This is a genomic window from Gelidibacter sp., assembly GCF_053579655.1.
This window is the reverse complement of sequence record NZ_JBMDWE010000020.1, coordinates 1-57,671: the sequence shown is the minus strand read 5'-3', so window position 1 is coordinate 57,671 and position 57,671 is coordinate 1. Positions and strand designations below refer to the sequence as shown.

Here is a 57,671-nt window from a genome sequence, read left to right as displayed (position 1 = left end):
ACCAATGCTATTTATCAAATTATAAAACAACGACAGATATCACAGATCAAAACGGATTTCATCAATAATATGACGCATGAGTTCAAAACACCAATTGCCACCATCAGTTTGGCTTTGGATGCGATGAAAAATCCAAAGATGATCAATGACAAAGAAAAAATAGATCGTTATTTGAAGATGATCAAAGATGAAAATAAGCGCATGCATGCCCAGGTTGAAAATGTCTTGCGAATATCTAAACTAGAAAGAAATGAACTTAATATTAGCAAGGATCGATTAAAATTGCACGATTTAATTGAAGATGCCGTATCGCATGTTGAATTGATTGTTGAAGACCGAAAAGGTTACGTCAAATGTCATTTAAATGCTGAAAAATCTTCGGTATTAGCAAATGAGACTCACTTTACCAATGTATTAGTAAACATTCTTGACAATGCCATAAAGTATTCAGATGATGCGCCAAGAATTGATGTCACTACAGAAAATGTAGGAAATAATATTATTTTAAAAATTGCCGATCATGGCAACGGGATGACAAAACAGGTTCAAAAGAAGGTTTTTGAAAAGTTTTATAGAGAGCATACCGGGAATGTACACAACGTGAAAGGTCATGGCTTAGGTTTAGCCTATGTAAAACAAATGGTTGAAGACCACCAAGGCCACGTATCCGTTGAAAGTGAAAAAGGAAAAGGTAGCACTTTTATTATTAAACTACCATTAATATCATAGATTATGGAAGAACAGAACAAAAAGATTTTATTAGTAGAAGATGATCCAAATTTCGGGACCGTCCTAAAGGATTACCTGAGCATGAACGATTATGACGTGGTTCATGCTAAAAATGGAATGGAAGGTTTTGAGAAATTTAAAAAGGATGATTACGACCTCTGTATTCTGGATGTCATGATGCCTTATAAAGATGGCTTTACCTTAGCTAAAGAAATTAGAGAAAAAAATAGTGATGTGCCTATCATCTTCTTGACGGCAAAAGCAATGAAGGAAGATGTCCTTAAAGGCTATAAGGTTGGTGCAGATGACTATTTGAATAAACCGTTTGACAGTGAAGTGCTCTTAATGAAAATTAAGGCCATTATTCAGCGTAAAGCTACTGATACCGTTGCGGATAGTAAACAATTTGAATTTAAGATAGGTAATTTTGACTTGAACTCTAAATTGCGATTCTTAAAGTTTAAGGATGAAGAAACGGTTAAGCTTTCTCCTAAAGAGAATGAACTGTTGCGTTTATTGGCCTTGCACGAAAATGATTTGATGCCACGTGAGTTGGCATTGACAAAAATATGGAGAGATGATAATTATTTCACATCCCGAAGTATGGACGTGTATATTGCCAAATTGAGAAAATACTTAAAACCAGATCCAGAAGTTGAGATTTTGAACATCCACGGCGAAGGATTTAGATTGGTTGTCAATCAGAAAGATTAATTAAAATACAAGCAAATAAAAAAGCCTATCGCAATGATAGGCTTTTTCTTTTTTAAAAATTGAAGCGATTATATAACTTTAACGTTTACAGCGTTCAAACCTTTTTTTCCTTCTTTAAGCTCAAATTCTACTTCATCACCTTCACGAACTTCGTCGATTAATCCAGAGATGTGTACAAAATGTTCTTTGTTGTTTCCTTCTTCAGTAATGAAACCAAAACCTTTTGCGTCATTGAAGAATTTTACGATACCTTTATTCATAATAAATATTGTTAATTAAGCGACAAAGGTAGAATTATTTAATTGGAAATAAGGTTTTTTTTATTTTATTTTAAAAATTCGATAAATGTTCAAAATTGACTATGAGTTGGTTAAACTAATTTCTGATTAATACTGTTAATTATTTCGGCGATAGAAGTTTCATTATCAAACCAAAGAATACCTTCTTTTTTTCTGAACCAAGTTAACTGTCGTTTAGCATATCGTCTTGAGTTTTTCTTGATTTCTGAGACCGCAAAATCCAAAGTCCATTCCCCATTTAAAAATTTGAACAATTCACTGTAACCAACAGTATTCAGTGCATTTAAGTGCTGTAAGTGTTGAAGATTTTTGGCCTCATCCAATAAACCTTCGGCCATCATATGGTCAACTCTTTTGTTGATTCGTTCATAAATAGTGGCTCTTTCGGCAGTCAAACCTATGGTAATGGTCTTGAATGGTCGTTTGGGTTTCTCTTTATTTAAGAAAGTGGAATAGGGTTTTCCACTACCAATACAAATTTCTAAAGCTCTTGTGACCCGATGCGGATTATCGATGGCGATGGTGTCAAAGGCGATGGGATCAAGAATTTTGAGTTGGTTTTGTAAATGCTCCAAACCTTTATTAGCAAGTTCATTGTTGAGTGTTTCTCTGATAGATGGATCTATTTCAGGAAATTCGTCTAATCCTTTAATGACAGCATCCACATATAATCCAGAACCACCAACCATAACAATCACATCGTGGTTAATGAAAAGTTTATCTAATATACTGATGGCATTTTTTTCAAAATCACCCACATTATAGTCCTCCAAAACCGATTTGTGATGGATAAAATGATGTGGTGCTGCGCTGAGTTCTGCAGGAGTTGGGGCGGCAGTACCAATGCTCATTTCTTTATAAAATTGTCGAGAATCTGCCGAAATGATTTCAGTTTGATAATGTTTGGCCATGGCAATGCTCAAGGCAGTTTTGCCGATGGCGGTAGGTCCCACAATGCTGATAAGATATTTTTGACTCAAAGCAAACGTTTTTAACGAAGGAAATTATTAAGTGTTTTCATGTAATGGATGGCCGCAGTTGTAACAATATTTGGCATTATCTTTTTGTTTTTCTGCCGAGCAATACGGACAGGCCTCGGTGTTTAAATCTACTTCCGGAATTCTTGCCGGAGAACCATGATTACCTCGGTTTTGAGAAACAAATTCTGCGGAAACAATTCCTGTTGGAACGGCAATGATGCCGTATCCTAAAATCATGATGATTGAAGCGATAAATTGCCCTAAGGCCGTTACAGGTGCAATGTCTCCAAAACCAACAGTCGTTAAGGTTACAATACACCAATACACACTAACCGGGATGCTTGTAAAGCCGCTGGCTTCACCTTCAACTAGATACATTAATGTTCCGAAAATGATGCTAACGATTAGGACTGCGAATAAAAACACTAAGATTTTGGTTTTACTCGCTTTTAAGGAAGAGGCCAACATATTGGAAGCGCCCAAATATCGTGCTAATTTTAATATCCTGAAAACCCTTAAAAGTCGCAAGGCGCGAAGCGCAATTAACACTTGTGTGCCGAAAAAAATCAAGGAGATGTACTTTGGAATAGTCGATAAAAAGTCGATAACGCCATAAAAACTGAAAATATATCTGAAAGGTTTCTTAACTGAAATTATTCTGGCAATGTATTCCAATGTAAACACAATGGTAATGACCCATTCGGCAATATTTAAAAAGTTATGGTAACGTGCATTAAATTCGCTGATGCTCTCTAACATTACAAAAACAATACTTGCAACGATGGCAATGAGCAGGATTATATCAAATAACTTGCCTGCCGGAGTATCTGCTTCATAAATGATTTCATGAAGTCGCGCTTTCCAATTTATGTATGGTTTCTTTGGTTTTTTATTCAGCATAACCTCAAAAATAGTGAAAGATTGGTTGTTTTTAATCCAATATCCCTAAGGACTTTAATTTGTGTCATCCCACATCTTATCAATGTTTGTTTTTATTATTCTGGAATTCTCAAGAGAAAACATATAACTCCAGGTAAAATTTAACTTTCGCTCCTAATAATTGAATTAAGAATAGAGCGAAGAGTTTTTTAAAAGACTTCAGTATAGATTAATGCTCGCAGTAATAGGCCTATTACTCAGTAAGCTTAACGATTTTAACCTGTTTGTTTTTTCGGAGATAGCTATGAATGATATGCTGTGATTCTCTATTGTTATCCATAGGCGTAATAATGGATTCCAGAATTTTTTTATTGGTAATTTGAAAGTTGAGATCATAGTATCCAAAACCTTTAAAAACTCCGTTTTCTATAAGGGTCACACTGTGTTCATTAAGTGCTCTTCCTTTATCGATAATAATCAAGTTTTGATTTTCATAATTACTATTAGCAATCAACTCTTGAATTTTGAGATTGTAACTTTCAGGACTTTCTTCTTGTATACAAGCGCCTTCACATTCATTGATTGAATATTTAAAACAACTTGTTTTTGCCGTATCCAAACCAACTAATTTTGGACAAAGCTTGAAATCTTCAACAGCCTTGTACAGAAACTGTTTGCCACTTTGCTTATTTGAAAACGTTGTGATAGCTTTTTTCCGACCGTCGGCAGCATCAAGCTTTAAGTTGATATAGCCATTTTCATCTTTAAAACTATAAAGAGCGTAAGTAAACAGGTTTCTTCGTGAAGTTCTGTTTAAAGCCGGTTTATTTTGTTTTATTTCAGCATTCTCCTTCAGCAAAGCAACCAATTCATTACCTGTCGCTTCATAGGTTACGGCAGCCACCTGATTCTGGAGTTTTTTTGATTTCGGATTTGTAAAATGCTGATTGACTCGGTTTCGGATATTCCTACTTTTGCCTATATAAATTATTTTGCCATAGGTGTCATGTAGATAATATACGCCTGTAATGGCAGGTAAATCGTCAATAATAGATTTGAGGTTGGTCGCCATTTGATATTTTGGCTCTGCTTTGACCGCATCTTGAATGATTTGCTTTTTGAGGTCTTTTGCTAATAACAATTTGAAAAGCTTAACTGTGGCAATCGCATCTCCAGAAGCCCTGTGTCTGTCCGTTACGGGAATACCAAGAGCTCTCGTAAGTTTTCCTAAACTATAAGATTCCTGTTCAGGCATTATTTCTTTGGCCAACTCCACGGTACAAAGTGTTTTACGCTTGAACTCAAAACCCAATCGGCTAAACTCTGTGCGCAAAATTCGGTAATCAAATTCAGAGTTATGTGCCACAATAATGCAATTTTCAGTCATTTCAACAATGCGTTTGGCAACCTCATAAAATTTTGGAGCCGTACGCAGCATATTACTGTTTATGCCAGTTAAATTGACCACAAAAGGTTGAATTTCTCGCTCTGGATTAACGAGGCTAATAAATTGGTCAACAACTTCATGTCCATCAAATTTATAAATGGCTATTTCGGTAATGCCTTCCTCATTGAATTTGCCACCTGTTGTTTCTATGTCTAATATTGCGTAAATACTCCTTGAATTAAAAGTTGAAAATCACTATTAAAAGCAAATTTAGTTTAATAGAAATTATTCTCCTTATTTATTGTTCATTAATAATTGCGTTCGCCAAAAATTTTGCTTCCAACGCGAATAAGTGTGCTACCACATGCAATTGCAATTTGATAATCGCCACTCATGCCCATGCTGATGGTTTTTAATTGGTCATTCTCAAGTTTAAGTCCTTTGAGTTCATCAAAAGTAGATTTTAATTTTTTGAATTCTTTTTCGATTTGTTGTTGGTCATCGGTAAATGTTGCCATCCCCATAACGCCCACAATCCTAATGTTTTTAAGTTCTGTAAACTCTGTGGATTGCAAAATGTCTTGAGCCTCTTTTGATGTCATTCCAAATTTAGAATCTTCATCTGCAATTTTTATCTGAAGTAAACAGTCGATGGTTCTGTTATGAATTTTCGCCTGCTTGTCAATTTCTTTTAGAAGTCTGAAATTATCCACACCATGAATCAGGCTTACAAATTCGGCCATATATTTGACCTTATTGCGCTGCAGATGTCCGATCATATGCCATTCAATATCTTTCGGCATCAAAGGCTGTTTTTCAATCATTTCTTGAACTTTATTTTCTCCAAAAATGCGTTGTCCAGCGTTGTAAGCTTCCATCAGGTCGCTGACTGGTTTTGTTTTTGAAACGGCGACCAAGGTCACATTTTGTGGTAATGTCGATTTAATATCCTGAAGATTCTGTTTTATGCTCATTGTGTAATTTGTTGTTTGTTGTTGAGTTGTTTATTTTTTGAAAAAATAAGATACAAAAACTAATTTGCTTTAAAACTCGTAAATGGTAACGCCACTTCTTAATTTTGGTTCAATAAAAGTGCTTTTTGGAGGCATTCTTAGTCCGTCGTCAGCAATGGCTTTCATTTCTTCAATATGGACAGGAACCATTCTAAATCCGACTCTGTAGGAACCACTATCGACAACTGTTTTGAGGGATACTATATCTTTTTTTCCATTGATATAGCCAATCCGCTCATCATTTCTTAAATCCTTAATTCCTAAAATAGGTTCTAAAATGGTTTTATACAAAATTTGGGTGTCCAAAGCGTCTAGAGAAGTTTTCATTTTATAGGCTGATTTACGGAGATAAAGAGAATAGAATTCGCCGTCCAAATACATACTAAAATGATGGTTTTTAGTCGGTTGATAAGGTAATTGTCCTCTGTTTTCGATGCGATAAAACATATCTAACTGAATTAAAAACTCCTCTTTGGTCAAGCCGTTCAAATCTTTAATTAGACGGTTAAATTCATGAATTCTTAAATTAGATTCAGGAATGAGATAGCTCATAAAAAAGTTATAATACTCATTACCAGTATGCCCTGGATTATGGTCTTTTAGTTCTTTATATAGCAAGTATGAAGATGCTGATCTGTGATGACCATCGGCAATATAGATAGTTTTCATTTGCTGAAATTCGTGCGTAATTTTTTTCAGTTGCTCTTCATCATCCACTTTCCATAATAAATGGGTGTCTCTGTAAGTTGTGGTAAATTCAAACTCTGCACGATTTTTTTGAATCGCTTTGATAGTTTGGTCTAGCATCTCATTGTCAGGATACGTTAACAAAACAGGCTCAGCGTTGAACCCGACGGTTTTTAAATAATCCTTAAAAATCACTTCTTTAAATTCAATAGTGTCTTCGTGCTTTTTGATGATGTTAGTTTCATAATCGGTAGCGCTTGCCGCCGCAATAATGCCGTTAAATACTTGATGATCTCTATCGGTAATTTGATAAACGTAATAACAGGGCGTATCATCTTGAACAAATATACCATCTTCCTTAAACTCTAAATATCTATTTCGGACCAGATTATACCGTGCTTCTCCAGACAGTTGTTTATCATATTTATAACCAGGATTAACGATTTGGAGAAACGAAAACGGATTGTCCCGCAAGCGCGACTCGAGTTGCTCTAAAGTATAAGATTGATACGAACGCGCCGCAACCAAACTTACTTTGTCACGTGTGGGGCGTACCGCTTTGAATGGGATGATATTCGCCATATGTTTTAGTATTCAGTTTTCAGTCTTCAGTCTTCAGTTTTCAGTCTCCAGTATTTCGTCCTAAATCACAATTTAATTGGTTACTGCGGACTGCAGATTGCCCACTAAGAAAATTGTTTCGCCACTTTTTCAGCTTTTCTATTTTCAGAATAATCATAAAATCCTTCGCCAGATTTTACACCAAGTTTTCCAGCTCTTACCATATTGACCAATAAAGGACAAGGTGCGTACTTTGGATTTTTAAAGCCATCATACATCACATTTAATATGGATAGACAAATGTCCAGTCCAATAAAATCGGCCAATTGTAAAGGCCCCATTGGATGCGCCATTCCCAATTTCATGACCGTATCAATTTCAGTAACGCCAGCAACGCCATTGTAAAGTGTCTCAATAGATTCATTGAGCATTGGCATTAAAATCCGGTTAGCAACAAAACCAGGGTAATCATTCACTTCAACAGGATCTTTTCCTAAAATTTTAGAGAGTTCCATAATGGTTTTGGTCACTTCGTCACTGGTGCTATAGCCGCGAATGATTTCTACCAATTTCATGATAGGCACTGGATTCATAAAGTGCATTCCAATGACTTGTTTTGGTCGCGAAGTGGCCGCAGCGATTTGGGTGATGGAAATAGAGGAAGTGTTGGTGGCCAAAATGGTATCTGCCGAACAAATCTCGTCCAATTGTTTAAATATTTTGAGTTTCAAGTCGCTGTTTTCTGTAGCAGCTTCAACTACCAATTCTGCTGATTTTACACCTTCAGCCATATCAGTAAACGTGGTGATGTTTTTTAAAGTTTCCTGTTTTTGGTTTTCGGTAATATGTTCTTTGGAAACCATCCGATCAAGATTTTTTGTAATGGTATCTATGCCTTTTTTAAGTGAAGCTTCACTGATGTCAATTAATTGTACTCTAAAACCACTTTGAGCAAAAGTATGTGCAATCCCATTTCCCATGGTTCCTGCTCCAATTATAGCTATGTTTTTCATTGAAAATATTTTTCATTCCCTCGAAGGAGGGAATCTCATTCTTTAAGTTAATAGGGTTTTTTTTTGCCACTTCCGAAACGTCGGAACACGAATATATTTCAATTCATTAGTAGCTCTTATGTGTTTTCTATGGCTTACTATTCTTGAAAACTAATTAAAACTGATCAATAATCATCGTCGCTATTCGCAAGGCTTCTGTGCCGTCATGTAAGGTAACAACAGGTTTTGTATTGTTATTGATAGCGTCAGCAAAAGATTCCAGCTCCTCCAAAATGGCGTTGTTAGTCGGAACATCAGGATTGTCAAAGTAGATTTGTTTTTTTACGCCTTCAGCATTTTGAAGGATCATATCAAAATCTCCAGGGATTTCCGGTGCATCTTTCATCTTGACTACTTCACATTTCTTTTCTAAAAAGTCCACTGATATATATGCGTCTTTTTGAAAAAATCGTGTTTTGCGCATATTTTTCAATGAAATCCTACTCGCGGTTAAATTCGCCACACAACCATTCACAAATTCGATGCGTGCATTGGCAATGTCTGGTGTATCACTGATAACAGAAACACCACTTGCCGAAATATTCTTGACTTTAGAATTAACGACGCTTAAAATAATGTCAATATCATGAATCATCAAATCCAAAACAACGGGCACATCCGTACCTCGTGGATTAAATTCTGCCAATCGATGGCATTCGATGAACATTGGGTTGTGTATTTGGTGTTTGACGGCTTTAAAGGCGGGATTGAAACGCTCAACATGTCCAACCTGACCCTTCACGTGATTTTCAGCGACCAAAGCTCTGATGGTCTCTGCTTCTTGAACAGTATTAGTAATCGGTTTTTCAATAAAGATGTGTTTTCCTTTTGAAATTGCCAATCTTGCGCATTCAAAATGAGATAAGGTTGGGGTTACAATATCTACAACATCAACAGCATCAATAAGGCCTTCGATAGTGTCAAAATATTTATAGCCAAATTCGGCTTCAATTTTTTTTGCATTGTCTTCATCAGCATCATAAAATCCAATCAATTCGAATTTTTCAGATTGCTTAAGAAGTCGTAAGTGAATTTTTCCAAGATGACCAGCACCAAGAACTCCTGCTTTTAACATAGGTTGTACGTTTTATACAAAAATAGCTTTTTTTTAAGGCAGATAAAAGAAAAAAAGGAGGGAAGTGGGAGCTTGGAATGCGTGTTGTGAAGCATGGAGGTGTATGTGAGAAATGGTAATTATTGCTGATTGTCGATTTAAGATTTTTGATTTTGAAGTTTGACTTGATGATTAAAAGGTGGTTACACTAAATGTGATTGTTCAGCATATGGATGAAGCTCAAAACATCTCGCCATATTCCTTGTAGCTTCCTTTTGTTTGGGTTAATTTTGCCTTAAACTCACTACCGCTTTGAAAGATACGTTTAAACATAAGGGCATGCGCCAGCAACTTGTTGGCATTATAAGGGATAAAGGAATTACTGATGAAAAGGTGCTTAGTGCGATCGGTAAAATTCCGAGACACTTATTTATGGATTCCAGTTTTTTGGATCATGCGTATCAAGACAAAGCTTTTCCTATTGCTGCTGACCAAACGATTTCACAACCTTATACGGTCGCATTTCAAACGGAGCTCATGCAGATTAAGCCTGGTGATAATGTACTTGAAATTGGAACAGGAAGTGGTTACCAAACTGCTGTTTTGTGCGAATTAGGAGCAAAAGTATTCAGCATTGAACGCCAATTGGAGCTTTTTAAACTGACAACCAAGTTTTTGCCTAAGTTAGGCTATCGTCCTAAAAAACTCATTTTTGGCGATGGCTATAAAGGGTTAAAGGAAGAAGCGCCCTTTGACAGCATTATCGTAACCGCCGGAGCACCTTTTGTGCCAACACCTTTAATGAGTCAACTTAAAATTGGTGGACGATTGGTAATCCCTGTTGGGGAAAATGTACAGACCATGACCTTATTCATCAGAAAAGGGCCAAAGGACTTTGAAAAGCATGAGTATGGAGAATTTCGATTTGTCCCGCTTCTGGAGGATAAAAACTAATGAAATTTTTTAGACACGAATTTCACTAATTTTCACAAATTCACTCATTCTCCGAAAATACAAGCGTAAATTATTTACTATAAACTTAACGAATGCAATAGGCTTCAGTCTGTAAAACATCTAATATACTTTATTCACTAATGATTTAGTTTGGACGAACTCATTAAAATAGAAAATTATTTTGAGTTTTTCTATTCTTGTAATCGTTTGACAAATTTTAAATGATGGAGACGCCATTATTAGTGCTTCTTCGTGAAATTCGTGTCTGAAAATCAGCTATTCAATAATATTCAAAAACTTCAATCCGAAAATTACGGCATCGCCTTGATAGCCGTTTTGGTAGGAGCGCACATAATCTACACGTAGGAATCTGAATTTCTTAAAGCCAATATTGTCGATTCCTATGGAATATTCCTGATAAGGTTTTTGGTTTTCGGTTGCAAAAGCATGGGCGCCGATGACCAAATTATAATTGAGTTTGTTCAATAGTGGCACGCGACTTAAAAGAAAACCTTTAAAGTCATGTTCGGCGTGCATTTCCAAATAAGAGGTGTTTGTACTTAAAGCATAGTAAGGTAAATTGTTGAACATATTGAGATAAGTGCTTGAGGTTCCTAAATGCGTTTGGTTGCCGTTTGGATGATAATAATCCATAAAAGCAATATCATCGGCGTTAAAAAATGTTCCTGCTTTCAGATTGTATTTGAAATCTCCTTTATTCCCAATATTAAAACTTTGTGCTACTCGCGCTTTAAGTTGATCAAAATTATACTGACGTTCTGATGCCGCTAATCCTTTTTCATAACCCAAATAAAGCGTTGGGTATTTTCTGTTTGGAATATTGATTTTGCTGTCCGGATAGCTCAAATATTCCTGATCAAAATTAATCCGAGCATTCAAATTGAATTTCAAAAGATTGTGTGTGTCAAAAGCTGGAATTCCGTAAGCGATCGGATTGCGAGGATCGTTACTTGTATAAACATCATTTTTGTCATTGAAAATTACTTGATCAGTCGTGTTTATTAACGCTTTCCGACGTTCATAAGCTACCGTGCTATATATATTTATACCATTGGTAAGTTCTTGTGTATAGCCAACTTGGGCGAAGCTTTTATCATAGATTTTCATGAAGTTGTTTTCAAAAAACAAGGAGCTTATGGAATTAACCAAAGGCGAAATAGGTTGCGATTCATTAAATTGCTGTGTTTCAATGCCTCCAGAAACCGTTAGAAATGGTTTTGTGATGTTGTTGAATTTATAAGTGAAAGAAGCTGTTCCTCTTAAGCGCTCATCTGAAATTCCATATTGAAAAGAAGCATTGGCTGAGAAAAAACGACGGAATTTATCGATATTATTCCTATAGTAAAAGCTCAACTTCGAATTGTAACCTTGAACCGTATTAAATTGAAAGTCCGAGAGTGGTGAGCTATAACCAACAGACCAATCTTCAAAAGAATTACGATGGCTATATCCAAAAAGTGTTTTTGAGATTTTAAACTTATTGTTCTTCGCATCAATAGAGTCAAGGTAAGGTTTTGATTCTCTAACGGTTTGTACACTGTCTTTTAATAAATAATCGCTAATTTCTTCATCGGTTAAAGGTACTGGTCGGATACTTTTCCAATAGGTTGAATCTTTTTTATTGGCTTCATTCGCAAAGGACAGAATCTCTTTTCCAAACGATTTTTTTGTCAGTTGTGTGTTGAAGTTATAATTGCTATACACGGCCATATAGCGTCCATCGCCTTTAAATCCGAAAAGTGAATAACTAAAATCCATGCCTTGTGAAATTAGCACCCAAATTTGATCGGTGTCGGAATAGGAGAAGTTTTGTTTGATTGTGATCACTTCAGCCGGCGGGATTTTTGCTTGAATGCCCGTAATACCAAGTTCCAAAGCGTAAATAGTCCATTGGTTTTCTACGATATAAATGACGCCAGAAAAAATTCGATCATTTTCACGTCTCGGAATTACCTTAATTTTGTTGATGAGGTTCCCTTTATCATCATAAAAAACACCTTCCAATTTATATCTGTAGTAATTAAAAGCGTAATCGGCAATCGGAGAAATGATTTGATTGCCCAATTCAATCGTGTTATTATAAAAATTGTAATCCACATCGCTTGCCGTGTTGAAACTGAATCCGTTATTGTCGCCACTCACTTTGGAAGCAATAATTTTTTCCTTTAGCTTATCTGGACGCCTATATTCAATTTCCGAAATGGTTTCTGATAGGTATATGATGCCACTGCGTGTCGAATCCAATCCCACCATAAATTCGTCGAGTTCCTGACCAAAAAACTTTTCTGGTGCATTTTTTATTCTAATCAAACCTCGAGAATAAAAATCGGCTTTAAACGAATTGATTTTCTCTAAATTTACTTTCCTGGCAGCGATAGCTTTTCTCATGATGATGTCGGCAGGATTTTCATTAGAATTAATGACCACTTCATTTAATGAAATTTGCTCTTCAGTAAGCGTAGCATCCAGCAGATATGGGAATTGCTTTATCTCGACGTCTTTCTTTACCGTCTTATAGCCTAAAAACTGAAATACAATTGTGTAGGTACCTGGTTTATTCAGATTAAGATCATAGTAACCTTGGTCATTACTAGTAGTGCCGGTAAAGGTGTTTTCTACATAGATATTAACAAATGGAAGCGGTTCGTTTTTTTTATCGACAATGCGTCCTTTTATTTGGGAAAAGGAATGGCAACTGATTAAAATAAAAACAAGAGCGAGTAGATTTTTAGTCATAAAGTGAGATGTATAATCCTAAATAGGCGCATCTTATCATTAGATGGTTGGCTAGGAACGTTTCAAACTTAACTATAAAAGGCGCTAGTGATTGTTATAGCAATCTTAAATTATTAATTTCCTGAACGCTTCTAAAGAATTCTAAAGTTTCGGATATTTTATGATTTTATAAATCTCAAATTAAGTTGAAACTTCACTGCTGCTCCTTCGATTAAAGTTCTAAAAACTTTGACACGAATTACACGAATTTTCACGGATTCAATCTTTTTATGGCTATAAAGTGTAAGCCATTTATTTAAATTGCCCGAATGCAACAGAATTTTAGTCTGTTTAAAAAAAGACAACAGAATAGATGTCGAGCGTTGTTAATTGGAATTTGGATTTTAATTTTTTTGGAATTTGAAGACCTTTTCGGGTGTTTAACTGTAGATTTTCTTAATCCGATCCAGGTTTCGTTTGTTGTCACGATCTCTGAGAGTTTCGCGCTTGTCGTAGAGTTTCTTACCTTTTGCTAAGGCTATTTCCATTTTGGCAAAGCCTCTATCGTTGATAAACAATCGCAAAGGAACAATTGAAAAACCTTTGGTCTGGACATCTTTATTAAGCGACTTTAACTCTCTTTTGGTTAAGAGTAGTTTACGTTCGGCTTTTGGTCGGTGGTTGTAGTACGTTCCGAATGCATATTCTTCAACGTTCATGTTGATGACAAAGAGTTCGCCTTTTTCGTTAAACTCACAAAAACTCTCAGCAATAGAGGCTTTACCACTTCTAATGGATTTTATTTCGGTACCCGTTAAAACAATGCCGGCCGTATATTTATCCAATATTTCGTAATTGAACCGTGCTTTTCTGTTTTTTATGTTGATGATTTTCTGCATAGGAAGTCAAAGGTAAAACATTTAAGATAACTTTTAAAGAAGACGCCTCGGTAATCTTTAAGTTTGCAAATACATTTAAAACAGATCTTATGTTACGAAACGTTCTAATTATGGTTGTAGTGCTCTCTTTTTTCAATTGTAAAGAAAAGAAGAATCAAGTTCTTACGACGCTATCTGCAGAAGATATTATCAAAAAGGCGATAGAAGTTGCCGGGGGAAATCTGTTTGATCATTCGCAAATTGATTTTGATTTTAGAGATATCCATTACACAGCCATTCGCGATAATGGAAAGTTTCAGCTGCAGCGTCATTTTAAAGATTCGCTTTCTCAAATAAAAGATGTTTTGAGCAATACAGGATTTGAACGCTTTAGCAATGGTGAAAAAGTTCAACTTGCAGATTCAACCGCTTCAAAATACAGTAATTCGGTTAATTCTGTACATTATTTTTCAGTTTTGCCTTATGGCTTAGATGGAAAGGCTGTGCATAAAGAAGATTTGGGCATAACAGACATAAAAGGTAAAGCGTATCATAAAATCAAGGTCACTTTTTCTGAAGATGGCGGAGGTGAAGATTTTGAAGATGAATATATCTATTGGATAGGTAAAGATTCATTTACAATGGATTATTTAGCCTACTCCTTTAAAGAAAATGATGGTAGTCAAGGTTTTCGTTTTAGACAGGCTTATAACGAAAGGCTGATTAGCAGGTTGCGCTTTGCAGATTATGACAACTACAAGCCAGAAACTTCAAATATCAAATTTGCAGATATGGACGAATTATTCAACGCTAATAAATTGCAATTACTTTCAAAAATAGAACTCAAGAATATTGAGGTCAAAGCGCTTAATTAATAGTAAGTACTTGCTCTGTGATGGTGTTTCCTACTTTGGTTACAATATAAAGGTTGCCATTATTAGCATCATCAATTTCCTCATGTTTTTTATTTCCGATCACGGCATTTACAAACTCTGGAATGGTATTGCTGTGACCAATCACTAAAACGGTTTTTCCTTTAGTTGCTGTTTTAAAAGCCTCATCATAACTCGTGCTAACATTGTAAGTAATGATGTCGAGTCCGTTTTTTATAGCGGTGGGTTGTCCCGTTTCTTTAGTTCTGTTATAGTCGGTTGAATAAATGGCGTCAAAAGGGATGTGCTGTAAAATTTCACTCCAATTTTGGGCTCTTTTATGGCCTTCGTCTGTTAAATGGGCGTTTTTTTCAGAAGGATTACTCCGATCCTTTTCAGCATGGCGAATAAAATAATAGGTCGTTATTTCTTGAGCTTGTTCTTTTTGGGCAAACGCATTTACTGAGAAAAGAACAATACAAAATATTATTAGGTAGCGTATCATGGATCGATTTTTAATGAAGTTTTATTCTGCTAATTCCAAGGCAATTTCAATCATCTCCTTAAAAGTCGTTTCTCTTTCGTTGGATGTCGTGCGCTCTCCAGTCACCAAAGAGTCTGAAATAGTCAAGATGCTCAAGGCTTTCACGTCATGTTTGGCCGCTACTGTATAAAGTCCTGCCGTCTCCATTTCGACACATAGAATTCCGAATTTCGACCATTTCTTATAAGATTCGAAGTCATCGGCATAAAACTCATCACTGGTTAATACGTTTCCGGCCTTTAAGGAAATGTTCTTAGCTTTTGCAGCCTCAACTGCTTTTTGAATCAGGCCGAAATCTGCCGTAGGCGCAAAATCTGCACCTCCAAAACGGAGTTCGTTAATACCGGAAGTAGAGGATGCGGCCATGGCTAAAACGATATCTCGAAGTTTGACCTCTTCTTGATAGGAACCCGCGCTACCAACCCTAATCAGGTTTTTAACATCGTATTCTGTAATCAATTCATGGGAATAAATAGATATACTCGGTACGCCCATACCAGTGCCCATGGTAGAAACGCGTTTACCTTTGTAAGTGCCGGTGTAACCTAGCATTCCTCTTACATTGTTAAAACGTTTAGGGTTTTCAAAAAATGTGTTAGCAATCCATTTCGCTCTTAATGGATCTCCTGGAAGAAGAATTGTTTCTGCAATTTCTCCTTTTTTTGCTTCAATATGTACGCTCATAGGGTTAGTTTAAACCCTAAAGATAAAAATTATTACTTAGCAGCGGTAGTTTTACCGGTCATCATTGCCACGCCCGATGAGGTTCCAATTCGGTCCGCACCTGCATCAATGTACTTTAGAGCAGTTTCTAGATCTCGGATACCTCCGGAAGCTTTTATTTTTGCTTGATCTTTAATCGTCTTTTTAATGATTTTTACGGCGGTTAACGTAGCTCCGCTTTTTGAAAACCCTGTAGAAGTTTTAATAAAATCAACCTTAGCATCCACACAAATTTCGCAGGCTTTCACAATTTCGTTTTTCGAAAGCTCACTAATCTCCAAAATTACTTTAAGCGGAATCTTACCTATTGCCGACTTCACATCTGAAATGTCCTTAAATACTGCAAGAAAATTTTTGCTGCGAAGAAATCCCATATTGATGACCATGTCTATTTCATCCGCACCTTCATTGACTGCATTTTTAGCCTCAAAAACCTTAGCCTCTGTTGCTGTAGCCCCTAAAGGAAAGCCAATGACCGATACGACTTTTACCGCTGTTTTTGACAGGATTTGTTTGGCCAAAGGAACATAACAGCTATTTACACAAACAGAAAAGAAATCATATTTTTTCGCTTCGTTGCATAAATCGATAATTTGCCTTTCGGTAGTGGTTGGTTTTAAGAGGGTGTGGTCAATAAAAGCGTTAATTTTCATAGGAGTCTTATAGATTAAGTGTGCAAAAGTACGACAAACGGTTGCTTAAGTAAAGTTTTTTGCTGATTTTTAGATGAACGGTAACAAACGAAATTTCTTTAAATATTTAATTCTCGTTGAATGAGGTTATTGGGTTTTTCACAGCATTCACTTCCGCCATCAGCCCTATTATCTACGTTTAAACTAAATAAAAAGACTCTTTTAAAACCTGAGTAGACCTACATTTAGGTAATGTTTAACATTGTTTTTGTTAACGACTTGAATCTCATTCCTAAAAGGCTTAGTTATTAGGTTAAAACCTTATTTTTTAATTCTCGAACATGAGATGATAAACTTTAACTGTGCATGGAGGTGGATTATTCGAGCCGCGAAGAATCTTTTAATTTTATCAAAAATTTATGAGACCATTCAATGGCTTGGCTCAGATTATCGAAAATCTCATAAGGCTTGTCAAAGAATTTTCTTTCATATTCTGCACTTCTCCTCATTATTTTTGTTTTTGGAATCAGTGCTATGGCCACCAAATTCGGGATTTTTTCAGTTTCGGGATATATCAACGGATTAACGGAATAGGATTTTACCCTGTTGGAAATGTAAACCATGTTTTTCCCACTAAAATGTTTCTGTACCGTATCATTTATGATGTAATTATGTTCTGATTGAATGACGACGCCTTCCTTGACTTGATTTATGATAAAGTCATCAAAGACAAACAACTCAAAATCTTTGAAATTGTAATATTTTATAATGCCCATAGATGCGTCGTTATGATATTCAATATGAAATTATAAAATTGATGACCTATGCTTTAACGCAATCGAAAAAAAACAGCACTCATCTTTTTCAAGGTTCGTGCTGTTTCCTAACCAACCAACTTATTATGAAAAATCCTCTCGGACTTTTAAACGCTGACATTGAGCATGTCAGGGTTTGCTATGCTTGGGCTTCTTTTACCAATTCGCCTTGGTTTCTAAAGACCAATTCATCGTTAAACGAGTCTAGCAAAATGATGCTATCTGTAGTGATTTTTCCAGAGAGCAGTTCTTTGCTCAATTCGTTCAAGACTTCTTTTTGTATCACACGTTTTACAGGACGTGCACCATATTCAGGATTATAGCCCTTTTCAGCTAAATAGGTCGTCGCTTCATCTGTGGCGTCAAAAGTAATGCCTTGATTTGCTAACATTTTTGTCAAGCCTTTTAGTTGTAAGCCTACTATTTCAAAAATATTCTCTTTTGATAGCGGCGTGAACATGATGATGTCATCAATCCTATTTAAAAACTCAGGACGTACATTTTGTTTTAACAATCCTAAAACATCGACTTTTGCTGCTTCAATAGCTGAATCGATATCTTTGGTCGCTTCAAAATGTTGTTGTATAATATCGCTTCCCATATTGGAAGTCATGATGATGATCGTGTTTTTAAAATCGGCAACCCGACCTTTATTGTCCGTTAATCGGCCTTCATCTAATACTTGCAGTAAAATATTGAAGGTGTCCGGATGTGCTTTTTCTATTTCATCAAGCAATACCACAGAATACGGTTTTCTTCTCACTGCTTCGGTGAGCTGTCCGCCTTCGTCATAACCGACATATCCTGGAGGTGCTCCGATTAGACGGCTCACGCTATGGCGTTCTTGGTATTCGCTCATATCAATACGGGTCATGGCGTTTTCATCGTCAAACAGGTATTCGGCCAATGCTTTTGCTAACTCCGTCTTACCAACGCCTGTAGTTCCTAGAAACAAGAAGGTGCCAATCGGTTTTTGTACATTTTGTAATCCTGCGCGACTTCTTCGGACGGCATCACTCACTGCGGTAATTGCTTCATACTGTCCAACCACACGCTTGTGCAATTGATCTTCCAGTTTTAAAAGTTTTTCCCTATCAGATTGCAACATTTTGGTGACCGGAATTCCGGTCCATTTTGCGACGACTTCTGCAATATCCTCAGCGGTAACCTCTTCTTTTATCAAAGAACTGCCCGATTGGTTTTCTTGTAATTCCTTTTGAAGTTTTTCAAGTTGTGCTTGAGCTTCCTTGATTTTTCCATAGCGAATTTCAGCTACTTTTCCATAATCACCGTCACGCTCGGCACGTTCAGCCTCCGCTTTAAAATCTTCAATGTTGGATTTGGTGGTTTGGATATTGTCCACAACCTCTTTTTCGCTCATCCATTTGGCATTCATTTCATTGCGATCTTCTTTAAGATTCGCAAGATCAGCACGCAGGGATTTTAATTTGGTTTCATCCTTTTCACGCTTAATAGCCTCGATTTCAATTTCCAGCTGCATGACTTTACGGTCCAATACGTCCAGTTCTTCTGGTTTGGAATTGATTTCCATGCGCAGTTTGGCCGCGGCTTCGTCCATTAAATCAATCGCCTTGTCTGGTAAAAATCTGTTGGTGATATACCGTTCAGATAATTCTACAGCAGCAATAATGGCTTCGTCTTTAATACGGACTTTATGATGGGTTTCATATTTTTCTTTGATCCCACGAAGGATGGAAATCGCACTTTCGGTGTCCGGTTCGTTGACCATCACTTTTTGGAAACGACGCTCCAAAGCTTTGTCTTTCTCAAAATACTTTTGATATTCATCAAGTGTGGTTGCTCCGATAGCGCGCAGTTCGCCTCTTGCCAAAGCTGGTTTTAAAATATTTGCTGCGTCCATAGCGCCTTGTCCGCCACCGGCACCTACAAGGGTGTGGATTTCGTCAATAAATAAAACGATATCGCCTTCGCTTGAGGTTACTTCTTTGATCACTGCTTTTAAGCGTTCTTCAAATTCACCTTTATATTTGGCGCCTGCGATGAGCGCACCCATATCCAAAGCGAATACTTGTTTATCTTTTAGATTTTCAGGAACGTCGCCATCTATAATGCGATGCGCTAAACCTTCTGCAATTGCCGTTTTACCAGTTCCTGGTTCGCCCACGAGGATCGGGTTGTTTTTCGTACGACGTGAAAGGATTTGAAGAATTCTTCTGATTTCCTCATCACGACCAATAACAGGGTCCAATTTGCCGTCTTTGGCCAATTGGTTGAGGTTTTTGGCGTATTTGTTCAAGGAATTGTAGGTATCCTCTTGACTTTGCGAAGTCACGTTATCGCCTTGACGAAGTTCTTCGATGGCCGCATTTAATGCTTTTTCGGTCACGCCTTGATCCTTGAGCATTTGTGCTATTTTGCTGTTCGATTTAAAAACAGCCATGATCAAATGTTCGATGGAAACGAAGTCATCTTTCATTTTGTTGGCGATGATTGAGGCCTCCGTCAGCGTTTTATTAGCTTCTCTTGAAAGCATAATGTCACCGCCCGTAACTTTTGGAAAGCTTTCCAATTGCTTGTCCAATGTTTGATGTAACAGGTTGACATTGACATTCAGTTTTTTAAGAAGAAATGGCAATACGTTTTCGTCAACTTCAAAAATGGCCTTAAAAATGTGCTCATTTTCTATTTGCTGATGGCCATAGGTCTGAGCAAGCTGTTGTGCGAGCTGAATAGCCTCCTGTGATTTTATGGTATAATTGTTAAAGTTCATATATAAGATGTTGTGTTTTTATATTAATTGTCTAATTTTCCAAAACAATATTTCAATTACCTTACCAATATAAGAAGAGAGACAAAAAGTCGGAAATCCTCAGGAATAACGTGACGTTTCGTCAGTTTTCGATGTTTCAAAAAGTTAGCGACTTATCTACTAAAGATAGTTGAAAACTAAAGACGCTTCCGTTAATGGAATGGTAAAAAATAATACAAATTAATATTCTTGCGGCTTCGAATGGGAAGATGTGCAGAAATGAAAAACTAAGAAATCATGGGATTATTTAATAAATTATTTGGTGCTTCAACAGATTCGGGAGCAGGTGAAGCTAAACAAGAAAACGTCACACCTTGGATTAATTTGACTACAATTGAACAGTTGGATGAGATTGTGGAGCGTTCGAAAACCAAAACGCAACTCATTTTTAAACATTCTACACGTTGCGGGGTTAGTAGGATGGTCATGAATCATTTTAAAAAAGAGTACAAGCTTTCCGAAAATGAAGCCGATCTTTATTATTTGGATTTGTTAAACTATAGATCGATTTCTGCTGGCATTGCAGAAAAATTTCAGGTTACACATGAATCGCCTCAGCTATTGGTTATTAAAAATGGAGTAGTGGTAGCTCATGACAGTCACAGTGGGGTCAATAATTTGGAGTTGGGAAAGTTTGTTTAAATAACTACATTTGAGATTCTTATACTCAAAAGTTTAAAAATGAATATTTACAGAAGCAAAAGTTCTTCGTATGTCAGAATTGCCACGTTTAGCGCCGTGATTTTGTCGATAATGGTTTTGTTCACCATCATTGTAATTAATAAAAGTTTAGGAATAACCGTTCGTGTTGTTTTGCCACTGTTGATAGTGGGTGCCATCATTTATTTGTATTCAATTTCATTAAAAAAGATTATTATTGAAAAGGATGGTATCGTGTTAAAGAAAAACATCGGTAAGATAAAGATCCCTAATACTGATATTTTGGAAGTGTGTATAATGGGATATTCCAATCTGACGATGACCTATGGAAGTAAAGGCGTTTTTGGATTCATCGGAAATACCATGGATGATTCTGTGAGTCTTGTAAAAGACAGAAACCAAATGTTCCGTATTACAACAAAAGACAAAAAGTATCTTTTGAGTTCTGAAAAATCAGAGGAACTCGTGGGTAAAATGAAAATACTTTATGACCTTCTATAAAAGCATTACGAGAACGGAAAAATCTTGGAATATAAAACTCCCAAACGTTCTGTTTTGGGAGTTTTTCATTTTAATTCCGCATGCTATACGAACTAATAATCTGTTTTAACTTCACTTTTAGGTCTTCGCCAGTGTCATAAACCATATCTTCATTTGATGGGAATCGGACTTGTCTGTTACGTAAAAGATCCCTGTCACGTGCACTTAAAGCACGCTCATCGCCTTGTACAGTGGCATAGATGTGTTCGAACATAAATTCACTGTTAATTGGGAAGACATCCAAAGTTTGATTGGATTTCAAATCTACATAGACCACATCGGCAAGAACTTGGGTGGATTTGAATTGGTGATATTCAAAATAGCGTGCTTTTACATTGATGATGTTGTCAATTTTTATGTCGTTTCCTAAACTGTCTTTGGCAACATTTCCTTTGCTATCCTTTTGATATTTCCAGCCATCCACAATTTGCTTTTCTCTTAGCAGTTGTTTTTCGCTTAATTTTTCTGGTGAAATATTAATGCGTTTTAGTTGCAGGGCCATTGCATAATCATAACGGAGTCGAGGTTCAGGGTTGGCGTGATAAACGGTCCAAAACTGGTTCAATCCGTAGGTGTCAAAATTCAAGAGGTCATCTTCCAGACGTCTTGGAATAACTTGATCGGTTTGGTTTTCGATGGTTACAAGCACATAATCAGTTCCGAGATTATGGGCATCTTTCATTAAATTGCGAACATCTTTATACTTTGGATTAATTTGATCCACATAGTGAAAGGTGTTGTAGGCTTCTTTGATGTTTTGTTTGAAATTGGATTTCAGAAGTTGTAAGCCAGTACGATACATATGATCAGAAACCGCGATGCGGGACTCTACAATGGCATTTGTATAATCCTTAAAGTCGAAGCGCACGGGTTTGTTGTCAATACGCAATGGCAGGAATGGCTTAAGGGCTTCCTGACGTGCATTTAAGGTAAGGTAGAGATCGTAAATGTTTTTGTAATGTTCGGGATTGCCATCTTTTTTAAGATGGTTGATGTCTTGTAAATCCCGCTCGACCGCTTTGACATAAGCGTTTTGAAGTAAGATGATATAATCTTGCTTGCGATCCTTGTTTTTGTTGGTTTCAAGTTTTCTTAAGGCATCTTCAATAGCTTGATCGTAATTACCAGAATGAAGTGATTTCTCGATTTGTTTTTTACTACTGCACGCAACAAGTAGTAAAATAAATGCTGTATAGAGTAATTTTCCTTTCATATTTCTGGTTTTTAAGTGGTTAAAGTTAATGGATTTCAAATTATATGCCAAACGATTAAAGTGGGGAGTTGGAAGCACTGAGACTGAAGTTAAAGGTCTATAAAACAAAAAAGTACGAAAACTAGCGAGACTAGTCTTCGTACTTCAACTTCAAGCCTGTCGAAGCCTATTTCTTCTGATTATAAATAGGTAATAATTGTGTTGACACTTCTCCAAATCCAATTCTGGTGCCATCTTTTTCACAATGGCCTCTCATAATTACGGTATCATAATCGTTGATGAATTTGCGTTCGGTGCCGTCTTTCATTTTTATCGGTTTTTCTCCTCTCCAGGTCAATTCCAGCATCGATCCGTAGGAGTCCTCAGTAGGACCGGAAATGGTGCCACTACCCATCATGTCGCCAGAGTTTACAGGACATCCATTAATAGTATGGTGTGCCAATTGCTGTGACATATTCCAGTACATATATTTAAAGTTGGATTTGCTCACAATAGTTTCCTTGGCATCTTTTGGACGTATCGCCACTTCTAAATTGATATCATAACCTTTCTTTCCTTTAGATTGTAAATAAGGTAAAAGTGGTTTGATTGGTTTTGGATTCGCTACTTTAAAAGGTTCCAAAGCATCAAGGGTTACAATCCAAGGTGACATGGATGACGCGAAATTTTTAGATAAGAATGGACCTAACGGCACATATTCCCAGGCTTGGATATCTCTAGCTGACCAGTCGTTGAAAAGAACCAATCCAAAAATATATTCTTCTGCTTCATTGACTGGGATGGATTCTCCAAAATCGTTAGCGTCTGTTGTGATAAAAGCCATCTCCAATTCAAAATCAATCAAATTAGAAGGTCCAAAAACAGGTTCGGTCGCGCCTTTTGGTAAGGTTTGGCCTTGAGGTCTGTTTATTGGAATTCCTGATGGAATAATGGAGGAGCTGCGACCATGGTAGCCCACAGGGATGTGCAACCAATTTGGCATGAGCGCATTTTCAGGATCCCTAAACATACTTCCCACGTTAGTTGCATGCTCTATACTCGAATAAAAATCGGTGTAATCACCCACATGAATAGGTAATTGCATTTCAATTTCATCCAATCTAAAACAGACAATTTCCTTATGTTTTATATTTTGTTTTAATGTGGTGTTTTTACTATCAAAAATAGAAGCGATCCTATCTCGCACGGCACGCCATGTTTTGCGGCCATCTGCAATAAAATCATTTAAAGTATCTTGAAGAAAAATATCGTCAGTGAGTGGAATGCCATCAAAATAACCTAATTGATGAAGTGCACCAAGATCAATGGCTGTATCACCAATGCGTGTGCCAATGGTAATGATGTCGTCGCGCGTTAAAAAAACACCGAAAGGGATGTTTTGTATAGGGAAGTCAGAATTCTTCCCCACGTGAAGCCACGACGTTCTATCGGGATTATTTGCTGATAAAGACATACGGTTTCTATTAATTAGTTTTTTTTAAATGTATTCAAACGTACATATTTTTTTTAATTTAAAATAAAAAATAAACTTAAAGTTATCTTGTCTCAGATGAATTGAGAAAAGGAATATCTTCAGACGAAAAATTTGATTTTTGACCTAATTAACTATTGTATTTAGTACTTTTGGGGAAAATTTATATTAATCAATAGATTCCCTCCTTCGAGGGAATGAAAATGTACATATTTATGCAACGCGACCAACAGATATTTGAGCTTATAGAAGCTGAGAAAGAAAGACAATTAAACGGTTTAGAACTTATCGCCTCCGAAAACTTTGTGAGCAATCAGGTTATGGAAGCCGCAGGATCAGTTTTAACCAACAAATATGCTGAAGGGTACCCAGGAAAGCGTTATTATGGAGGTTGTGAAGTCGTCGATGAGGTAGAGCAAATAGCTATCGATCGTGCTAAAGCTTTGTTTGGTGCAGAGTATGTCAACGTACAGCCGCATTCTGGAAGTCAGGCGAATACTGCAGTATATTCAATGTGTTTAAAGCCTGGAGATAAAATTCTTGGTTTTGATTTGTCACATGGTGGCCATTTAACGCATGGATCTCCAGTGAATTTTTCAGGAAAATTATATAATCCTTCATTTTATGGTGTAGATAAGGCTACTGGCCTGATTGATTACGATAAATTAGAAGATACCGCTAAAAAGGAAAAACCAAAAATGATTATCGCGGGTGCATCTGCTTATTCACGCGATATGGATTTTGAAGCCTTCAGACAAGTTGCTGATAAAGTTGGCGCTGTGTTGATGGCCGATATTTCACATCCAGCAGGATTAATTGCAAAGGGTATTTTGAATGACCCGATGCCGCATTGTCATATTGTGACCACTACGACTCATAAAACTTTAAGAGGTCCAAGAGGTGGAATGATTATGATGGGTGCTGATTTTGAAAATCCATTCGGAATGAAAACTCCTAAAGGCGATTTGAGAAAAATGTCTTCACTTTTGGATTCTGGTGTTTTCCCTGGGAATCAAGGTGGTCCATTGGAGCATATCATCGCGGCTAAAGCGATTGCTTTTGGTGAGGCTTTAACTGATGAGTTCATGCATTATATGTTACAGGTTAAAAATAATGCTGCTGCCATGGCAAAGGCGTTTGTTGCTAGGGATTATCATATTATTTCTGGTGGAACGGAAAACCATATGATGTTGATGGATTTGAGAAATAAAAATATTACTGGTAAAGAAGCTGAGGAAGCCTTAGGCAAAGCAGATATTACCGTAAACAAAAACATGGTGCCTTTTGATGATAAATCGCCATTTGTAACTTCAGGAATCAGAATCGGAACGCCGGCAGTGACAACCAGAGGTTTAAAAGAAGCTGACATGGATGCGATTGTTGGATTGATTGATGAGGTTCTTACTAATCGTGATAATGAAGCCAAATTGCAGGCCATTGGCGAAAAAGTAAATGAAATGATGAATGGGAAACCTTTGTTTTCTTAATTGACTTAAAACATTATTTAATATCAGACCTCACAGGTTTTTAAAACCTGTGAGGTCTTTTTTTTTGATTTGTTTGAATGGATCTAGAACAGATATATTCCCGTTTTTCTATTAATTGCTTCGTAAATTTTGGTATTGATGTCGTTAGTATCTCTTTACCAGGCAATAAATTTCATGGGATTTAACTAGAGTTGAGTTGGGACCATTAGTGGTAATACATGGATAAAACATGCTATACTTATGCTATGACCACGCTATAACTATGCTATAACCATGCTATAAGCTAGGTGATGGCCCGTCCTGAAATAGCTATACAGATTGTTGATTAAATCCTGTTATAGTTATACCAATATGACTCTTCTTGAATGAGTGTGGTGTTTGAAAACACAGTGTTGTGTTCTTTTGGGCGTGTGAAAATAACTATTCAGGTTTTTGAAACCTGAAAGTTTTAAAATAGATTCCTGTTTGATTTTATTGAGCTTTCTTTCTAGACCACCAATAAAGCCTAAATAAATAAATAACCTGAATCAAAAACCCAAACTTATAAAGTAGATTATTGAGTTTCGGATGTTCGTTTCCTAATTTTTGAAAATATCCTAGAGTAATTAAAACCAATGATAACAATAGAGTTATTAAACGCTTTTTCACGATTTTTCATTTGTTATTCTTTTCATTTTGTTAGTCTTCAAAAATAATATGTTGATAAGCTCCTAAATCAGGAGATACAGTTCTGGAAACATTTAAAATATCAAACGGAACTTGGTTTGAAAAAGGATTGTTTCCAATCACATTAATAGCTGCAGATTTTTCTCCAATGATCAATTCGTTTTTTTTAGGATCCTTAAAATTGGGATCTTCATTAAAAACCACATTCGCATATAAAGTGGTGTTATCAAAATTATAATTTGGATCAGAGGTGTATTTATTATTGCTGTCCTTAAATTTAATCAAACAGTTGGTGAACTTAAAGTTGAAAGCAGCGCCTTCCTCTTCTTCCAAAAGAAATTCCGGATTGTTGTTGCCATAAATAATGCAATTATTGAAGTTGGCAGCTGTTAATGCATTGGTAACTGTCGATTCATCCTCACGAATCAAGAAGTTGTTGAGGTAGAGTGCCGGGAACTGTCTGAAACTATTTGACCAGTAATTGGCAATGGTGCAATGGGTAAAGTTGTAAGAACCGCCATAAGTACCCGCAAAAGAAGATTGTCCTGCATTGTTAATCACGAGGTTTTCTGCCGTAATGGAAGTGGCACGTCCTAAAATTCCGAAATTACTGGAATGATAGATTTTTGAGTTTTTAATCGTCAGTTTCGGAATGATTGGATTCGGATTGTTTTCGGCTAAAATTCCGATCGTGGCATTTTTTATCGTGGCGAAATTGATGTCATTTTCTTTACTGCCCTGAAATAGCCAAATGGTTCCCCACTGGCCAGGGATATTATCAAATAAAGGTTCCAATCGGTCGCTTTCAAAAATGACTTCGTTGGTCAAGGTCTTTTGATCTGGGCTGAGTTGTCCATTTACTTTTAAGGACGCATTATTGGTAATCAATAAACCTGAATTCGCATGGAAATGCACACGTGCGCCAGCATCAATAGTTAAGGTTTTATTAGCCCCAACGGCAGCATAGCCATAAATCACATAAGGTTTTTTGTTGGAAAAGTTGAGTTCATCATCTGCTAAAAACCGACCTTGAACGCTGGTTTCGTCATCAACACCATCGCCATCAACATCGAAAGTTAATGTTTCTACAATGCCATTAGCGTCTCTATTAGGATAAATAAAAACCGCATCTTTAACTAAGGTGACCAAATCGACTTTCTGAAAATTTGATCCGCTGTCAAACTCGATGACATCGGTATATAAAAATTGATTATTAGACGTGACAACACTTTGAATATCAAAAGTGGTTTCAATAAAAATGTACATGCTGTCTTTTGCCAAAAGCTCAACATTTTTGAATTCCTTACCAGCCATACCATCTACATTAAGTCGGTAGTTTGATGCTTGCCCTTGTCCCAACCGTAGGGTAGGGATGGAGATGTCCTTGTTACTGCGGTTGTAAACTTTTAAATTATAGGTGCTGGATCCAATATTCGTAAAAACGGTATCCAAGTAAACTGTGTCTTTTGAAAATGTCAAAGTCCCATCACTCGATTCAAAATCGAAGTCCTTTCGGCAGGAACTCCATAAGATTAACGTAGAAATAGTAAGAATAAAATAAAGACTTCTTTTCATTATGGCAATCAATTCAGATGAGATTCAAAAATATGACTTTTGAAATTATGAATGGATAGGAACGGCTTTTTAATTTTGTAATGTCTGAAGAAGAAAAAAGAACATAGAAAAGAGAACATAGCAAAGTGCAAAGTATCAAGAAAGGAGATCAAAGATTGAAAGATGGAATTAAGACTCTTCGACACTTCGATTGTTTTGGGACACGCAAGCACAGCGATCGAAATGAAATTGGAAAACATAAAAATACTGGCATTCCGTTGCGACCGTTGCGAAAAACCTAGCGCCTTTGCGTTTAAATACAAATCAAACAGAAACCGCAAGGACGCAAAGCAGAGCGCAAAGAGCGCAATGAAGTTGTTTCGAATGCACTGAGTTATCTACTTCGAATAAGCTTGCAACCACCTATTCACTCTTAGATTAAGATTTTAAGTATCGCTCGTCAATTTCACAGAAATTTAGTATTAATGGTTTTGGCTTTCTTTTAAGATCTCCCGAAATTCTTCGCTGTAGTCCAAAAATTTGTCAATAAGATAAATTTTGTTATCCGGACGTAGTAGTGAGGATGCTATATCTTTTGTTTCACAATAAGCAAAGAAGAGGTGTTTGTTGTCTTTGGTAATGTTCAAATCTAAGACAAGAAACGTATCATTAAAGAACTTATCTGTTTTGAAAAGCGTATTTAAATCGTCGGAAGTAATAGTGGTTTCAGCCAGATTTTGTTCTTTGGGTGTTTTTCTTTCGAAGAGTTTGACAACGCGTCTCCCAATCTCGATGAAATCAATTGGTCCACTATTGGTATTCGGCCTTCGGTATAAATGAGGGTTTCTCTCAACGTCAGTTTTAAATTGTTTATTGATTCTTTTTGTAGCTTCCTTGGCATCCATTTCCTTTGGAGTGATAGGACCATGAAGTTCTATTTCGTCCAATTCGTTTACTATCTTTTTCAGTTCAAACACTTGTGTTCCTTCTAAATTGGATGGAGTGACCACTAACTGTTTTGTGTGATGAAATAAGGAGCTGAAAATGAGCGTATCCTTAACTTTTGCGTAGATTTTGAAGTTCCCACTCCCATCGGTAGATGTGATGCTCTTCGAAGTAATGTTCATTATTTTGACTCCAGAAATTGCTGCTTCGGCGTCATATAATGTTCCAGAGATGTTTTGAGAAAGCATCGTGGTGGCGAAAAGACAAAAGAGAATAGTAGATTTAGTCACTAGGCTTAGAGGTTGATTACCTTCAAATTAAGTCATTTTAGGGTTTCAAGCGTGATCTATTAAGAGACTTTAACAAGAATTTTAGTCTATATTTAACTAAATAGGGTTTTGATTTCTTCGGTTATTCGAGCTGGTCGCATGTTTTTTTGTGAGAGCAGGCACCAAGTTGTTTCTGAAGAAGCCAATAACTTGTTGGTTTTTTTGTTATAAATGTCAACCATTCGCACGCAAGTGGCGCCACCAGATTCTTTGATGTACGTTTTAAGGGTAATGACATCGCCTAAAACCGCAGGGTTTTTATATTCGATATGATGTTTGAGGAGTACCCAGAAATATTCCGAAAGAATTTGCTCTGTCGCTTTTGCATGCCAATGCTGTTCGGCAACATCTTGCACCCATTGTACATAACGGACATTATTAACATGGTTGAGATTGTCGAGATCCTCTTGGGCTACAATGATCTGTATTTCGAAGCTTTGCATGAGATGGTAATTAATGTATAAAATTAAAAGATATTCTTTCTTTCTGAAAATATTTCAAAGGTTATGTATGTTTAGTTGGATTATATTATTCTCTCGTATTTTTCTAAAATTATAAGAAAAAATTTTGACACGAATTTCACGAATTTTCACAAACTTATCTTTACCTGAAAATTTCGACGTAAATTATTTACTATAACTTTCACGAATGCAACAAGGTTTTAGGCTGTTTTAAACATTCCTTGAGAATTGTCCACCTGAAGGTTAATCGGACCGGTATGCTGCTTTAGACCGTATAAATTACTTAACAAACACTTCAACTTCAAACAACTTATCCCAATCCTTCCCGGTTACAAAAATAGTTTTTGTTTCTGGATTATAGGCGATACCATTTAATACATCTAAACTTGGGTGTTGGGTAACCAGTTTTTGAAGCGGCGAGAAGTCGATGACACCTTCTACAGCACCATTTTCTGGATTGATGATTAAAACACCGTTGCGTTGGTAAATGTTGGCATATATTTTTCCATCGATATATTCCAATTCATTTAAACTATCGATTTTACCGGTGTTGGTATACACTTGAATGTAATCTTCTTCAGCAAGTGTTGTTGGATTGAGTTTCCAAATGTTATTGGTGCCATCTGATTTATAGATTACTTTTCCGTCGTTACACAAACCCCAGCCTTCTTTACTTTTTCCGTAATTGAAACTTCCTGTTTTTTCAAAAGTATCGACGTTATGGATAAAACCAATGTTTTCTTTCCAGGTCAGTTGGTAAATGTTATTATTTAGGATGGTCAGTCCTTCGCCAAAATACTGACTGCCCAAATTGATGTTTTTTAGAACTTCACCAGTTTTGTAATCTACTTTTCTAAGCTTCGATTTACCATATTGACCTGTGCTTTCGTACAAAATGCCATCATTAAACTCGAGGCCTTGTGTATAGGAGGTAATGTCATGCGGATACTCATTCAAAATTTTATAGCTGTAAATTTTAGGAGCAGCATTGTTTAAAATGGTCAATTTTGTAGAGGCTTCTTCAGATGTGTTTTCATAAGTAACCGTTGCCGTAAGAGTGTGTTCTCCAAGACGAACATCCTTAACATTAAAATCGGCAGCAATTTCTTTGGAATCTATTTTATAAGTAATCCCACTGATGGTCTTGTTTTTTGGGTTTTCAATCGATAATTTAAGGGTTTGCCCGAGTGCGATGGTATTGTTTTTAGCATCGGTAGTGATTGAGAAACTACTTTTTTTACCATTCGGATTGTCGCCACAAGACCATAACGAGAGACTTAAGGCAGTGATTATAAAAAGTTTAGTAGTAGACATAGATTGTATTAATTTTTCGGCAAGGTATTTAATTAAATTCAGTTTATAAAATCATTGCAAAAGTAGTAAAAGATTGTATCTTTGCAGCTGGCAAGTCCTACACAACCAGCTCCTGTTGAATCCTCCAGGGCGGGAACGCAGCAAAGGTAAATGGTCGTAGCGGTGTGATGTAGGTAACTTGCCTTTTTTTTATTATTCCCACGAAGGTGGGAATCTCCAAGCTTCAAATAGCTCATTTCACTTTCCAAAGTTCAAATTTCTTCTTCTTTTCAATCCTCACAGCATTATTTATATTGTATTTTTGGCACATTAAGCGGTCTTAATTTTTCAATCTTAATTATTAATTGAACATGTCAAAAGTGGTATTGATTACAGGTGGTTCATCAGGAATAGGTAAATCTGTGGGCGAATTTTTGACTCAAAAGGGATTTATCGTTTATGGTACCAGTAGAAACCCTGAGCGTTATTCAGACAGTCAATTTAAATTAGTTCAACTGGACGTTTCTGATACTGACTCCATCGAAAAAGCGATTCAAACGGTCATCAGCGAAAGCGGTCGTTTGGATGTGTTGATCAATAATGCCGGAGCCGGAATTACTGGCCCCATTGAGGAAATTCCGGATGCTGAAATCCAACGTAATTTTGAAACGAATTTCTTTGGGCCCATTCGCGTCATAAAATCGGTTTTACCTCAAATGAGAACGCAAAAGTCAGGACTTATCGTTAATGTTACTTCTATTGCTGGCTATATGGGCTTACCTTATAGAGGCGTTTACAGTGCTAGTAAAGGTGCTTTGGAATTGCTAACGGAAGCTTTCAGAATGGAAATCAAGGATTTCAACATCCAGATGACCAATGTTGCACCTGGCGATTTTGCTACTAATATTGCCGCAGGTCGCTATCATGCGCCCATCTTAGAAAATTCGCCTTACAAAAAGCCTTATGGCGACACTTTGAATCTTATGGATGCTCATGTGAGTGGCGGCAAAGATCCACAGCTTATGGCCGCAGCGATTTTCAAAATCATCAACACGCCCAATCCAAAAATTCATTATAAAGTGGGGGAGTTCATGCAGAAGTTTTCCATTGTATTAAAGCGCATTTTGCCGGATAAAATCTATGAGCAAATGTTGATGAATCATTATAAATTGTAGGATTATATTCGATTTGTGATGTTGATATGTTTTAATTAAAATTCCCTCAACTTCTTTGTTATTAATCGTAACTTTGCGCTCCCGAAGCCTCGGGACAAACACAACTTATATTTATACTATTATTTATGAAATTTTTTATTGATACTGCTAATTTAGAGCAAATTAAGGAAGCCCAAGACATGGGTATTTTAGATGGTGTAACCACTAATCCGTCGTTAATGGCTAAGGAAGGCATTACCGGTACCGACAACATCATGAAGCATTATGTAAACATTTGCGATTTGGTTGATGGCGACGTGAGTGCTGAGGTAATTGCTACAGATTTTGAAGGCATGGTAAGAGAAGGTGAAGCATTGGCTGAATTGCATGAGCAAATTGTGGTCAAGTTACCTATGATTAAAGATGGTGTAAAGGCGTGTAAATATTTTAGCGATAAAGGCATTAAAACCAATATGACTTTAGTGTTTTCTGCAGGTCAGGCATTATTGGCTGCAAAAGCAGGAGCGACTTACGTGTCTCCTTTTATTGGTCGTTTGGATGATATTTCTACCGACGGTCTTAACCTTGTTGCTGAAATTAGAATGATCTATGATAATTACGGCTATGAGACTGAAATTTTAGCAGCTTCTGTGCGTCACACGATGCACGTGATTGATTGTGCAAAATTAGGTGCTGATGTTATGACTGGGCCTTTGAGTTCAATTACTGGATTGTTAAACCACCCCTTGACGGATATCGGGTTGGCGAAGTTTTTGGAAGATTACAAAAAAGGAAACTAATTCCTTAGTGATATATTTTAAAAGAAAGGGCTCCAATTTGGAGCCTTTTTTTATTCATTTAATCCCTTAAGGACATCTTCAAATTGTCTTTGGAACATGTTGTAGTACGAGTCTACAATACGCATGTCCTTATCTATTACGATCATTTTATAAATGGTATTGATGGCCAAGGTTTGCTTCCCGTCATCAGGATTGGCAAATTGATACTCATTACTTGTGGAGAATTTAAATTCGTTTAAAGTCTTTTTCCAATACCTATTATCGTTGTCATTAATATTGATGGCAATAAAATCAATGTTGGGATATTTTTTGCGCAATTCCTGTGATTTAAAATGACTGTTTTTATAGTGAATTTTCAGATTGGAAGACCAAAAGTAAATGACTGTTGGTTTGGCAATCAGATCACTCAATTTATAGCGTTCATTTTCATAGCTCAGCAATTCCACGTTAGGGAGAATTTTACCAGGTTTCAATTGTTTTAAAGCAACTGATAATCTTTTAATATAAGCCTTGTCCTTAGGGTTTGTGCTTTTGTCGAGATAGGATGCAATGAGCTTTGCGGTCTCTGTTGAATCCTCGCACATGGATATAAAATCTCTTGTGGTATTTTTAAGAAGTTTGTTTTTAATGGTGTCATTAGAAATATACTCATCCATTAATTTTAATTTTTCCAAATTATAAATTAAAGAATGCCTGTTAAAAATAGTGTCTACAGGAGCGTCTTTATAAAACGCGTTTAAGGCGACATTGTTAAAATGAGAATAGAGGAACCGATTATAAATAAAATAATCGCTTAAGGCAGCATTGTTATAATCAATATCCTTTCTGTAGTCATAAAAGGTGGATGGTAAATCTTGATATTTTCTTAAATTTCGGTAACCGTAATATCCAAAAGGGTACATTTCCTTGGCACTGAAATACCCGTAATTAATACTTGTTTCTGCAACATTATTAAAAAGTTCAGAGAGACGGTTTTTATCAGAAAACTCTAAAAATTCATCGATACGTTTGGTGCGTGCAGAATCAATATATTGATCAAATCGTTCGGGAGTCAATTGTGAAACGTTGATAAAGTTTTCTTGATCCTTTTCATTTTCCAGAAAAATCTTGATCAAGAAATTGTTTTTTTTGGCTCCATCGCCAGTAAATACCAACGACTCGTCAAAATCGACCGTATTCAACCGGACCATAACGCTGTCCCTTCCTTCCAATAAGGCCATTTGATATTCGCCACCATGGGTAAAGGTGTAGAGTCCAGGTTTTAAATTGTCGATTTTCTTGAAAAACCGATTGGAATCGTCTAAAAATAAAGTGTCAAATTTATGATTCGGAGAAAGTAAGAGGACATAGTCATTATTAGGGTTAATGATTTCTCCTCCAAAATAAGCATAGGTACCATCTTTATCAGAATCCTTTTGGCAACTAAAAAGCGTGGCAAAAAGCATTAATGATATAATGTGAATTCTCATAAACAAATAAATTACAGATGCTGATTGTGTTGCATGGATTAAAACAAAAATAAAGCTTGTTTATGCATCATGTTGTTAAGGCGCTGTTAAATGTTTTTTGTGATGGGTGTTGAAAACCGTCCAGGCTATATAGGCGCTTGTTTGGACGAATATAGCAGGTAATCGGAGGAGGTTCGAAATTTAAGGTTTTAAGTTTCTTAAAATGATAGGTTTTCTCTACTTTTGCACCAAATTTAAAACCTATAAAATGTTATCAGTTTCTAATCTTTCGGTTCAGTTTGGCAAACGTATTCTTTTTGATGAAGTCAATACGAGCTTCAATCAGGGCAATTGCTACGGTATTATTGGTGCCAATGGTGCAGGAAAGTCAACTTTTTTAAAAATATTGGCTGGAAAAATGGATCCAACTTCGGGTCGTGTCCATTTGGAATCTGGAAAACGTATGTCAGTTTTGGAGCAGGATCATAACTTGTATGATGAACACACTGTTTTGGAAACGATCATTATGGGTAATAAGCCATTGTTTGAACTGAAATCACAAATTGACGCCCTTTATGCTGATTATACAGATGCGAATGCTGATAAGATAGGAGAACTCCAAGTACAGTTTGAGGAAATGAATGGTTGGAATGCTGATAGCGAGGCCGCGGCAATGCTGTCCAACTTGGGGATTAAAGAAGAATACCACTACACCCTCATGAAGGATTTGGATGGAAAACAAAAAGTACGTGTGTTGTTGGCACAAGCATTATTTGGTAATCCTGATGTGTTGATTATGGATGAGCCTACCAACGACTTGGATTATGAAACCATCACGTGGTTGGAGAACTTTTTGGCCAATTATGAAAACTGTGTCATTGTAGTATCTCACGATAGGCACTTTTTGGATTCGGTGTGTACGCATATTTCCGATATCGACTTCAGTAAAATCACCCATTACTCAGGTAACTATACTTTCTGGTATGAGTCATCTCAATTAGCCGCTAGACAACGTGCGCAGCACAACAAAAAAGCTGAGGACAAAAAGAAAGAATTGGAAGAGTTTATTCGTCGTTTCTCTGCAAACGTTGCAAAATCCAAACAAGCAACCAGCAGAAAAAAGATGATCGAGAAGTTGAATATTACCGATATTAGACCTTCTAGCCGTCGTTATCCAGCGATCATTTTTGAACGCGATAGAGAAGCGGGAGATCAAATTTTAAATATTACCGGTCTTGAAGCCTCCTTGGAAGGAGATATTCTTTTTAAGAATGTGGATATCAACTTGGCTAAAGGTGATAAGGTAGTGGTTTATTCAAAGGATTCACGAGCTACCACCGCATTTTATCAAATTCTTAATGGTAAGGAAAAAGCAGATAAAGGGGAGTATAACTGGGGAATAACCACGTCACAATCCTATTTGCCATTGGATAACAGTGAGTATTTTGATAATAAACTGACGCTTGTAGATTGGTTGCGTCAATGGGCGACAACAGAAGAAGAACGTGAAGAAGTATATTTAAGAGGGTTTTTAGGGAAAATGATCTTTAGTGGCGAAGAAGCGCTTAAAACTTCAGATGTATTGTCTGGAGGAGAAAAAGTGCGTTGTATGCTTAGTAGAATGATGATGATGAGAGCTAACGTTTTGATGCTGGATGAGCCTACCAACCATTTGGATCTTGAAAGTATTACGGCCTTCAACAACTCGTTGTCTAACTTTAAAGGAACGGTGTTGTTTACCACGCATGACCACGAGTTCGCGCAAACGGTCGGTAACCGAATCATTGAACTTACTCCAAATGGTGTCATTGATCGTTACATGACCTTTGATGAGTATATGGATGATAAGGCAATTCAAGAGCTGAGAGAAAAAATGTATGCGGTAAAAGCATAGTTAATTGCAAAAAAATAAAAAGAAACCTTGAAGTGATTCAGGTTTTTTTTTATATCTCCAATTCTCCTTTAACGGCTTCTACAATTTGGATCGCATGATCGAGTTCTTCTTGAGCTACATAAAGTTCTTGATAGCCTTGAAAAGAAGATCCAAATCCTGCCATTCTTGCCGATTCACCTTCATCTTTTACAATGGCATTAATGCCCACGCTTTCTAAGCGATCCACAACCAATTGAACGATTATAAAGGTTCCTGAAAAAATTTTAACGTAATCGTTTTCTAACATAATTCTAAGATTATAAGTTGCACTTGATAAAGTCATAATATACAAAAAATAGGCCTCATAACACCTTGAATATGTGAGGTCTTAATACAGTGATACAAGTTTGAAAAGGCGGTATATAAAAACAAGAAAACCACCTCATTGGAGATGGTTTTTGAAATGTAGTAAACGCGTCTATTATTTGTCTATCGACCCAAGCACACGCGACATAAAGGTATTTAGAGCTTCTTTTTTAGGAGCACCTTCCTTTACCATTTTATGTACTTCCAATGCACCATACATATTAGAGATCAGTTCTCCAATAACATCAAGTTCTTCGTCCTTCAAAGAAGAGACTTCAGTGAGGTTTTCTAAGGTTTCAATAGTCTCAACTACAAAATCCTCATCGTTGTCCTCAATAAATTGAGTAAGGTGTTTAATTATTGGTAGCTTCATCGAATAAATCTTTTAAAATTTCAAATTTGTTAGTCTGCACTTGATTGACAAAAGTTCCATTTTTAAAAATCGCGAACGTAGGTAAGTTGTCTACGGTAGCTAATTTTCTTGATTCTGGAAATTTTTCAGCATCGGCTATAACAAAGGTCACGTTTTCATTTTCTGAAGCTAACTTTTTGAATTTCGGTTTCATAATTCTGCAATTACCACACCAGCTAGCCGAATATTGAACAACTACAGTCTCATTATCTGACACTAATTGTCCTAAATTGTCTTGTTCTAATTCCTTGACCATAATTATAAATTTTTAATTAATAAAATTCCCTGCCTTGCGACAGGGCTTTGATTTCTATACGTTGAAACGCTTAGTTCAAATGCGCTTTTAAGTACTCAGCAGTGCCTTTAGCGTTCGCTTGCATGGCATCTTTACCTTCTTCCCAGTTTGCAGGACAAACTTCACCTTTTTCTTGTACGTGCGTGTAAGCGTCAATTAAACGAAGGTATTCCTTAACGTTTCTTCCTAACGGCATGTGGTTGATGCTTTCGTGAACAACTGTTCCTTCTTCATCTATAATATAGGTCGCTCTGTAGGTTACGTTGTCGCCTTCAACAGTTACAAGCCCTGTTTCTTCATTGTAAGATTCGTTGGTAATGTCTAAAATATCTAATGCATTAGCCAAATTTCTATTAGAATCGGCTAAGATTGGATAGGTAACACCTTCAATTCCACCGTTGTCTTTTGAGGTGCTTAACCATGCAAAGTGAACTTCAGCAGTATCACAAGATGCGCCAATAACGATAGTGTTACGTTTTTCAAATTCTGCTAAATCAGCTTGAAAGGCGTGTAATTCTGTTGGACATACAAAAGTGAAATCTTTTGGATACCAAAATAAAAGTACTTTTTTGTTGTTTTTTGTTGCTTCTTCAAGAACGTTAATGGTGAAAGTTTCGCCCATTTCATTCATTGCGTTAACGTTTAAATTTGGGAATTTTTTTCCTACAAATGCCATGTGATATATGTTTAAGATTAATATTATTTCTGGTGCAAAACTACCTAATATTAACGCTAATGACGATAGGAATAGATTATATAAAATTATATTGTCATAGGTTTTATGAATGACAAGTCTGATCGGCTATATGAAATGTGTAGGATAGGAGATGTCTTCTGATTAATAAACAGATAGTTGCACAGTCGTATAATTAATCCAGAATCGTTATTTAGTCGTAGCCAACTGCCTTATTTTTATTCTGAAAGCAGCGAATATTAAGGTCATAAAAGGGCTCAGCCAGTTGAAAATCGCATAGCCAGCATAGTGTAAGGTATCCACGCCCAAAACGCCGCTATGGTAGGCGCCACAGGTATTCCATGGTACCAAAACTGAGGTTACGGTACCACTATCTTCAAGTGTTCTTGAGAGGTTTTCGGGTGCCAATCCTTTGTCTTTATAGGCTTGTGCATACATTTTTCCCGGAACAACTATGGCTAAATATTGATCACTGGCGGTAAGGTTCAGTGCTAAACAACTGGCTACTGTACTTGCAAAAAGTCCAAAAGTCGTGTGAAACAATTTCAAAAGCGCTTTACTGATCGTTGCCAAGGCGCCGATGGCATCCATTATGCCTCCAAAAACCATGGCACATAAAATTAACCAAACTGTACCCAACATACTTGCCATGCCTCCAGATGCGAATAGACCTTTTAAGGCTTCATTATCTGTAGGGATTTCAGTGTCAACAGTTATGGCATCCATAAGACCTTTGTAGCCTGTTGTGAAATTCAAAGAAGTTCCTCCCCCAATAGAGGCCACAACATGAGGCTGAAAAATGAGTGCTGCTAAGCCTCCCAACAATGTTCCGGCAAGAAGTGCGACCAACGGCGGTGTTTTTTTTATGATCAAAACAATTACCAGTAAAGGAACAGCAAAGAGCCAGGGACTCACATTAATGGAGGATTTAAGTGCTGTTAAAATGCTTTCAGTATCGGCTGTTCCATGCGTTTCAATATTTAAGCCTAACACAATAAAAACGATGATGGTCACAATTAAGGTTGGCATGGTGGTATAAAGCATATAGCGAATGTGAGTAAACAAATCTGTTCCAGCCATGGCAGGAGCTAAATTTGTCGTATCGCTCAAAGGGGAGATCTTGTCACCAAAATAAGCCCCAGAAAGAATGGCTCCCGCCGCCATACCGAGGTGCACTCCTAAAGCATTGGCAATACCTATAAGTGCAATTCCTACCGTTGCTGAAGTCGTCCAGCTGCTTCCGGTAGCCACCGAAATGATCGCACAAATAATCACGCAGGCGGCCAAAAATATCGTTGGATTTAAAACTTGAAGACCATAGTAAATCATGGTTGGAATGATGCCGCTTATCAACCAAGTGCCTGCAAGTGCACCAACCATAAGAAGAATGAGGAGTGCGCCAGCGGTCGATTTAATGTTTTCTGAAACCTCCTCAATCATTTGTCCAAAAGTGACTTTATTGAAAAAGCCAACAATAGCGGCAACTGCACCTCCTAACAATAATATAAACTGATTGGAACCGTTGAGAGCATCCCCACCATAGAGATAAACATTATAAGCGAGCATCATTACCAAAGCAAGAACCGGAATCAACGCCTCCCAAATACTCAGTTCTTTATTTTCAACAATCGGATTATCCTGAGGTACTTGTGGCTTAATGTCTTGGCTCTGCATAGGTGAAAAATAATTTTTGGTTAAAGGTTTAATAGGTAATGTTACGATTTTCAACAAACCTATGCAAATCAATTTGATGTACAATCTTTATAAAACAGCGATGTTGCATAGGAGGGACGTTTGTTTTATGGCACTATTAGAACGCAGACCTGCCCGTCCGTTAAGGCGGGGGACGCTGATTTTTTATAATATGCACTGATTTTCTGTGACTATTCCAGAGGCGAAAACTCTAATTGCTAGACATTAATTATATAATGGCACTATTGTCAGGAAAAGAATTAAGACCGCTCCGCTGATAGAACCAAGAACAAAGACTAAACATGTAATTAATTGAAAATATGGGCTTTAAAATTTATAATTAGAATGGATTATGATATTTTAGAAATAGTTTTCAAAAACCGAGAAATGAAGGAGATTGAGGATCAAACACGTTGAAAGACCTTCATTGATCACTATTCTTAGAAGATCAACCCAACTTTAATCGGACAACAATGATATAATGGATAAAAATAGAGTTGGATATGAAAATCACTATGATCAAAAAAGGATACTTTCCACGAATGCAGAAAGTATCCTTTTACAAACTAACTTATAGAGCTGTCTTGAAAATACAAAATAAGTAATAGAATCGTCAAAGGGAATTTACTGATTTTTTTTTGACACTGATTTCACGGATTTTCACGGAGTGCTATACCTTATTGCACAGAGATACATGGAGATTTCACGGAGGTTCGCGGAGAGTTTTGATTGTACAAATCCTAATCCCTTTTTCCCTTTACGTCTTCGCCTCTGCGAGAAAAACTAAAGCCTCTCAAATTGGAATTTGGTACTTTAATTTTGGTGCTTCTACGTATGGTGATTGAATTTTTTATTACAAAATCTCCAGTTCCTTCATGCAGTCCTTCATCATATGATAAGTTCTTTCAATATCAGCATCCAGGCCAATAGAAAAACGAATTAAGCCATCACTCAAGCCCATTTCTTTTTGCTCTTCCGCTGGGATCTCAGAGGAAGTTGAGCTTCCCGGAGCAGAGAATAGAGTTTTGTAAAAGCCAAGACTTACTGCAAGATATCCCAGGTTTCGTTTTTGCATCAACTCCATTAAGGCGTTCGCTTTGTCTAAAGAGCCCACATCAACAGTTAACATGCCTCCAAATCCGTATTTCTCGTTCATCATGGATTTGAACAAGTCGTGTGAAGGATGTGATGCTAACCCAGGATATACGGTTTTAAGACCATCTTTTTCAAATCTTTCCGCTAGGTATAAACCGTTAAGGCTGTGTTGTTGCATTCTGATGTGTAAGGTGCGCAAGTTTTTCAAAATTGAAGCGGCCCTTAAACTATCCATGGTTGATCCTAATAACATGCAGGCGCCGTCGTTGACGTTTCTTAAATCGTCAATGAATTTTTGGGTGCCACAAATCACACCGCCAACGGTGTCACTTGAGCCATTGATGAATTTAGTTAAACTATGAATCACAACATCAGCTCCCAATTGTGCCGCTGAAATGGATAAAGGCGAAAAGGTATTGTCCACCACAAGTTTTAAATTGTGCTTTTTCGCCAGTTTTGCTAAGCCAGCAATATCTGCCACTTCCAATAATGGATTGCTTACCGATTCACAGTAAATAACTTTTGTGTTTGGGGTAATGGCTGCTTCGACCACATCTAATTTTGTGATGTCAACAAATGTGGTGGCCATATTAAAACGTGGCGTAAAGTTTTTGAGAAAAGCATAAGTCCCCCCATAAATTGTTCGGCTGGAGACAATATGATCTCCTGCGCCACAAAGTTGCATTAGAACTGGAGTAATTGCACCCATTCCTGAAGCTGTAACACTCGCGGTTTCAGTGCCTTCCATGGCCGCTAAAGCTTGGCCTAAATAAAGATTGGATGGCGTGGAGTGACGCGAATATAAATAACAACCGTCTGCATTGCCTTCAAAAGTATCGAACATTGTTTTTGCCGAAAGGAAGGTGTAAGTAGAAGAATCAGAAATAGAAGGATTAACTCCTCCAAATTCTCCAAAGTACTGTAAATCTTGTATATTGTTTGCTGGTTTAAATGCCATTTGTTAGGTATTAAAGATTATTATAATTCAAATATCTCACAATAAAGATTATTTATCAATACATGTGTAAGAAATCAGTGTATAAATCTAGTAAAATAGATTAAATTAGATTTTTGCACGTCATTTGTTATGTTTATTTTGTTTCAACCGAAAATTTTTCATTTATGACTTTAGATGCTATTGATAGAAAATTACTTAAACTTCTTCAAGCTAACAGTAAGCAAACCAATAAAGAGCTTTCCAATCAGCTCAATCTTTCCGTAACCGCAGTATATGAGCGCATCCGAAAGTTGGAAAAGGAAGGGATCATCTCCAAATATGTGGCCTTGCTCCATAAGGAAAAGGCCGATAAAAGTTTTTTAGCTTTTTGTCATATCAAACTGGTGCAACACACCCAGGAATATATAATTAAGTTTGAAAAAGAGGTCGCGAATCTTGCAGAAGTGATGGAATGTCATCATATTAGTGGGGATTATGATTATCTCCTCAAGGTTATTGTTTCGGATATGGAGGCCTTTAGGGAATTTATGATCAACAAATTATCAACTATTAACCATATTGGCAGTACGCATAGCATGTTTGTCATCAATGAAGTAAAACATACGACTGCCATTAACATATAAACGAATGCAGTCAGCGACCTACAAACTCACTGAGTTTTACTTGATTTTTATAATCTTACCAGTGAGTTTTGCACTAGACTATCCGTTTAAGATCAAAGCTTTTCTAGCTGTTTCTGGTTTTGCATATGTCATTTACCTTTTATTTAACGTTGAAGGAAATAAATTCAGAGTGGCCTCAAATTTGAAATGGCGAACTTTTTGGAGAAATGTGTTTGTTAAATTGCTGATTATTGGTTTTTTGACGATCACCTATATGTTGGTGACTGCTAAATCTGATCTCTTTCATGTACTCTATCAAAAACCGAAGCTTTGGGTTATTGTTTTGTTTGCCTATGCCATGTTTTCGGTTTATCCTCAAGAACTGATTTATCGTACCTTATACTTTCAACGCTATCGCCCTCTTTTTAAGAGCAAATCGCTTTTTGTATTTTTAAATGCTATTGTCTTTTCTTTGGGACATATTTTTTATCGCAATCCTTTGGTGCTGTTGATGACTTTTTTGGGCGGAATTCTTTTTGCCTTGACTTATGATAAAACCAAATCGACACTTCTGGTGTCTATTGAACATGCTATTTACGGATGTTGGCTTTTTACTGTAGGAATGGGGGGTATGCTCGGGTTTCCAGATTGAGATAAAAGGGCCAGTTTTCTCTTTTAAACTTTCTAAAAATGGTAGAAGGTTATTCGTAAAAGGTCAATCAAAATCGTATTTTTGTACTCAATTTTAACAAACATCAAAAAACAATTTTATGAATTCATATGATGTAGCCATTATTGGCTCTGGACCTGGAGGTTATGTAGCGGCAATCCGTTGTGCACAATTAGGCATGAAAACTGCAATTATTGAAAAATATACCACTCTTGGTGGTACCTGCCTCAACGTTGGCTGTATTCCCAGTAAAGCACTTTTAGATTCTTCACATCACTATGATGATGCGGTTAAGCATTTTGAAGAACATGGTATCGACATTCCTGGAGATATTAAAGTGAATCTGAAACAGATGATCGCTCGTAAAGATGCGGTTGTGGATCAAACAACAGGTGGCATTGATTTCTTAATGAAGAAAAATAAGATTGATGTTTATCAAGGCTTAGGATCTTTTAAGGACGCCACTCATATCATCATTGAAGGCGAAAAAACAGAAGAGATTGAAGCAAAATATACCATCATTGCTACGGGAAGCAAACCATCAAGCCTACCATTTATTAAGTTGGACAAAGAGCGTATCATTACTTCTACCGAAGCATTGAAGCTTAAAGAAATTCCTAAGCATTTAATCGTTATTGGCGGTGGCGTTATTGGATTGGAGCTTGGTCAAGTTTATAGACGCTTGGGCGCTGAAGTCACAGTCATTGAATACTTGGATCGTATTATTCCAACGATGGATGCTGGATTATCCAGAGAATTGACCAAGGTATTCAAGAAAGCCAAGTGCAACATCAATGTATCCCATAAAGTGAAATCTGTGGAGCGAATCGGCGATGAGGTCATCGTTAAAGCAGACGACAAAAAAGGAGAAGAAGTGGAGTTTAGAGGCGACTATTGTTTAGTCTCCGTAGGGCGTCGTCCTTATACTGACGGACTTAACGCAGATGCTGCTGGTGTTAAACTTACAGAGAGAGGCCAAATTGAAGTGAATGAGCATTTACAAACCAACGTAAAAAATATTTATGCTATTGGTGATGTGGTGAAAGGTGCTATGCTAGCACATAAAGCTGAAGAAGAAGGCATTTTTGTTGCAGAAACTTTAGCCGGACAAAAACCACATATCGATTATAATTTGATTCCAGGTGTGGTTTATACTTGGCCAGAAGTTGCTTCGGTTGGTAAAACGGAAGAACAATTAAAAGAAGCAGGAGTAGACTATAAAGCAGGACAGTTCCCGATGCGTGCATTAGGTCGAAGTAGAGCCAGTATGGATTTGGATGGTTTTGTTAAAGTCCTTGCGGATAAAACTACCGATGAAATCCTTGGCGTTCACATGATTGGTGCCCGTGCGGCCGATATGATTGCTGAAGCTGTTGTTGCTATGGAATTTAGAGCATCCGCAGAAGATATCTCTCGTATTTCCCATGCCCATCCAACATTTACCGAAGCGCTTAAGGAAGCTGCTTTGGCTGCTACCGATGATAGAGCCTTGCATATCTAAAAACAGGAGTTTTTAAAAATGATAAATGAAAAAGGTGAGCATGTGCTCACCTTTTTTTATGGTTTAAATTTCTTGAAGTAAATCCTTTATGCGAAGTTTGTTGGTATAATCGGCTTCATTGACATCCCTGACCATACAATAGGCATTTACTGTATTCTCCTGCACTTTCTTGAAAAGTTCTTTCATCGTGAAGGGACCGTATTCCTTAGAATGTTGAATGTAGTAAAACTCGTGTTCAGAAATGAGTTGTGAAGCCTTTTTAAGATATTTGTCTTTAAGAAACTTTTGGAGGTCTTCTTTGGAGTTTATACGTTCTGAATAATCAGTTGAATTGATGAAAAAGGCATATTCCTCAGAGGCCTTCTGATTGAGCACAAGCGTGTCTTTATCCTTATAATAGGCTTTGATGAGTACAATGCCATCTTCAGTCATGATCGATAGAAAATTTGAGTTTATGAAGCTCCATCGTGTGGTTGTTACTTCATTGTTCTCAGAAATGACCAATTCATTGTTTGGTTTGAAGACATACATGGATTGTGCGTCATCAATACCATTGATCAATACCCATTGTTGATTAATAAATTGATTGTCATGATGCAGTGAATAATCAAATGGCTGTAATTTCGGGACAATACTATAAAGGATATCTGTCATGTTAATAGGGGATTAGTTTACGATTAAGTCATTACATATTATTTTCAAGGTCACTTAAATGTATAATTTAATTTTCAATCACCATAATTTGAACGACTTAGGGGCATTTATTCAGATGAAATGAAATTTCCTGCATTTTTTCACTGTGAAAAAGCCCGTTTATTGAATGACAAAGGGCGAAACTATTTAGTTTCGCCCTTCGTGTTTAATCTGTATGAGATCGGTTTTATTGCGTTGCTTGGTCAACTATAATGCGATCCGCTCTATTGGCCAATTCCCAAGCGGTATAGAACACAAGTCTGGTTCTGTTTTCCAACAAATCATATTCAATTTTGTCTGGTGTATCGGAAGGTCTGTGGTAATCATCGTGTGTTCCATTAAAATAGAAAATGACTGGCACATTGTTCTTAGCAAAGTTATAATGATCAGATCTGTAGTAAAAACGGTTCGGATCATTTTCGTCATTGTACGTATAATCCAAAGTTATATTCGTATACTTCTTATTGGCTTCTTCAGAGATGTTGTGCAGCTCTGTACTCAACTTGTCAGCACCAATTAAATACAAATAATTACGGTCGCCAACACGTTTTGGATCGACTCTTCCAATCATGTCAATGTTGAGGTTAGCTACGGTGTTTTCCAAAGGAAAAATTGGCGCGACGTCTGCATAGTAACTTGAGCCCAATAGACCTTTTTCCTCTCCTGTAACGTGTAGGAACAAGATCGAACGCTTTGGTCCATGACCTGCATTTTGAGCAGCTTTAAAGGCTTCAGCAATTTCCAATAAGGCCACAGTTCCAGAGCCATCATCGTCTGCACCGTTATAAATTTCGCCGTCTTTAATGCCTTCGTGGTCCAAATGCGCAGAAAGAACTATAATTTCATCTGGTTTTTCAGAACCTTTGATAAAGGCGACCACATTTTCAGAATTCACATCTTCGGAATTGCTCGTCAATTTAATTTTTAAGTTGGTCGCTATAGTTTTAGACGTATCGTCTGTTGCAATATCCGCCAAAAGCGCTTTTCCTAATTTGTCACTGATTAAAATCTGAACCATATCTTCTTGTTTGTCCTTCAGTGAAAGACGTGCACTGCCGCCAGATTTAGCCGCATTTTGAATAAAGGTTGACATCATTTTCAAATAGGGTTCGTCCATATATAAAAGAGCTTTAGCACCTTTATTTTTAGCGACCTCTCTTTTTGAAGAAAGTGCCTGTCTTCCAACAGACCATTTGGTATCTTCTTTTGTTCCACTAGTCACATAAGTGCCATCAGCTCTCTTCGGTTCACCCGATTTGATTAGGACAACTTTGCCTTTAACATCTAAACCTGTATAGTTGGAATAGGTGTCTGAATCAATCCCATAACCTGCATATACAATATCTGAAGCAGAAAGCGTTTGTGACGACGCAGCACCAAAAGATACCATATCTGTGTAATTTTCAAATTTCACACCGTTAACCGTAAGGTCGATTTCTGGAGATTTTTGATTTAATAATGGCACATCTTGAAAGTAATTGCCACCTGAAATTGGCGAAGGAATACCTAAAGCAATATATTTATCTTTTAAAAATTCGACAGCCATTTTTTGACCTTTTGATCCCGTATCGCGACCTTCAAACTCATCGGAAGCAAAGGTGTACAACAAGTCTTTTAACTCATTGGAAGTAATTGTGTTTCCATATACCGTTGGGTCGATTGAAACTACTGTTTCCGTCTGTGTAACCTTTTGTTGTGTTGAGCCACAACCATAAATACTCAGCGCAATACATGCAATAAAAAGTGACTTTTTCATTAAAGTATAAGTTAATTTATAAGTGAAGTGCGATAATACGAAAAACGCAAGATTTAAGATTTAATCATCAGTTCATTTAACAAACTTTAACACTCAGTTTTTTAATGATATGAATTGTAATTAGGCCAATCTCGGTATTACGATTTTACATTTTATCAGCTTCAAGCCGGTCTTCAGAATTTGCGATATACCAGGCAGTTGAAAAAATGAGCTGCGTTCGCTTTTGCAATAATGGATAATTGATTTTATCAGGGGTGTCAGTCGGCTGATGATAATCTGCATGATCGCCATTAAAATAGAATATGACCGGAATGTTTTGTAGGGCAAAATTATAATGGTCCGAGCGGTAATAATAACGGTTGTTATCGCGATCATCGTTGTATTTATAATCGAGTATCAGATTTGTGAATTGGGCATTGGCCACTTCTGATATATAATGGAGTTTAGTGCTTAATCTATCCGCTCCAATAATGTAAATGTAGTTTTCTTCCTGTTTTTCTTCATAGATTCTATCGACGCGGCCTATCATGTCAATATTCAAATTAACCACTGTATGCTCTAAAGCATAAATAGGATGTTTTACATAATAAGAGGATCCTAGAAGACCAGATTCTTCAGCCGTCAAATGCAAAAAAAGAATACTTCGTTTTGGGCCATGTCCTTCTTTTTTTGCTAAGGAAAAAGCCTTGGCCATTTCCATAACGGCAGCGGTTCCTGAAGCATTATCATCAGCGCCATAGTAAGTCTCATCATTTGAAATACCCAAATGATCCAAATGTCCGGAGATAATGACGACCTCTTCGGGATATGTTGAACCTTCAATATAAGCTACCACATTTTGCGAAGCTGGGCTGTTTTTTGAAAAATAGAATTTAGGAATATTTTGGTAGTAGTTGTCGCCGCCCAACGGAGAAGGAATGTCGTTGCTTACATAAAAATCCTTAAGGAATTTTGAGGCTTTATTAAAACCTCTCTTGCCGGTCTCACGTCCTTCAAAATCGGGCGCGCACAAAGCATAAACGTGTTTGCTCAGTTCTTCAGAGGTGATCGTATTACTATATTTTGAAATTGTTTCAATATCCTCAAAAACAATACTTTCTTTTAAGTTTTCAATTTTTTGAGTGTAGCGGATGTTGGTACACGAACCCACAAGTGTTAAAACAGAAGCAATGAAGAGTACTTTCATTTATAATAGATTAATTAGTAATATAATAAAAAAAGGGAAGATGGTAGGGTCTCTTTTTCTGTAAGATTTTTGATGGTGTGATAACTTATAAAGCTATTGATCTTTTAAGACTTCTAATTTGCGAAGCGTATGAGTTTCTAAAATATCAGTTTGGGTAGCGTCAATTTCACGGTCATCAAGATCCAATTCTTCCAATGTTTCTTTGGAATCTTCTTTTGATGTTTCTTCTTTCAATTCCAATTCGTCAAGGTTTCCAACTTCGGGAATAATAAAAATGGCCTTATAGGTGGTTAACACCAATGCGATGAAGGTCAATAAAAAAATTAATTGTACCGTCTTTTTTGGAGATTGCTTCCGTTTACAGATATAAAACGCTATAAATCCGAAAATTAATGCAGCTATGGCTGGTATATAGGCTATTTGTGATAAAGGTGTTACTGCCAAAACCAAGGCCGAAACGGTAGCAATAAATCCTAGAACAATAAAAAGGCTTCTCATAGTTTAATTTTTTAATCCAGTTGCTGATTTAATTTTTAGTTCTCCAAGAATTTTAAACTTTGCATACACCGGAACTTTATTGGCATCTGCCGTGAGATATAAAAAGTTGTCATTAATTCCTCCTGTAAGACCGTTGTTGTTTTTAAGGAATAGGGCAAGTTTATGGCTTTCTATTTTGCCTAGGGCAGTGGTAATTGTTTCTTTGCCCATATAGTTCTGTGCAACTAGTGCCGAACAAAACATCAAGCTGACCATAAGAAAAAGGTGTTTCATAGTTGAAATTCAGGCGGCAAAGATATTTATATTAAGATTAATAACACCGAAATAAGTCCTCAGGTTTTAGTTTTTCCTATCTATGTTATAGCATTGTTAAAGGTCGTTAAATAAAGCCTAAAACCGCTTTTGCATCAAGTTTTTCGGTAAATGGGTTAGCCGTTAATGAGTTGTGTCCATAATTTTACAAATAGAAATAATATTAATTTAAAAAATAAACATTATGAATTCAGATCAATTTGCAGGTAAATGGAAACAAATCAAAGGTGAATTTAAAAAGAAATACGGAAAAATCACTAATGATGAATACACAGAAGCCGAAGGTAACTTTGATAAGTTAGCTGGAAAAGTGCAAGAGCGCTATGGCAAATCTAAAGAAGATTTAAAAAACGAAATTGATAGCTGGTAAGATCCCAGATTGATTTATAAAAAAGTTCCCAAGCAGATTGTTTGGGAACTTTTTTGTTTAAAACCATTTTTTTTGAGTTAGAGTGGTATTGCTATAACAACGCAAACAATTTGTCCTAAAATACGAATGATGGGCGGGACATTCCCTCATTAAAAGGAGTTTTAATCCTGTCGCTTTTTAAGCGTTGAACGTGATTTTGGCAACAGTCTGGTGGCCTTCAGAAAGCTTTCTTAACAAGAGGATTACATCTGTTTTGGGGTTTCCATTGTGATGTAGGTCTGCTTAAGTCCTTAAAAATGAATAAACTGACCAATGTCATATCTGTAAAAGGCATAAAATAGTATATTAGACATTAAAATAAATACAATCATGTATATCAATTTAGAAGAGAAAGATAGCTTGTCTGTCCTGGAAAACGACTATTTGGGGCATTTGTCCTATATCTACCAAAATAAACCATTTGTGGTTCCTATCACGTATTTTTATGATCCCGAAAGAAAGTTGATCATTTGTTATTCTGCCGAAGGTCATAAAATGAATGCGATGCGCAAAAACAATCAAGTAGCACTTAGTGTCGTAGATGTCGATGGTCTTACGCGATGGAAGTCCGTGATGGCTCATGGTAAATTTGAGCAACTCTTTGGCAGTGAAGCTAAAGCTTATCTACATAGTTTTTCTTTAGGCATTAAAGAATTGATTGCGAGAAAAGAATTGAAAGAATTGAGTTTTATCAGTGAATTCTCCAGTAAAACGATCAACGAGAACATCCCTATGATTTTCATTATTAAAATTGATGAAATCACTGGGAAGATGCGACGAGATTAAAGGTTGCTATTGGAACTCATATATTCAAGGTTTTCGAATTTCTTAGGCTGCTATATGTTTTGATAACTATCAATCATAGATCTTAAAAAATATAAAAAGCGATTCTACAGGAGCCCTTTTTTCCGATAATTGATGATTTAAAAAGCATCATTTTTATGGTGTTTTGATGCCAAAAAAAAAGCTTATTGAAATTGATTCAATAAGCTTTTTTGTATTCTATTAAATAAGAGATTACTTCATGATTCGTGTCAATTGGAAGAATTTCTTATAACTTTCAGGAATGGTGTTGATGTCCAATAAAGAACCTGGCTCTATAGCTGGATAAATTTCGTCAAAGGTTTTTACATCCGTCAGTCCCATTCTTTTGCTAATATGTCCACGTGTTAGTTCACTTGGGTCATTTAAGCCCGCTGCAGCAACAAGCTCTAAAAAGCTGTGAATGGTTGCTTCGTGGTATCTTTTTGCTCTAGGAGCTTTGTCTTCAACTACCAATCCTTTTACTAATGAGGCATTTTGTGTGGCCACGCCAGTAGGGCAGGTGTTCAAGTTACATTGTAAAGCTTGGATACAGCCTACTGCTAACATCATAGCACGTGCACTGTTGCAACCATCAGCACCAAAAGCGATCGCTCTGGCCATATGGAATCCAGTAATGATTTTACCAGCTACAATAATTTTAATATCTTCTCTTAAATTAAAACCAACCAAGGTGTCATGCACAAAAATCAAACCTTCACGAAGTGGCATTCCCATAGAGTTTGAAAATTCTACCGGAGAAGCTCCTGTACCACCTTCACCACCATCCACGGTAATAAAGTCTGGTCTGATTCCTGTGTAAACCATCGCCTCGCAAAAATCCATGAACTCTTGTTTTCTTCCTAAGCACAATTTGAATCCAATTGGTTTTCCGTCAGACAGATCTCTAAGTCGTTTAATGAAATGCATAAATTCGATAGGGTCCGCAAACGCATTATGAGATGGTGGCGAATGAACAGCAATACCAGGTTGTACGTGTCTTATTCTTGCAATTTCTGGCGTATTCTTAGCTGCTGGTAATATACCTCCATGACCAGGTTTTGCACCTTGCGATAATTTAATCTCGATCATCTTCACTTGCGGACGGGTGGCATTTTCTCTAAACGTAACGTCGTTAAAGGTGCCATCATCATTGCGACATCCAAAATATCCTGTACCAATTTGCCAAATAAGATCACCTCCATGTTCCAAGTGATAATCACTAATTCCACCTTCACCGGTATTGTGTGCAAAATTCCCCATCTTGGCGCCTTTGTTCATTGCCAAAACAGCATTTTTACTCAGCGATCCAAAACTCATAGCCGAAATATTCAATAAGCTTGATGAGTACGGTTGTTTGCACTCCTTACCTCCGATTAGAAGTCTTGGAAATTCCCCGATTTCCTTAGGATTGGTTTTTGCATACATCGAATGCTCCAGCCATTCATAACCAGTATGATAAAGGTCCATTTGTGTTCCAAAAGGCTCTGTGTCAGTTTCGCCTTTTGCTCTTCGATAAATTAAGGATCTGAGGATACGATTTAATGGTCTTCCTTCCGTGTCAGTCTCGACAAAATATTGCATGATTTCTGGACGGATGGATTCTAGGATATATCTGAAACGTCCTACTAAAGGATAGTTTCTTCGGATGGTATGTTTCGTTTGAAAGATGTCGAAAACGCCCAACATTATTAGAGGTAAAACGATGAGGAAAAGCCATAAAACAGGGCTCCAAACAAAAGAAATTCCAACAATGGCCACCACTAAGATAACCGAAATTAAAATAAATTTTTCGCGTACTTTCATATTTTTATTAATTTGAAATGCAAATATACTATTCCATAATTGGATTGCATACTAAAACGAAATAGTTTAAAGTAATTCGAGTATTATTTATTTTAATCAACAAAATATGTCCTTGAAAAGTAATGATCAATTTGTTGTTTTTAGGTGAAATTTATTAGTAAATAATTGATTTTTAAAGGGAATATTATAGAATTTTTAATAAAAGTCGATTTGTATTACAATAATGATAAAAGGCAATTTCTTTCAGAATTATGCGGTAATTCCGCTTTTTATTCGCGTTTTGCTCACAGGTTTGATGACCAAGATTGCCGGTATAGCGATGCAAAAGCGCCCTACCGACATTGAAATAAAGAGGTTGCCACCACTTTACACTTTAAGGATAACTTTGGAATTGAGGAAAAGTAAATTACCGAGCCTATTATAAAGTTAATAAAGCTTGGATTAATAAGGGTTTAAGAAGGGTAGGTGTTGCTATTTCATGTATTGAAAAGTATGGCAAAGATTATTTGGGATCGCCTAACCAAAATACAACGGTTTTTCTGACGAAGTGATTGCGGTTTACGGAAGGCTAAAATTGATAAAAAGTGTTTTTGAAACAAGGAAAGACCAGAGCATAACGGAAATAAAACGCGTTGTGAAAAGAAAAGCATTGTCATTATGGCCAAGGTCAATCTCTAAATGAGAATTAAATCATATTACTTTAATAAACTTTGGCCTCAGTCGATATTTTTCTCGCTTGTGACATTTATCTTTGCAAAGATAATCACAATCGTTTTTCGCAATTCGCTTTCGCAAATGGCCTAAATTCAAATTTAGTTTGAAAACCTGGATTGGATTATAAAAATAACGCCCTAAAAATTCTAGAAAAATAGTTTAATGACACCAAAACTTTCAAATTCGGTCCTGTATCTCATGAGTATTTCTGCAGGACTTATTGTAGCTAATCTCTATTACAACCAACCACTTTTAAATCTTATCGCAGATACTTTTGGGGTCACCGAAGCCTCCGTGAGTAATGTTGCCTTGTCAACACAATTGGGATATGCATTTGGTTTGTTATTTATAAATCCATTGGGCGACAAGCTTTCCAATCATAAAATACTTATTTTCGATTTTATCGTCATGATTGTGGCGTTGATCGCCGCAGCGATTTCTCAATCCTTATTTTCGCTGATTATCAGTAGTTTTTTCATTGGATTTACGTCTGCAATTCCGCAATTGTTTGTTCCCATGGCAGCGCAACTCACTGACGAAAAGGGTAGAGGCCGTGCTATTGGTATTGTGATGAGTGGTTTATTAATTGGTATTCTGGGCAGTCGCATCATCAGTGGATATATAGGGGAGGTCTTTGGTTGGCGTGTCATGTATTATGCGGCAACAGTGTTAATGGTGGTGTTATTTGTTATTTTAAAATGGAAACTGCCTAAATTAAATCCTGACTATCAAGGCACCTATGGTAAGTTAATGGCCTCCCTTTGGCATTATTTTAAAACCGAGCCCTCATTACGATTGGCGGCTTTACGAGGCGCACTGGGTTTTGCGGGCTTGAGCGCGTTTTGGACGACGTTGGTATTTCTTATGGAAGATTCATTTGGCTACGGAAGCACTATTTCTGGAGCCTTTGGGGTTTTTGGAATCGTGGGAGCGCTTGGTGCAACGGTCGTTGGTAAACTGAACGATAAGGTCAGTAAAAATAAGCTCATTCTTTATTCTGCAATTTTATTGGTCGTTTCATGGTTCATTTTTTCGATGTCGGCGCATTCCATTTTCGGATTGATTTTGGGTGTTGTTCTTATTGATTTAGGGTTACAAGCCTTGCATATTACCAATCAAAATATTATTTTCTCAAAGAATCCAGAAGCGCGTAACCGTGTCAATACGATATATATGGTAGGTTTTTTTATTGGTGGTGCTTTGGGGACCACTTTAGGTGCCATCGCTTGGCAAGATTATGGATGGATTGGCGTGAGTTATTTAGGAGGTGCTTTGTCCATTGCGATTTTAATAGTACATCTTATGTTTAAGAAGAAAACCATATAAAAAGAAGGAAGCTATAAGAACGACATGAGCGCTCAAAACGGTGAAACGCCTATTTTTGATGGCTAGGGAAAAATTGTCCATTATATTAATAGCCCACAGGACAAAATCATTGACAAAACACAACATAGATTTCGATCACGATTTAAATCCTTATTTCAAATTGATCCTTTCAGCCCTAACCGCCATTCCGATATATCAACTGGAAGGCTATGTGCCAATGTTTTAACTGTTTTGCCATTATTCCTTCTTAAGTTTATAACAAAACTTTACAACAACTTGGTTCGTGTAGTTATGAACTAGGTGTATATTTGTTAAAAAGCGAGACATGTCCATTTCAATAGAAAAACAAAAACTGATTGAGGAAATTGGCCTCCGATTAGAACCAATATTGCGCCTTGCACCTTTAGCAGCACGCATATATGCCTTGTTGACTGTATCTTCTTATGAAGGGTTGACCTTTGAAGAAATACGAGAAATTATAGGTTCGAGTAAAAGTTCTACCTCCGTAAATTTAAATGTGCTCACGCAATTAAAACTTATTGATTACTACACGAAATCGGGCGATAGAAAGCGCTACTTTAGGATTGCTAAATATTTTCAGTTATCTGCTTTAGAGGCGCAGTTCGAATCCTTGGAGAACGAAATTAAGTTGGTCGAAAAGATCACAGACTATAACAAGGTGCATTATCCAGAGAAATTTTTGAATGAAGAATCTGTAGGAGATATTACCAAAAATTATTTGAGAAATATGCAGGAATTGGTAGCGATTACGATTAAGAAGATTAATGAACGTGACGCTAGTAAAGTTTAAAACCTAAGATTCTAATCCGTTCTAAGAGGATAAAATTAATATTAACAATAGTTTATTACCTATTAGTTCGTTTAGTTGCGAACTAATCTTAAATTTGACTAATGATATCTTTATATACATTTTAATCGTGAATAATTATTAATTATTGGTTGAATAAAATAAAGCCATGGTTGTTGGATGACACCGCAATGTTCTCAATCAGTTCTTGAAAGTAAATCTAAAATAATACTAATACCAAGATCCTATAATAAACCAAATTTGAATATTAGAATTATTTTATTCTGTTTGGACTTAAATTAACCGTAACTTAAAAACAAAACAAATGACACTTAAAACTACAACACTTGCCCTTATAGCTATGACAATAATAAGCTGTAATACCAGTAAAAAAGCGAGTTCAGTATCTTCAAAACCTTCTGAAGCAACATCTCTTGAAAACACTAAATGGGTTATCAGCACTCTGGAAGGTCAGGACATTGCAAATCCAGAAAGTAATGGTCGCGATATTCATTTTACATTGAATTCAGAAGATAACCGTGTGAATGGCTACTCGGGCTGTAATACGTTTATGGGAACCTATAAGATAGAAGAAGGCAATCGTATTTCATTCTCACAATTGGGAATGACACGAATGGCTTGTCCTGATTCAGATATTAATGAAGCCCAAATATTAAAAGTTTTTGAAACTGCAGATAATTTCACGATTGTTAACGGCATATTGTCGCTTAATAAAGCAAAAATGGCACCATTGGCACAATTTAAAAAGGATGCCAATGCACCAATTGTAGAAAAGTATTGGAAGTTGAAAACTTTAGAAGGTAAAGACGTTAAAATGTCTGATAACCAAGAACGCGAAATTTTTTTCACCTTAAAATCACAAGATAATAGAGTTACAGGATTTGCCGGTTGCAATACCATCTTAGGAGAATATACTTTAGAAGATGGTAATAGAATCCGGTTTAGTAAAATGGCAACCACGCTGATGATGTGCCCAGATGTCGATGTCAACGAATCTGAATTTTTAAAGGTTTTTGAATTGGCTGACAATTATAACATCAATGGCGACATATTATCTTTAAACGTTGGACGAAGAGCGCCTTTGGCAGTATTTGAAGCGGTATATTTTTAACGAAATGATCGCATTGAATATGAATTTTGAAATTGACATTTGTTACTTCCAAAACGAGCAGATAAATTCAATGGTTTTGGTGCGGTAACACGCTACTAAGTCTTATTGCACTTTACAACAGACGCTGGTTAGAAACATGTTTTTTCACCGGCGTTTATATAGATTGATACTCCAATCTCACGATAACACTAATTAGTATTAATTTTTTAACAATTTTTGAAAATGGATGCTCAAAAAAAAATGATAGTTATTACAGGAGGTGCAGGCGGCATTGGCCAAGCTTGTGCAAAATCTTTTAAAGATCAGCCGATAATTCTTACCGATTATTCCCAAAAAATGGTTGATGAATCTGTGGAAACGCTTAAAAAAGAAGGCTTTGATGTTTCCGGAATTGCTTGCGATATTACGAATAAAAGCGATATTGAAAAACTTGTAAAATTTGTGGCAGACAAGGGGTCGTTAAAAGCGTTAATTCATACAGCCGGCGTAAGCGGCACCGGAAAGGATCTTAAAAAAGTATATACGATTGACCTCATTGCAACAGAACTTTTAGTGGACGCTTTCTACGAACTTGCTGAAAAAGGTTCGGTAGCTATTCTACTTTCTTCAATGATGGCTCATACCATTCCACCCTATGAAAAATATGATGATGCCTTAAGCAATCCACAAGAAACTGGATCTTTTGAAACGGTAAGCCAATTTGTGAATGAAAGTTCAGATATCATGTACAATTTTGTGAAGCGTGGAGTCATCTTGCTAACTCACAAAAATGTGGATAAATGGGGCGAAAAAGGTGCGCGAATTGTAAGTGTATCGCCTGGGGTTATTGAAACGGCCATGGGATTAAAGGCGGCAGAAGAACACCCTGAACTTATGGAATCCATTAAACAGGCTACACCTTTAAAACGCAATGGTCAACCTGAAGATGTTGCGGATGTCATTTATTTTTTAGCAAGTGACGCCGCGCGCTTTATTACAGGAACCGATATTTTAATTGATGGTGGTGTTATTCAAAATATCAAAAAAATGGCGTAAATTTCTGTAAATAATAAGACAATAGAGCTCATTCTTTTTGAACCCTGATAAGACCATATGGACCTTAGGACATTCAACCCGAACCATTGAAGAGTTTTTGGAGCTGCTGAACATCTACGGAATAGAACGTCTTATCGATGTACGCCGTTTTCCAGGATCTCGAAAATATCCGCAGTTTAATGAAGATAGGCTTGAATCTGATTTGCTTGAAGAAGGCTTTTGGTACACGCATATAGAAGCTTTGGGAGGCCGGAGAAAAGTTAATCCCGAATCGAAAAACACGGTATGGCGACATCCATCATTTAGAGGCTACGCCGATTATATGGAAACTTCTGAATTCAAAAAGGCATTTACTACATTGGAAGTGTTGGCCTCTGAAAAAAAATGCGCCATCATGTGTTCGGAAGCGGTTTGGTGGCGGTGTCATCGCTCCATGATTTCAGATCAGCTCAAAGCAAATGGCTGGACCGTGATCCATATTATGAGTGAGCATCAAGCACAGGAGCATCCGTATACACAACCGGCGAAAGTGGTAAGTGGCCAGTTGTCCTATCATTAATTTTAATTTAAATTGATTTTCATGAATATCATACTTCTATATCTTTCGCTTTTTTCAAGTTTAGTGTCCAATGATAATGCTCAACTGATAATCAATATTTCAAATCACTATTGTCCGGAAAAGAATTAAGACACTTCGACAAGCTCAGTAACCGCCG

54 protein-coding genes and 1 other RNA gene (1 of these 55 running past the window's edge) are annotated in these 57,671 nt (G+C 36.7%); 21 read left to right on the top strand and 34 right to left on the bottom strand.

The window, feature by feature from the left end:
* Positions 1 to 729, top strand: the 3' end of a protein-coding gene (locus ACOH2D_RS11315; RefSeq protein ID WP_348037114.1) for a sensor histidine kinase. The gene continues 846 nt to the left of window position 1, outside the view; 729 of the gene's 1,575 nt are visible here — the last part of the coding sequence; the start codon falls outside the window, past its left edge; the stop codon is at positions 727 to 729.
* Between the two features lie 3 nt (positions 730 to 732).
* Positions 733 to 1,443, top strand: a complete 711-nt coding sequence (locus tag ACOH2D_RS11310) for a response regulator transcription factor (RefSeq protein ID WP_348037116.1) — start codon at positions 733 to 735, stop codon at positions 1,441 to 1,443.
* A gap of 68 nt (positions 1,444 to 1,511) precedes the next feature.
* Here the strand turns inward: ACOH2D_RS11310 and ACOH2D_RS11305 are convergent, their stop codons facing one another.
* The 8 genes from ACOH2D_RS11305 to ACOH2D_RS11270 all read right to left on the bottom strand — a co-directional run bounded on the left by ACOH2D_RS11305 (position 1,512) and on the right by ACOH2D_RS11270 (position 9,376).
* The gene (locus ACOH2D_RS11305) at positions 1,512 to 1,703 is read right to left on the bottom strand and encodes a cold-shock protein (RefSeq protein WP_348037118.1); all 192 of its coding nucleotides are present in this window, start codon (positions 1,701 to 1,703) and stop codon (positions 1,512 to 1,514) included.
* 110 nt (positions 1,704 to 1,813) lie between these two features.
* Entirely contained in the window at positions 1,814 to 2,722 is a 909-nt protein-coding gene (miaA, locus tag ACOH2D_RS11300) for a tRNA (adenosine(37)-N6)-dimethylallyltransferase MiaA (RefSeq protein ID WP_449535272.1), read from the bottom strand.
* 27 nt (positions 2,723 to 2,749) lie between these two features.
* Positions 2,750 to 3,622, bottom strand: coding sequence for an ion transporter (locus tag ACOH2D_RS11295; RefSeq protein ID WP_348037122.1), 873 nt, complete (start codon positions 3,620 to 3,622; stop codon positions 2,750 to 2,752).
* 232 nt (positions 3,623 to 3,854) lie between these two features.
* On the bottom strand, positions 3,855 to 5,216 hold the full coding sequence (locus ACOH2D_RS11290) for an exonuclease domain-containing protein (RefSeq protein ID WP_348037154.1): 1,362 nt from the start codon (positions 5,214 to 5,216) through the stop codon (positions 3,855 to 3,857).
* A gap of 80 nt (positions 5,217 to 5,296) precedes the next feature.
* Entirely contained in the window at positions 5,297 to 5,962 is a 666-nt protein-coding gene (locus ACOH2D_RS11285; protein ID WP_348037124.1) for a YggS family pyridoxal phosphate-dependent enzyme, read from the bottom strand.
* Between the two features lie 69 nt (positions 5,963 to 6,031).
* On the bottom strand, positions 6,032 to 7,270 hold the full coding sequence (locus ACOH2D_RS11280; protein WP_348037125.1) for a DUF1015 domain-containing protein: 1,239 nt from the start codon (positions 7,268 to 7,270) through the stop codon (positions 6,032 to 6,034).
* Positions 7,271 to 7,374: 104 nt separating this feature from the next.
* Positions 7,375 to 8,262, bottom strand: coding sequence for a 3-hydroxybutyryl-CoA dehydrogenase (locus tag ACOH2D_RS11275; RefSeq protein WP_348037127.1), 888 nt, complete (start codon positions 8,260 to 8,262; stop codon positions 7,375 to 7,377).
* A gap of 154 nt (positions 8,263 to 8,416) precedes the next feature.
* Positions 8,417 to 9,376, bottom strand: a complete 960-nt coding sequence (locus ACOH2D_RS11270) for a Gfo/Idh/MocA family protein (RefSeq protein ID WP_348037129.1) — start codon at positions 9,374 to 9,376, stop codon at positions 8,417 to 8,419.
* Positions 9,377 to 9,667: 291 nt separating this feature from the next.
* Between ACOH2D_RS11270 and ACOH2D_RS11265 the strand changes: the two genes are divergently transcribed.
* The gene (locus tag ACOH2D_RS11265; protein WP_348037130.1) at positions 9,668 to 10,309 is read left to right on the top strand and encodes a protein-L-isoaspartate(D-aspartate) O-methyltransferase; all 642 of its coding nucleotides are present in this window, start codon (positions 9,668 to 9,670) and stop codon (positions 10,307 to 10,309) included.
* Between the two features lie 276 nt (positions 10,310 to 10,585).
* Here ACOH2D_RS11265 and ACOH2D_RS11260 read toward each other — a convergent pair whose 3' ends face one another.
* Together ACOH2D_RS11260 and smpB are read right to left on the bottom strand one after the other, a co-directional pair.
* Entirely contained in the window at positions 10,586 to 13,066 is a 2,481-nt protein-coding gene (locus ACOH2D_RS11260) for a DUF5686 and carboxypeptidase regulatory-like domain-containing protein (protein WP_449535271.1), read from the bottom strand.
* A 419-nt stretch (positions 13,067 to 13,485) separates the two neighbouring features.
* Positions 13,486 to 13,944 (bottom strand): SsrA-binding protein SmpB, encoded by a 459-nt coding sequence (smpB, locus tag ACOH2D_RS11255; RefSeq protein ID WP_348037134.1) that lies wholly within the window; start codon positions 13,942 to 13,944, stop codon positions 13,486 to 13,488.
* An 89-nt stretch (positions 13,945 to 14,033) separates the two neighbouring features.
* On the opposite strand from smpB, the gene ACOH2D_RS11250 reads away from it, so the two are divergent.
* Positions 14,034 to 14,798: a DUF6503 family protein gene (locus ACOH2D_RS11250; protein WP_348037136.1), complete on the top strand. Its 765-nt coding sequence runs from the start codon at positions 14,034 to 14,036 to the stop codon at positions 14,796 to 14,798.
* Here the strand turns inward: ACOH2D_RS11250 and ACOH2D_RS11245 are convergent.
* From ACOH2D_RS11245 to clpB, 5 genes are all read right to left on the bottom strand, one after another.
* Complete coding sequence (locus ACOH2D_RS11245) at positions 14,791 to 15,300, bottom strand: SixA phosphatase family protein (protein WP_449535270.1); 510 nt, start codon at positions 15,298 to 15,300, stop codon at positions 14,791 to 14,793. The two genes, ACOH2D_RS11250 and ACOH2D_RS11245, sit on opposite strands and share 8 nt — an antisense overlap.
* Before the next feature lie 21 nt (positions 15,301 to 15,321).
* Entirely contained in the window at positions 15,322 to 16,023 is a 702-nt protein-coding gene (gene deoD, locus ACOH2D_RS11240) for a purine-nucleoside phosphorylase (RefSeq protein ID WP_449535269.1), read from the bottom strand.
* A 32-nt stretch (positions 16,024 to 16,055) separates the two neighbouring features.
* Positions 16,056 to 16,715 (bottom strand): deoxyribose-phosphate aldolase, encoded by a 660-nt coding sequence (deoC, locus tag ACOH2D_RS11235; RefSeq protein WP_348037142.1) that lies wholly within the window; start codon positions 16,713 to 16,715, stop codon positions 16,056 to 16,058.
* 356 nt (positions 16,716 to 17,071) lie between these two features.
* Positions 17,072 to 17,470: a hypothetical protein gene (locus ACOH2D_RS11230; RefSeq protein ID WP_348037143.1), complete on the bottom strand. Its 399-nt coding sequence runs from the start codon at positions 17,468 to 17,470 to the stop codon at positions 17,072 to 17,074.
* Between the two features lie 178 nt (positions 17,471 to 17,648).
* A complete protein-coding gene (gene clpB, locus ACOH2D_RS11225) occupies positions 17,649 to 20,261 on the bottom strand; it encodes an ATP-dependent chaperone ClpB (protein WP_348037145.1) in 2,613 nt (870 codons plus the stop codon).
* A gap of 276 nt (positions 20,262 to 20,537) precedes the next feature.
* Between clpB and ytxJ the strand changes: the two genes are divergently transcribed.
* Both ytxJ and ACOH2D_RS11215 read left to right on the top strand, forming a co-directional pair.
* Positions 20,538 to 20,942, top strand: a complete 405-nt coding sequence (gene ytxJ, locus ACOH2D_RS11220) for a bacillithiol system redox-active protein YtxJ (RefSeq protein WP_348037147.1) — start codon at positions 20,538 to 20,540, stop codon at positions 20,940 to 20,942.
* A 39-nt stretch (positions 20,943 to 20,981) separates the two neighbouring features.
* Positions 20,982 to 21,461: a PH domain-containing protein gene (locus ACOH2D_RS11215; protein ID WP_348037149.1), complete on the top strand. Its 480-nt coding sequence runs from the start codon at positions 20,982 to 20,984 to the stop codon at positions 21,459 to 21,461.
* 70 nt (positions 21,462 to 21,531) lie between these two features.
* On the opposite strand, the gene ACOH2D_RS11210 is transcribed toward ACOH2D_RS11215, so the two are convergent.
* Positions 21,532 to 22,713: a hypothetical protein gene (locus ACOH2D_RS11210; RefSeq protein WP_348037150.1), complete on the bottom strand. Its 1,182-nt coding sequence runs from the start codon at positions 22,711 to 22,713 to the stop codon at positions 21,532 to 21,534.
* A gap of 166 nt (positions 22,714 to 22,879) precedes the next feature.
* Positions 22,880 to 24,166 (bottom strand): fumarylacetoacetase, encoded by a 1,287-nt coding sequence (gene fahA, locus ACOH2D_RS11205; RefSeq protein WP_348037152.1) that lies wholly within the window; start codon positions 24,164 to 24,166, stop codon positions 22,880 to 22,882.
* 233 nt (positions 24,167 to 24,399) lie between these two features.
* Between fahA and glyA the strand changes: the two genes are divergently transcribed.
* Positions 24,400 to 25,671, top strand: a complete 1,272-nt coding sequence (gene glyA / locus ACOH2D_RS11200) for a serine hydroxymethyltransferase (protein WP_449535290.1) — start codon at positions 24,400 to 24,402, stop codon at positions 25,669 to 25,671.
* A gap of 678 nt (positions 25,672 to 26,349) precedes the next feature.
* Here the strand turns inward: glyA and ACOH2D_RS11195 are convergent.
* The 4 genes from ACOH2D_RS11195 to ACOH2D_RS11180 form a co-directional block, all read right to left on the bottom strand.
* Positions 26,350 to 27,912, bottom strand: coding sequence for a right-handed parallel beta-helix repeat-containing protein (locus ACOH2D_RS11195; RefSeq protein ID WP_449535268.1), 1,563 nt, complete (start codon positions 27,910 to 27,912; stop codon positions 26,350 to 26,352).
* Between the two features lie 461 nt (positions 27,913 to 28,373).
* Positions 28,374 to 29,126 carry a carboxypeptidase-like regulatory domain-containing protein gene (locus ACOH2D_RS11190; RefSeq protein WP_449535267.1) on the bottom strand — a complete coding sequence of 251 codons (753 nt, stop codon included), beginning with the start codon at positions 29,124 to 29,126 and terminating at the stop codon, positions 28,374 to 28,376.
* A 92-nt stretch (positions 29,127 to 29,218) separates the two neighbouring features.
* On the bottom strand, positions 29,219 to 29,608 hold the full coding sequence (locus ACOH2D_RS11185) for an acyl-CoA thioesterase (protein WP_449535266.1): 390 nt from the start codon (positions 29,606 to 29,608) through the stop codon (positions 29,219 to 29,221).
* Between the two features lie 297 nt (positions 29,609 to 29,905).
* Positions 29,906 to 30,940, bottom strand: coding sequence for a glutaminyl-peptide cyclotransferase (locus ACOH2D_RS11180; protein WP_348036244.1), 1,035 nt, complete (start codon positions 30,938 to 30,940; stop codon positions 29,906 to 29,908).
* Between the two features lie 88 nt (positions 30,941 to 31,028).
* Here ACOH2D_RS11180 and ffs point away from each other — a divergent pair.
* From ffs to fsa, 3 genes are all read left to right on the top strand, one after another.
* Positions 31,029 to 31,127: signal recognition particle sRNA small type (gene ffs / locus ACOH2D_RS11175), an RNA gene on the top strand.
* Between the two features lie 163 nt (positions 31,128 to 31,290).
* Positions 31,291 to 32,094 (top strand): SDR family oxidoreductase, encoded by an 804-nt coding sequence (locus tag ACOH2D_RS11170; RefSeq protein ID WP_348036245.1) that lies wholly within the window; start codon positions 31,291 to 31,293, stop codon positions 32,092 to 32,094.
* A 125-nt stretch (positions 32,095 to 32,219) separates the two neighbouring features.
* The gene (gene fsa / locus ACOH2D_RS11165) at positions 32,220 to 32,873 is read left to right on the top strand and encodes a fructose-6-phosphate aldolase (RefSeq protein WP_348036246.1); all 654 of its coding nucleotides are present in this window, start codon (positions 32,220 to 32,222) and stop codon (positions 32,871 to 32,873) included.
* Between the two features lie 50 nt (positions 32,874 to 32,923).
* Here the strand turns inward: fsa and ACOH2D_RS11160 are convergent, their stop codons facing one another.
* The gene (locus ACOH2D_RS11160; RefSeq protein ID WP_449535265.1) at positions 32,924 to 34,342 is read right to left on the bottom strand and encodes a TlpA family protein disulfide reductase; all 1,419 of its coding nucleotides are present in this window, start codon (positions 34,340 to 34,342) and stop codon (positions 32,924 to 32,926) included.
* A 247-nt stretch (positions 34,343 to 34,589) separates the two neighbouring features.
* Here ACOH2D_RS11160 and ACOH2D_RS11155 point away from each other — a divergent pair, with 247 nt between their 5' ends.
* Positions 34,590 to 36,215, top strand: coding sequence for an ABC-F family ATP-binding cassette domain-containing protein (locus ACOH2D_RS11155; protein WP_348036248.1), 1,626 nt, complete (start codon positions 34,590 to 34,592; stop codon positions 36,213 to 36,215).
* A gap of 49 nt (positions 36,216 to 36,264) precedes the next feature.
* On the opposite strand, the gene ACOH2D_RS11150 is transcribed toward ACOH2D_RS11155, so the two are convergent.
* The 6 genes from ACOH2D_RS11150 to ACOH2D_RS11125 form a co-directional block, all read right to left on the bottom strand.
* Entirely contained in the window at positions 36,265 to 36,501 is a 237-nt protein-coding gene (locus tag ACOH2D_RS11150) for a putative signal transducing protein (RefSeq protein ID WP_348036249.1), read from the bottom strand.
* A gap of 174 nt (positions 36,502 to 36,675) precedes the next feature.
* Positions 36,676 to 36,933, bottom strand: a complete 258-nt coding sequence (locus ACOH2D_RS11145) for a DUF6952 family protein (RefSeq protein WP_348036250.1) — start codon at positions 36,931 to 36,933, stop codon at positions 36,676 to 36,678.
* Positions 36,914 to 37,228, bottom strand: a complete 315-nt coding sequence (locus ACOH2D_RS11140; protein WP_348036251.1) for a thioredoxin family protein — start codon at positions 37,226 to 37,228, stop codon at positions 36,914 to 36,916. Before ACOH2D_RS11140 ends, ACOH2D_RS11145 begins: the two co-directional genes overlap by 20 nt.
* Before the next feature lie 70 nt (positions 37,229 to 37,298).
* Positions 37,299 to 37,943, bottom strand: a complete 645-nt coding sequence (locus ACOH2D_RS11135) for a peroxiredoxin (RefSeq protein ID WP_449535264.1) — start codon at positions 37,941 to 37,943, stop codon at positions 37,299 to 37,301.
* 207 nt (positions 37,944 to 38,150) lie between these two features.
* Complete coding sequence (gene nhaC, locus ACOH2D_RS11130) at positions 38,151 to 39,635, bottom strand: Na+/H+ antiporter NhaC (RefSeq protein WP_348036253.1); 1,485 nt, start codon at positions 39,633 to 39,635, stop codon at positions 38,151 to 38,153.
* Positions 39,636 to 40,506: 871 nt separating this feature from the next.
* Positions 40,507 to 41,706, bottom strand: a complete 1,200-nt coding sequence (locus tag ACOH2D_RS11125) for an aminotransferase class I/II-fold pyridoxal phosphate-dependent enzyme (protein ID WP_449535263.1) — start codon at positions 41,704 to 41,706, stop codon at positions 40,507 to 40,509.
* A 164-nt stretch (positions 41,707 to 41,870) separates the two neighbouring features.
* On the opposite strand from ACOH2D_RS11125, the gene ACOH2D_RS11120 reads away from it, so the two are divergent.
* From ACOH2D_RS11120 to lpdA, 3 genes are all read left to right on the top strand, one after another.
* On the top strand, positions 41,871 to 42,329 hold the full coding sequence (locus tag ACOH2D_RS11120) for an Lrp/AsnC family transcriptional regulator (RefSeq protein ID WP_449535262.1): 459 nt from the start codon (positions 41,871 to 41,873) through the stop codon (positions 42,327 to 42,329).
* 4 nt (positions 42,330 to 42,333) lie between these two features.
* Positions 42,334 to 42,960 (top strand): CPBP family intramembrane glutamic endopeptidase, encoded by a 627-nt coding sequence (locus ACOH2D_RS11115; protein WP_348036317.1) that lies wholly within the window; start codon positions 42,334 to 42,336, stop codon positions 42,958 to 42,960.
* Positions 42,961 to 43,078: 118 nt separating this feature from the next.
* Entirely contained in the window at positions 43,079 to 44,479 is a 1,401-nt protein-coding gene (gene lpdA / locus ACOH2D_RS11110; RefSeq protein WP_348036318.1) for a dihydrolipoyl dehydrogenase, read from the top strand.
* Positions 44,480 to 44,542: 63 nt separating this feature from the next.
* Here lpdA and ACOH2D_RS11105 read toward each other — a convergent pair whose 3' ends face one another.
* The 5 genes from ACOH2D_RS11105 to ACOH2D_RS11085 form a co-directional block, all read right to left on the bottom strand.
* A complete protein-coding gene (locus ACOH2D_RS11105) occupies positions 44,543 to 45,133 on the bottom strand; it encodes a hypothetical protein (RefSeq protein ID WP_348036319.1) in 591 nt (196 codons plus the stop codon).
* A gap of 226 nt (positions 45,134 to 45,359) precedes the next feature.
* A complete protein-coding gene (locus tag ACOH2D_RS11100) occupies positions 45,360 to 46,928 on the bottom strand; it encodes a M28 family metallopeptidase (protein WP_348036320.1) in 1,569 nt (522 codons plus the stop codon).
* Positions 46,929 to 47,073: 145 nt separating this feature from the next.
* Entirely contained in the window at positions 47,074 to 48,114 is a 1,041-nt protein-coding gene (locus ACOH2D_RS11095; RefSeq protein WP_348036321.1) for a M28 family metallopeptidase, read from the bottom strand.
* 93 nt (positions 48,115 to 48,207) lie between these two features.
* On the bottom strand, positions 48,208 to 48,612 hold the full coding sequence (locus tag ACOH2D_RS11090) for an FUSC family protein (RefSeq protein ID WP_449535261.1): 405 nt from the start codon (positions 48,610 to 48,612) through the stop codon (positions 48,208 to 48,210).
* Positions 48,613 to 48,615: 3 nt separating this feature from the next.
* Positions 48,616 to 48,885 carry a DUF3108 domain-containing protein gene (locus ACOH2D_RS11085; RefSeq protein WP_348036323.1) on the bottom strand — a complete coding sequence of 90 codons (270 nt, stop codon included), beginning with the start codon at positions 48,883 to 48,885 and terminating at the stop codon, positions 48,616 to 48,618.
* 223 nt (positions 48,886 to 49,108) lie between these two features.
* Here ACOH2D_RS11085 and ACOH2D_RS11080 point away from each other — a divergent pair, with 223 nt between their 5' ends.
* Entirely contained in the window at positions 49,109 to 49,294 is a 186-nt protein-coding gene (locus tag ACOH2D_RS11080) for a CsbD family protein (protein WP_348036324.1), read from the top strand.
* A 369-nt stretch (positions 49,295 to 49,663) separates the two neighbouring features.
* A complete protein-coding gene (locus ACOH2D_RS11075; protein WP_449535260.1) occupies positions 49,664 to 50,119 on the top strand; it encodes a pyridoxamine 5'-phosphate oxidase family protein in 456 nt (151 codons plus the stop codon).
* Positions 50,120 to 50,350: 231 nt separating this feature from the next.
* Here ACOH2D_RS11075 and ACOH2D_RS11070 read toward each other — a convergent pair whose 3' ends face one another.
* Positions 50,351 to 51,940, bottom strand: a complete 1,590-nt coding sequence (locus tag ACOH2D_RS11070) for an FMN-binding glutamate synthase family protein (RefSeq protein ID WP_348036326.1) — start codon at positions 51,938 to 51,940, stop codon at positions 50,351 to 50,353.
* Positions 51,941 to 52,816: 876 nt separating this feature from the next.
* On the opposite strand from ACOH2D_RS11070, the gene ACOH2D_RS11065 reads away from it, so the two are divergent.
* The 5 genes from ACOH2D_RS11065 (at position 52,817) to ACOH2D_RS11045 (ending at position 57,514) form a co-directional block, all read left to right on the top strand.
* Positions 52,817 to 53,980 (top strand): MFS transporter, encoded by a 1,164-nt coding sequence (locus ACOH2D_RS11065; RefSeq protein ID WP_348036327.1) that lies wholly within the window; start codon positions 52,817 to 52,819, stop codon positions 53,978 to 53,980.
* A 325-nt stretch (positions 53,981 to 54,305) separates the two neighbouring features.
* Positions 54,306 to 54,791, top strand: a complete 486-nt coding sequence (locus ACOH2D_RS11060; RefSeq protein WP_348036328.1) for a GbsR/MarR family transcriptional regulator — start codon at positions 54,306 to 54,308, stop codon at positions 54,789 to 54,791.
* A gap of 322 nt (positions 54,792 to 55,113) precedes the next feature.
* Positions 55,114 to 55,920 (top strand): META domain-containing protein, encoded by an 807-nt coding sequence (locus ACOH2D_RS11055; protein ID WP_348036329.1) that lies wholly within the window; start codon positions 55,114 to 55,116, stop codon positions 55,918 to 55,920.
* A 240-nt stretch (positions 55,921 to 56,160) separates the two neighbouring features.
* Positions 56,161 to 56,955, top strand: a complete 795-nt coding sequence (locus tag ACOH2D_RS11050; RefSeq protein WP_449535259.1) for an SDR family oxidoreductase — start codon at positions 56,161 to 56,163, stop codon at positions 56,953 to 56,955.
* A 37-nt stretch (positions 56,956 to 56,992) separates the two neighbouring features.
* Positions 56,993 to 57,514, top strand: a complete 522-nt coding sequence (locus ACOH2D_RS11045; protein WP_348038760.1) for a DUF488 domain-containing protein — start codon at positions 56,993 to 56,995, stop codon at positions 57,512 to 57,514.
* The last annotated feature ends 157 nt before the right edge of the window (positions 57,515 to 57,671 follow it).

Excerpts from the sequence above, each read along its gene's own strand:
- ACOH2D_RS11310 (WP_348037116.1), top strand. The coding sequence starts at position 733 with ATGGAAGAACAGAACAAAAAGATTTTATTAGTAGAAGATGATCCAAAT.
- ACOH2D_RS11305 (WP_348037118.1), bottom strand. The coding sequence starts at position 1,703 with ATGAATAAAGGTATCGTAAAATTCTTCAATGACGCAAAAGGTTTTGGT.
- ACOH2D_RS11295 (WP_348037122.1), bottom strand. The coding sequence starts at position 3,622 with ATGCTGAATAAAAAACCAAAGAAACCATACATAAATTGGAAAGCGCGA.
- ACOH2D_RS11285 (WP_348037124.1), bottom strand. The coding sequence starts at position 5,962 with ATGAGCATAAAACAGAATCTTCAGGATATTAAATCGACATTACCACAA.
- ACOH2D_RS11280 (WP_348037125.1), bottom strand. The coding sequence starts at position 7,270 with ATGGCGAATATCATCCCATTCAAAGCGGTACGCCCCACACGTGACAAA.
- ACOH2D_RS11275 (WP_348037127.1), bottom strand. The coding sequence starts at position 8,262 with ATGAAAAACATAGCTATAATTGGAGCAGGAACCATGGGAAATGGGATT.
- ACOH2D_RS11270 (WP_348037129.1), bottom strand. The coding sequence starts at position 9,376 with ATGTTAAAAGCAGGAGTTCTTGGTGCTGGTCATCTTGGAAAAATTCAC.
- ACOH2D_RS11260 (WP_449535271.1), bottom strand. The coding sequence starts at position 13,066 with ATGACTAAAAATCTACTCGCTCTTGTTTTTATTTTAATCAGTTGCCAT.
- smpB (WP_348037134.1), bottom strand. The coding sequence starts at position 13,944 with ATGCAGAAAATCATCAACATAAAAAACAGAAAAGCACGGTTCAATTAC.
- ACOH2D_RS11250 (WP_348037136.1), top strand. The coding sequence starts at position 14,034 with ATGTTACGAAACGTTCTAATTATGGTTGTAGTGCTCTCTTTTTTCAAT.
- ACOH2D_RS11245 (WP_449535270.1), bottom strand. The coding sequence starts at position 15,300 with ATGATACGCTACCTAATAATATTTTGTATTGTTCTTTTCTCAGTAAAT.
- deoD (WP_449535269.1), bottom strand. The coding sequence starts at position 16,023 with ATGAGCGTACATATTGAAGCAAAAAAAGGAGAAATTGCAGAAACAATT.
- deoC (WP_348037142.1), bottom strand. The coding sequence starts at position 16,715 with ATGAAAATTAACGCTTTTATTGACCACACCCTCTTAAAACCAACCACT.
- ACOH2D_RS11230 (WP_348037143.1), bottom strand. The coding sequence starts at position 17,470 with ATGGGCATTATAAAATATTACAATTTCAAAGATTTTGAGTTGTTTGTC.
- clpB (WP_348037145.1), bottom strand. The coding sequence starts at position 20,261 with ATGAACTTTAACAATTATACCATAAAATCACAGGAGGCTATTCAGCTC.
- ytxJ (WP_348037147.1), top strand. The coding sequence starts at position 20,538 with ATGGGATTATTTAATAAATTATTTGGTGCTTCAACAGATTCGGGAGCA.
- ACOH2D_RS11215 (WP_348037149.1), top strand. The coding sequence starts at position 20,982 with ATGAATATTTACAGAAGCAAAAGTTCTTCGTATGTCAGAATTGCCACG.
- ACOH2D_RS11210 (WP_348037150.1), bottom strand. The coding sequence starts at position 22,713 with ATGAAAGGAAAATTACTCTATACAGCATTTATTTTACTACTTGTTGCG.
- fahA (WP_348037152.1), bottom strand. The coding sequence starts at position 24,166 with ATGTCTTTATCAGCAAATAATCCCGATAGAACGTCGTGGCTTCACGTG.
- glyA (WP_449535290.1), top strand. The coding sequence starts at position 24,400 with ATGCAACGCGACCAACAGATATTTGAGCTTATAGAAGCTGAGAAAGAA.
- ACOH2D_RS11195 (WP_449535268.1), bottom strand. The coding sequence starts at position 27,912 with ATGAAAAGAAGTCTTTATTTTATTCTTACTATTTCTACGTTAATCTTA.
- ACOH2D_RS11185 (WP_449535266.1), bottom strand. The coding sequence starts at position 29,608 with ATGCAAAGCTTCGAAATACAGATCATTGTAGCCCAAGAGGATCTCGAC.
- ACOH2D_RS11180 (WP_348036244.1), bottom strand. The coding sequence starts at position 30,940 with ATGTCTACTACTAAACTTTTTATAATCACTGCCTTAAGTCTCTCGTTA.
- ACOH2D_RS11170 (WP_348036245.1), top strand. The coding sequence starts at position 31,291 with ATGTCAAAAGTGGTATTGATTACAGGTGGTTCATCAGGAATAGGTAAA.
- fsa (WP_348036246.1), top strand. The coding sequence starts at position 32,220 with ATGAAATTTTTTATTGATACTGCTAATTTAGAGCAAATTAAGGAAGCC.
- ACOH2D_RS11160 (WP_449535265.1), bottom strand. The coding sequence starts at position 34,342 with ATGAGAATTCACATTATATCATTAATGCTTTTTGCCACGCTTTTTAGT.
- ACOH2D_RS11155 (WP_348036248.1), top strand. The coding sequence starts at position 34,590 with ATGTTATCAGTTTCTAATCTTTCGGTTCAGTTTGGCAAACGTATTCTT.
- ACOH2D_RS11150 (WP_348036249.1), bottom strand. The coding sequence starts at position 36,501 with ATGTTAGAAAACGATTACGTTAAAATTTTTTCAGGAACCTTTATAATC.
- ACOH2D_RS11145 (WP_348036250.1), bottom strand. The coding sequence starts at position 36,933 with ATGAAGCTACCAATAATTAAACACCTTACTCAATTTATTGAGGACAAC.
- ACOH2D_RS11140 (WP_348036251.1), bottom strand. The coding sequence starts at position 37,228 with ATGGTCAAGGAATTAGAACAAGACAATTTAGGACAATTAGTGTCAGAT.
- ACOH2D_RS11135 (WP_449535264.1), bottom strand. The coding sequence starts at position 37,943 with ATGGCATTTGTAGGAAAAAAATTCCCAAATTTAAACGTTAACGCAATG.
- nhaC (WP_348036253.1), bottom strand. The coding sequence starts at position 39,635 with ATGCAGAGCCAAGACATTAAGCCACAAGTACCTCAGGATAATCCGATT.
- ACOH2D_RS11125 (WP_449535263.1), bottom strand. The coding sequence starts at position 41,706 with ATGGCATTTAAACCAGCAAACAATATACAAGATTTACAGTACTTTGGA.
- ACOH2D_RS11120 (WP_449535262.1), top strand. The coding sequence starts at position 41,871 with ATGACTTTAGATGCTATTGATAGAAAATTACTTAAACTTCTTCAAGCT.
- ACOH2D_RS11115 (WP_348036317.1), top strand. The coding sequence starts at position 42,334 with ATGCAGTCAGCGACCTACAAACTCACTGAGTTTTACTTGATTTTTATA.
- lpdA (WP_348036318.1), top strand. The coding sequence starts at position 43,079 with ATGAATTCATATGATGTAGCCATTATTGGCTCTGGACCTGGAGGTTAT.
- ACOH2D_RS11105 (WP_348036319.1), bottom strand. The coding sequence starts at position 45,133 with ATGACAGATATCCTTTATAGTATTGTCCCGAAATTACAGCCATTTGAT.
- ACOH2D_RS11100 (WP_348036320.1), bottom strand. The coding sequence starts at position 46,928 with ATGAAAAAGTCACTTTTTATTGCATGTATTGCGCTGAGTATTTATGGT.
- ACOH2D_RS11095 (WP_348036321.1), bottom strand. The coding sequence starts at position 48,114 with ATGAAAGTACTCTTCATTGCTTCTGTTTTAACACTTGTGGGTTCGTGT.
- ACOH2D_RS11090 (WP_449535261.1), bottom strand. The coding sequence starts at position 48,612 with ATGAGAAGCCTTTTTATTGTTCTAGGATTTATTGCTACCGTTTCGGCC.
- ACOH2D_RS11085 (WP_348036323.1), bottom strand. The coding sequence starts at position 48,885 with ATGAAACACCTTTTTCTTATGGTCAGCTTGATGTTTTGTTCGGCACTA.
- ACOH2D_RS11080 (WP_348036324.1), top strand. The coding sequence starts at position 49,109 with ATGAATTCAGATCAATTTGCAGGTAAATGGAAACAAATCAAAGGTGAA.
- ACOH2D_RS11075 (WP_449535260.1), top strand. The coding sequence starts at position 49,664 with ATGTATATCAATTTAGAAGAGAAAGATAGCTTGTCTGTCCTGGAAAAC.
- ACOH2D_RS11070 (WP_348036326.1), bottom strand. The coding sequence starts at position 51,940 with ATGAAAGTACGCGAAAAATTTATTTTAATTTCGGTTATCTTAGTGGTG.
- ACOH2D_RS11065 (WP_348036327.1), top strand. The coding sequence starts at position 52,817 with ATGACACCAAAACTTTCAAATTCGGTCCTGTATCTCATGAGTATTTCT.
- ACOH2D_RS11060 (WP_348036328.1), top strand. The coding sequence starts at position 54,306 with ATGTCCATTTCAATAGAAAAACAAAAACTGATTGAGGAAATTGGCCTC.
- ACOH2D_RS11055 (WP_348036329.1), top strand. The coding sequence starts at position 55,114 with ATGACACTTAAAACTACAACACTTGCCCTTATAGCTATGACAATAATA.
- ACOH2D_RS11050 (WP_449535259.1), top strand. The coding sequence starts at position 56,161 with ATGATAGTTATTACAGGAGGTGCAGGCGGCATTGGCCAAGCTTGTGCA.